Genomic DNA, 47,648 nt, shown 5'->3' on the forward strand with positions numbered 1-47,648 from the left:
AAAAAGACCCGACCCCCGAACAGCCCCCAGGCGGCTTGATAACCAGGCGGGTACCGTGCGGAACCGAACCTTGTTCGTCCTCTGCGTTAGCTCAGCGAAGGTACCGCCCACCTCGGCAAGGTCGTTTCGAGCCCTGCCCTAAGTGGGGCTCGGCTCTCCGGGCCCCACTCACGGTTTCAGCCCCGGGATGAGCCCGTAGCTCAGCTCAAGCCCATCTCAGCCCAGCTCACCTCAGCTGCACCGGCAGCGGCGCACTGTGCACCACATGCAGCCGCGACACCGCGCGGGTCAGCACCACATACAGCCGCCGCAGCCCTCGCGGTTCGGCGGCGACGATCTCGGCCGGCTCCAGTACCAGTACCTGGTCGTACTCCAGGCCCTTGGCCAGCGTCGCGGGTACCACGACCAGGCGGGGGCCGACCGTGTCGGCGAGTAGCGACTCGACCAGTTCGGCCTCGGTCTCGGTGGCGCCCTCGATGGCCGGGGCCGCGGGCTCGGAGCCGAGCACCGTGTGCTCGACGCCGGCGGTGGCCAGGGCGGCGGCGACGTCGGCGGCGCGTGCGTCGGCGGTGATCAGGCCGACGGAGCCCTCCTGGAGTTCCAGGGCGAGTTGGGCGGCGGTGACCATGGCCTCGACGAGGTCTGCTTGGTCCGGGACTGCGTCGATCTCCAGTGCGCCGCCCTGTTGCCGGACGGAGGTCGGGGGCAGTAGGCCGGGGGCGGCGTCGGGTAGGAGCTTGGCTGCGAAGTCGATGATCTGGCGCGGCACCCGGAAGCCGAGGGTCAGCTCCTCGATCAGTGCCTCCGGCTTGCCCAGGTGCTTCAGGGTCTCGGCCCAGGAGGGGGTCGCCCAGGGCGTGGTGCCCTGGGCGATGTCGCCGAGGACGGTGAGGCTGCCGGTCGAGCAGCGGCGGCCGACGGCGCGGTACTGCATCGCCGACAGGTCCTGGGCTTCGTCGAGGACGACGTGCGCCAGCGAGGGCAGCCGGTCGAGTTGGTCGTGGGCCTCGTCGACGAGGACCGCGTCGGCGCTGGACCACTTGGCGGTGCCCGGGGTGCGCGGAGCCTTCGGGCGGGTCGCGGTCCAGGCGATGCCGGCCTGCTCTTCGGGGGTGAGGATCCCTTCGGCGGCGGCCGCCAGGACCTCGGGGTCGGAGTAGAGCTCGAAGACCACCTTCACCGGGTCGATGGCCGGCCAGAGCAGGTTCACGGCCTTGCGCACCTCGCTGGTGCGGGCGACGGCGTTCTGCGTGCGGTCGTCGGTGGTCTCGCCGGCGGCCTCCATGCGGGAGAGGATCGCGTGGGCGATGCGCGGCGCGAGCATGGCGCGGCCGGCGCCGTAGCGGACGTCGCGCTCCTTGGTGACCGCGACCAGCTCGTCGAGCTCGGAGGCCGGGACCCGCCAGCGCCGGGAGCCGCGGACGATCATGATGCCCTCGGGCAGCGCCTCCCGGGCGGTGCGCAGGCGGGACCAGATGCTGTTGTGGAGTACCTGGGCCATGCGGGCGTCGCCCTTGACCACCCCGGACTGCGGCGGGTCGGTGGCCGTGATCTTCACTCGGGCCACCAGGTCGTCGACCGTGGTCTGGCCGACCTCGATCTCGCCGAGGGCGGGCAGGACCTGCTCGATGTACTTCAGGAACTCCTTGTTGGGGCCGACGACCAGGGAGCCGCCGCGGCGCAGCCGGTCGCGGTGCGCGTAGAGCAGGAAGGCGACGCGGTGCAGGCCGACCGCGGTCTTCCCGGTGCCCGGCGCGCCCTGGACGCAGACGCTGACGCCCACGTCGGCCCGCACGATCTCGTCCTGCTCGGGCTGGATGGTCGACACGATGTCGCGCATCGGCCCGGAGCGCGGACGCTCGATCTCGTCGGTCAGGATGCGGCTGGCTCCGGGCTCGCCGGCCGGGGCGACGGCGGAGGCCGGATCGGACAGCGGCTCGTCCTCGTAGCCGGTGATGGCACCCTGGGCGAAGCCGAAGCGGCGGCGCCGGTCCAGGCCCATCGGCACCTTCGGGGTGGCGCGGTAGAACGCGGTCGAGACCGGGGCGCGCCAGTCGATGACCATCGGCTCGCCGGACGCGTCGTGCACGTGCCGGCGGCCGATGTAGTAGTGCTCGCCCCGGAATTCGTGCGCCTCGGGGGTGTCGCCGTAGTCGAGGCGGCCGAAGAAGAGCGGGATGTTGGGATCGTCCATCAGCGCTTTGGCACGGTTGCGCAGAGCCGCCAGAAGGTTCTCGGTCGAGACGGCGTTGCCGCCCTCGGCCCGCAGGGTGAGTGCCTCCTCGCGCATCGACTTGAGCGCTGCGCGGGACTCGTCGAGGTGGGACTGCTCGGTGACGACGATCGGATCGGCGGCGTCACTGTATTCGGGCATGCCGGACTCCTGAAGAAGTAGAGGAAGAGACGCGCGCACGGCGACATGGCGCCGGGGCGTGTTAGGGGTTCTTCAGGCAGAGGTCCGCGCGGTTCTGTAAGGAGCGGAACCGCCGTACGTACCGGGCAAGGCGCAGCAGCCTAGCATATGGACGCCGGGTGAACGACTTCGGTCGGCAGCCGTCAGCGGTGCTCTCAGCGGTCCCCGCAGTGGGCCCGCTCGACCTTGCCCGGTATGAGCGTCGGCGCGGCTACCCCAGCGCCTTCCGCCACAAAGCGACCTTCTCCACATCCACCGGCGAGTCCCACGTCCCGGCCGCCCGCACAGCGGTCCCCACGTGGAACGCGTCCAGCCCGGCGGCACGCAGCGCCGGCAGCGCCTCGCGCGTCAGCCCGCCGCCGACCAGCACCCGGGGGCCGTCGGCCGCGCGCTCGTGCTCGGACTCGGCGCGCAGCACTTCCAGGCCGTCGCCGGAGGCCGGGAAGCCGCCCGAGGTCAGCACGGTGTCCAGGCCGGGGAGCTTGCGGATGGCGTCGTAGACGACCGCCCGGTTCGGGGCGGCGTCGATCGCCTTGTGGAACGTCCACTTCGCGCCGCCGAGGGCGTCCAGGACCGCGCGGACCGCCTCGATGTCGACCGTGCCGTCGTCGTCCAGCCAGCCCAGGACGAACTCCTCGGCGCCGGCCCGGCGCAGCGCCTCGGCCGCGTGCACGAGTTCGGCCACGCCCTGGACGCCGCCGGCCGAGAACCCGGCGCGGCGGCGGATCATCACCCGCAGGGGGAGGTCCACGGCCGCGCGGATGGCTTCGAAGGTCTCCACTGCCGGGTCGAAGCCCGAGTGCTCCATCGACGAGACCAGTTCCAGGCGGTCGGCGCCGCCGGCGGCCGCGGCACGGGCGTCGTCGGCGTCGACGGCGATGACTTCCAGCAGGGGCGTCGGATCAGACATAGGTGGCAGCCTGCCACATCCGCGCACGCACTAGGTCGATGTCGGTAACTCGTCGAGTTCCGGATCCGGTTCCCGGCCGGGGGTCTTCAGATTCAGCCATCTGATGGCGAAGCTGAACAGCGCGTAGTAGACCACGAAATAGATCGGCCCGACGATCAGGATCAGCCAGGGCTTGGTCGCCTTGCCCCAGTTCAGTGCGAAGTCGATCAGGCCGGCCGAGAAGTTGAAGCCGTCCTTGGCGCCCAGGCTCCACATCAGCGACATCGAGATGCCGGTCAGGACCGCGTGGATCGCGAACAGCACCGGCGCCACGAACATGAACGAGAACTCCAGCGGCTCGGTGACCCCGGTGACGAAGGACGTCAGCGCCGCCGAGATCATGATCGAGCCGGCCACCTTGCGCTTGGCCGGCAGCGCCGCGCGCCACATGGCCAGGGCCGCGCCGGGCAGGCCGAACATCATGATCGGGAAGAAGCCGGTCTGGAACAGGCCGGCGGTCTTGTCGCCGTTCAGGAAGCGGGCGATGTCGCCGTGGAAGGTGCCGTTGGCGTTGGTGTAGCTGCCGAACTGGAACCAGGGGAAGGCGTTCAGGATGTGGTGCAGGCCGAACGGGATCAGGGACCTGTTCAGGGTGCCGTAGATGAACAGGCCGATCGTGCTGTTGCGGGTGATCCACGTCGACAGGTCGTTGATGCCCTGGCCGATCGGGGACCAGATCCAGCCCATCACGACCCCGAGGAACAGGCAGGCCACGGCCGTGGCGATGGGCACGAAGCGGCGGCCGCCGAAGAACGCCAGCCAGGTGGGCAGCTTGATCCGGTAGTAGCGCTGCCACAGCAGCGCCGCCATGATGCCGACCAGGATCCCGCCGAGGACTCCGGTGGGGTTCGGCTGGTTCATGTCCAGCCCGAACTTCAGCCCGCCGGCCGGCACCGCCTCGTTCACGCCCTGGTCGGCGTTCTTGATCACCAGGCCCAGGACCTGGGCCTTGAGCTTGGAGCCGGCGAACATCTGCATCGAGACGGCGTTGTAGACCAGGTAGCCGACGATGGCGGCGACCGCGGTGGTGCCGTCGGACTTCTTGGCGAAGCCGATGGCCACCCCGATGGCGAAGATCACCGGGAGGTTGTTCAGCAGCGAGTTGCCGCCGGCCTGCATGACGGCCCCGACGGTCTTGAGGCTGTGGAAGCGTCCGAGCATGTCGTCCTGGCCGAACCGGACCAGCAGACCGGCCGCCGGGAGCGTGGCGATCGGCAGCATCAGGGACTTGCCGATGCGTTGCAGCACCGCGAACGTCTTGCTCCCCCACCCGGGCTCCTTCGGAGCCGGGACCGGGGCCGCCGCGGCAGCTTCTACGCTCATCAGGTGGTCCTCTCGGTGTGCCACGTAATGCCAAGCCCCGCAGCCGCGTGATGGATGCGTCGGTGAGCGTGCCCTGCTCGGTTACGGGTTGCGGACTATCGGACGCGCTGCCTGCGCGAGCGGCACCCACAGCTGGTACCGGTCCCCGCGATAAGCAGACGTCGCATATTCCACTTGCACATCTTCAGCAAAAGAACGCCTCGCCATGACCAGAACTACGCCGTCAGAGCGAATACCGAGAAGCGGCGCGTCCTCGGCGGCGGTCGTGGCCGCCTCGATCGACTGTTCCCCCCAAGTGAGTACGATCCCGTACTCCTCGGCAAGGTACCGGTACAGCGACTCCGGCGCCCCCGCTTCCACCAGTCCCGGGACGATCCGCTCCGGCAGGTGCGTGCGTTCGATCGCCATCGGGATGCCGTCGGCGTAGCGCAGCCGGACCAGGCGGACCACCGGCTCGCCGGACTCCACCTCCAGGTGGCCGGCCAGGGCGCTGGAGGCGTGGATCCGTTCGAAGGACAGGGTGCGGGAACTGGCGGTCATGCCGCGCCGGCGCATGTCCTCGGTGAAGCCCACTAAACGGATCTGCACGTCCATCTTCGGCTGCGCGACGTAGGTGCCGCGGCCCAGGCGCCGCTCCAGCCGGCCGTCGGCGACGAGCGCGTTGATCGCCTGGCGCACGGTCATCCGGCTCAGGCCGTGCTGCTCGGCCAGGTCCCGCTCGGAGGGGATGGGCGAGCCGGGCTCCAGCCCGTCCGCGATCATCCGGCCCAGGAGGTCCTTGAGCTGCAGATGCTTGGGCACGGAGCTGGTCGGGTCGATGCCCGCGGCCTCATCGCTCATGTCACCGGACTAGACCACCGGCGCCACATCGGTGTCAACTGGTGTCGACTACTCACAAGGCGTCGTGCCCGGCGCCGCCCGCCGGGTCCGGCGGCGCCCGGTTCCACAGACGGCGCAACCGGGCCACCGGTCATCAAGCCTTTGACTGCCAAGTGGAATAATGTCCGATGTGTCACCATCCCGGGCCCGCCGCACCGCGGGCCCGGCGGAACAAGGAGAGTGCCCGTGAGCAAGGCCGAGCAGATCATCGCCGGACTGGGCGGCGCCGACAACATCGTCGAGCTGGAGCCCTGCATCACCCGGCTGCGCACCGAGGTCCGGGACGGTTCCAAGGTCAACGAGGCCGCGCTGAAGGCGGCCGGAGCGCACGGGGTGATGAAGGTCGGCAACAACGTCCAGGTGGTGGTGGGTCCGGAGGCGGACACGATCGCCAACGACATCGAGGACCTGATGTAGCCGGCTCGCGGTACGGCACCGGCCCGCGTGCGCACCCACCGGCGACATCGCCCCGAGCACCACGAGTGAGCACCATGGACATCTCCATCTCCTCTCCGCTGACCGGCACGGCCATCGGCCTGGCCCAGGTCCCCGACCCGGTGTTCGCCGGCTCGATGGTCGGCCCCGGCGCCGCCGTCGACCCCGAGCGCGCGCCGCAGGTCGCCGTGGCCCCGATCGCCGGCCGGCTGGTCAAGCTCAAGCCGCACGCCTTCGTCGTGCAGTCCGAGGACGGCCGCGGCGTGCTGGTCCACCTCGGGATCGACACGGTGAACCTGGACGGCGCCGGTTTCGAGCTGGTCGCGGCCGAGGGCGACCAGCTGCGGGCCGGCCAGCCGATCGTGACCTGGAACCCGGCCGACGTGCAGGCCCGCGGGCTGTCCCCGGTCAGCCCGGTGATCGCGCTGGACGCCGAGACCGCGGCCATCGAGGCGATCGTGGCCGGCGCGGTCGCCGCGGGCGATGAGCTGTTCCACTGGCGCTGAGCCGCCCCGGCCCCATAACGAAGGACCCTGACATGCCCCAGCGCACCGTGACGGTGGCCTCCAAGATCGGGCTGCACGCCCGGCCGGCCGCCGTCTTCGTCAACAAGGCCAAGGAGCTGCCGGTGCCGGTGACCCTGGCCAAGGACGGCGGCGCGCCGGTGAACGCCAAGTCGTTGCTCGCGATCATGACGTTGGACGTGCGCGGCGGCGAGCGGGTGACGCTGGCCGCGGCCGAGGGCCAGGGCGCGGCGGCGGCCGTGGACGAGCTGGCCGACCTGTTGGAGACCGACTTCGATGGCTGAGGCAGGGGCCGCGCCAGCCGAGTCCACGGGAACCGGGCCGGTGCAAGCCAGGTCCACGGAAACCGGGTCGGCGCCAGCCGAGTCCGCGGAAACCGAGTTCTCGGAAACCGAGTTCCAGGGCGTCGGAGTCGGCACCGCCGCGGTGGCCGGACCGGTCGCGCGGATGGGCCAGCCGCCGCCGGAACCCCCTGACGGGCCGGCCGCGGACGACGCCGGTGACGAGCGCGCCAAAGCCTTCGCCGCCCTGGCCGCGGTCGCCGCGGACCTGCGCGCCCGGGGCACGGCGGCCGGCAGCCCCACCGCCGACGTGCTCGAAGCCCAGGCCATGATGGCCGAGGACCCGGAGCTGGAAGACGGCGTCCGGGCCCGCACCGACGCCGGCAAGACCGCGGCCCGCGCCATCCACGAGACCTTCGCCGAGTACCACGACCAGTTCTGCGCTCTCGGCGACTACATGGCCGGCCGGGTCGCCGACCTCGACGACATCGCGGCCCGGGCGGTCGCGGTCGCGAGCGGCGTGCCGATGCCGGGGCTGCCGCGCCGCACCGAGCCCTACGTCCTGGTCGCCGCCGACCTGGCCCCGGCCGACACCGCGCTGCTGGACCCGCACCTGGTGCTGGCCCTGGTCACCGCCGAGGGCGGCCCGACCTCGCACACCGCGATCCTGGCGCGGGCCCTGGGCATCCCGGCCGTGGTCGGCGCCGCGGGCGTGCTGGCCCTGACCGATGACACGACGGTGCTGGTGGACGCCGCCGCCGGGACGGTGATCGGGCGCCCCTCGACCGAGGCGATGGAGGCCGCGGTGACGCGCTCCTGCGCGGCGGCGGCCGCGTCCGCGCTCACCGGGCCGGGCCGGACGTCCGACGGCACCGCGGTGAAGCTGCTGGCCAATATCGGGGGCGCCGCCGACGTGCCGTCGGCGCTGGCGGCCGACGCCGAGGGCGTGGGGCTGTTCCGGACCGAATTCCTGTATCTGGACTCCGACGAGCCGCCGACGTTCGATGCCCAGGTCAAGGCGTACAAGGACGTGTTCGACGCGTTCCCGGCCGAGGCCCGGGTGGTGGTGCGGACGCTGGACGCCGGGGCGGACAAGCCGCTGCCGTTCGTCCCGCTGGGCGAGGAGCCGAACCCGGCGCTGGGGGTGCGCGGGCTGCGCGCGTTCCGGGCCTTCGACGGACGCAACGAGGCAGTGCTGCGCACCCAGCTGCTGGCGATCCGGGAGGCGGCCGGCACCAGCGCGCCCGAGGTGTGGGTGATGGCGCCGATGGTGGACGAGATCACCGAGGCCGAGTGGTTCTGCGAACTGGCCGCCGGCTGCGGTCTGGACGTGGCCGGCGGCCGGGTCGGGATCATGGTCGAGACCCCGGCCTCGGCCCTGACCGCCGGCGCGATCCTGGGCGGACGCACGGGATTCGCCTCGATCGGGACCAACGACCTGACTCAGTACACGATGGCCGCCGACCGGATGCTGGGCGCGGTCGGCCCGTTGCAGGACCCCTGGCACCCGGCGGTGTTGAAGCTGATCGGGGCGGCCGGAGCCGCCGGGGAGGCGACGGGCAAGCCGATCGGCGTGTGCGGGGAGGCCGCCGCCGATCCGCTGCTGGCCTGCGTACTGGTCGGGCTGGGGGCGCGGTCACTGTCGATGGCGCCGTCGGCGATCGCGGAGGTGCGGGCGGCGTTGGCGGCGCGGACGGTGTTGGAGTGCGTGGCGATGGCGGCGCGGGCTTCGGGGGCGGCTACAGCGCGGGAGGCTCGAAAGGCTGCGGCTGCGGCTGCGGCTGCGGAGTAGCGCGGGCCGGGAGCCGTTGTCCCCACCCGGAGCCCCGCCCCACCCACGCGCGTTGCGGTCGTGATCGATCGGCGTAGGCTGCGGCCATGGCGCTGTCGCTACATGATCGCTGGCTGATCCTCGCGGGCATCACCCCGGAGAGCACCCGCCTGGGCGAGGGCCTGGTCGCCCGCTGGGCCGAACCACATCGCCGCTACCACACCCTGGACCACCTGACCCGGGTACTGGACGGCGTGGACGAATTCGGCGACTTCGCCGACGACGTGGCGGCGGTTCAGTTCGCGGCATGGTTCCACGACGCGGTATACGACGGCGGCACGGCGAGCGCCGACAACGAGGAGCTGAGCGCCCAGCTGGCCGAGGCGGAGCTACCGGCGCTGGGCGTGCCCGAGGCGCGGATCGCGGAGGTGGCGCGACTGGTGCGGCTGACGAAGGGACACGCGGTGGCCGACGGGGACCGCAACGGCGCCGTGCTCTGCGACGCCGACCTCGCGGTGCTCGGCGGCGACGCCGCGGCTTACGGCGCTTACGCCGAGGCGATCCGGCAGGAGTACGCCGAAGTCCCGGACGAGCTGTTCCGGCCGGGACGCGCCGCGGTGCTGCGGGGGTTGCTGGAGCTGCCGGAGTTGTTCCGAACGCCGGTCGCGGTGCAGCGCTATGACGTTCGCGCCCGGGCGAATCTGAGTGCTGAGATCGCGGCGTTGGAGCAGTAGCCCTACCCCCACTGGCCACGAGAGCGGGCGCGCACGTGCACCCGCTCCCCCTGCGGCCCGAACAGCGTCAGCAGCTCCACCGGCACCGGCCCGGCGGCGCCGAACCAGTGCGGGACGTGCGTGTCGAACTCGGCGGCCTCGCCCTTGCCGAGGATCAGGTCGTGTTCGGCGAGCAGCACGCGCAGCCGACCGCTGAGGACGTACATCCACTCCCAGCCTTCGTGGGTGCGCAGTTCCGGGTTCGGGTCGTCGTCCTGGCGCGGCGGGAGCGTCATCTTGTAGGCGCGCAGGCCGCCGGGTTCCTTGGTGAGCGGGACGATGACGCGGCCGTCGCCCTGCTTGCGGGGCGGCTCGGCGCGGCCCACGAGTTCGTCCAGCGAGGCCTCGTAGAGATCGGCCAGCGGTAGCAGCTGCTCCAGGGTCGCGCGGCGGCCGCCGGTTTCCAGGCGGGACAGGGTGCTGACCGAGATGCCGGTGGCGGCCGCGGCCTCGGCCAGGGTCAGGGCCTTCGTGCGGCGGGCGGTGCGCAGGCGGGTGCCGATGCCGGCGGCGAGCTGGTCGTCCATGGCCCCAGTTTGCCAAGTCGGCAACTTTTCTTGCCCGGGGGCACGCCGGTGGCGCATCGTCGGCGGCGGAGGTGATCGCATGTCGACCCAGACCAGCGACGATCAGCACAACGAGGATCTTCAGCACAACGAGGATCTTCGGCACGACGAGGATATCGACACCGACGCCCAGAGCGGGCGTCCCGAGTACGACGCCGTCATCGTCGGCGGCGGCGCCGCGGGCCTGTCCGCCGCCCTGATGCTCCTCCGCGCCCGCCGCCGGGTGCTCGTCGTGGACTCCCGCGCCCCGCGCAACGCCAAGGCCGACCACATGCACGGCTACCTGTCCCGCGACGGCATGTCCCCGCTGGAGCTGCTGGTACTCGGGCGCGACGAGGTGCTGTCCTACGGCGGCGTGGTCGTGACGGACTACGTGGAGAAGGCCGAGCGCACCGAGGACGGCTTCCACGTGTCGCTGGCCAGCGGGTGCGAGGCGAGCGCGCGGCAGCTGCTGGTCGCCACCGGCCTGACCGACGTGCTGCCGCAGATCCCGGGGATGCGCGAGCTGTGGGCCACGGACGTGCACGTGTGCCCGTACTGCCACGGCTGGGAGGTGCGGGACCAGGCGCTGGCGACGGTGGCGACCGGGCCGTTCTCCACGCACCACACGCTGCTGCTGCGCCAGTGGACCGACGACCTGGTGTACTTCCTGAACGGCCAGCCGCTGGCGGACGAGGACCGTGCGAAGCTCACGGCGCGCGGCATCCGGATCGAGGAGCGGCCGGTGCGACAGCTGGCGACCCAGGACGGCCGGCTGAGCGCGGTCGAGCTGGCGGACGGCACGCGGGTCCGGCGCGAGGCGGTGTTCCTGGTGCCGCGCTTCGAGTCCAACGGCACCCTGCTCGACGCCCTCGGCTGCGAGAAGGACCCCGACACCGGCTGGACCAAGACCGGCATCGGCGGCCGCACTTCGGTCCCGGGCGTGTGGGCGGCGGGCAACGTCGTGGACCCGAGCGCCGGCGTGATCGCGGCCGCGGGTGCGGCTAGTTTCACCGGCGCGCAGATCAACGCCGCGCTGGTGGAGGCCGATGTCGAGGCCGCGGTTGCTGCGGCGGCGGCGACGCGAAGCTGATCCGGCGGCCGCGGCGCGGAGCCGTGGCTGCGGCGGCTGCGCGAAGCTGACCCGGTGGTCGCGGCGCGGCGCTGCGGCTGCGGCGGCGCGAAGCCGAGGTAGCAGGCGCAGCAGCGCACAGCCACGGCGGCAGCACCGGCGGCTCCCTCGCCGTCCCGACGATTGTGCTTTGATGACCCCGTGATCCTCATCGACCCACCGACCTGGCCCGGCCACGGTCGCCTGTGGTCCCATCTGGTGAGCGACACGTCATTCGCCGAGCTCCACGAGTTCGCCGAGCGGCTGGGCGTCCCCGCGCGGGGCTTCGAGCGGGACCACTACGACCTGCCGTCGCACCTCTACGACCGGGCGGTCGCGGCCGGGGCCACGCCGGTCCGGTCCCGCGAGTTGCTCGCCCGGCTCACCGCCGCCGGACTGCGGCGTCCGAAGCACCCGCGGCGACCGCGCGGCCGGTAGGCATGCCGGACCCGGCGCTCCTGGCGGAAGCGCCGGGCCAGAACCCTGCGATCCTACGGTGCTACCCAGAGCCCTGCGAAACTCACCGCCGCAGCCGCTCGCGCCGCCCCACCGGCAACCGGATCGACCGCACCGAGCCCGCCCGCCGGCGAGCCGGCTGCGGCTCGAAGCTCGCCGCCGCCTCCTTCGCCTCGGCCTCGGCCCGGGACGCGGCCGCGCGATCGCCGGTCGCCCGCAGGGCTTTCGCGAGGTCGGCCAGGATCTCAGCCTCCTGCCACGGCTCCTCGTACCGGGCCGCGGTGGCCGCCGCCTCCCGGTACAGCCGCACCGCCTCGGCCGCCCGCCCCTGCGCCATCCACACCGAAGCCTGCATCCAGCGAACCCGCATCAGACCCCACGGATCCTCGTAGCGCTCGGCGAGCGCCGCCGCGTCCTCCAGATGCTGGTCGGCCACATCCAGCCGCCCCTCCTCGCGACGTACCCAGGCCAGCACCCGCAACGTATAGCTCTCCCACAGCCCCAATCCCAGCTGCTGGAACGTCTCCAGCACCGGCATCATCAGCTCGACGGCCTCCTCGACCCGTCCCTGCTCCATCCGGAGCATCGCCAGGCGGCGGCCGACGACGGCGGTCCAGTACCGGTAACCGGAGTCGTTGAAGGTGTCGAACGACTGCCACATCAGCGCTTCGGCCTCGACCGGCCGATGCTGCCGCAGCCGCAGCATCGCCAGGTCGAAGACCGCCGAGGCGCGCCAGTACCAGTGCCCGAGTTCGGTGAGAGTGTCGACGGCCGACGTCAGCTGCTGCTCGGCCTCGGCGAACTTGTACCGGCGGTTGAGCAGGATGCCGAGGTCGCGCCGGGCCCGCGCGGCTTCGGCGGGCTGCCGCACGTTCTGGTCCACGCCCTGGTCGACGGCGTCGCTCTCGAACAACGCCAGCGCGGCCCGGATCGCCTGCTCGGCATCGGTGAAGCGGCGCAGACCGGCGTAGGCCTCACACAGGTCACGCAGCACCCGCGCCTCGGCCAGCTTGTTGCCCAGCTCGCGCGACAGTTCCAGGGCCTGCTCGAGATCGTGCACGGCGGCGGCGAAGTGCCCGGCGAAGTAGTGGCCGCGGCCGATCCAGCGCAGGGTGTAGGCCTCGCCGGGGCGGTGGCCGATCTCGCGGCACAGCCGCAGGGCGACCGTGAAGTGCTGCTCGGCCTCATCGAAGCGGTCCTGGTAGTGGCGCAGGACGCCGAACCCCTGGTGGATGATCGACTCGGCGCGCCGGTCGCCGCGCCGGGTGGCGGCGTCCAGTCCGGCGCGCAGCACGCCGTCCCAGCGGTTCCAGACGGTGTAGACGGTCTCCAGCACCCGGGCCAGGACCACGGATATCTCCCAGCACAGGTCCCACAGCTGCTGTTCGTGGACCCGCTCGACCATGCGGCCCAGCCGCCGGCAGTCGCCGAGCAGCCAGCGGGTCGGGGCGTACTCGGCGTAGCGGAGCAGGTCGGGGTCGTCGACGTGCCAGTGCTCGGCGCTGGAGGGCAGGACGCCGCCGGCCCGGCCGTGCCGGGGCACGGTGGGATCGGTGAGGTGTTCGGCGTATTCGGCCAGGGTGAGGAACGCGCCGCCCAGGCGGGCCAGGGCGGAGCGCCGCTCGTCGGGGGTCTCCTCGGCGGCGAGGCGTTCCTCGGCGTATTCGCGGACGAGGGCGTGGAAGCGATACTCCGCGCCGTTGGGCACGCCCCGCCCCGCGCGTTCCAGGAGCTGGGCCTCCACCAGGTCTTCCATGACCGCCGACGCCTCGGCGACCGGGATGTCGAGCAGCGGCGCCGGGGCCCACTCCCGCAGGGATATCGACGGGAACAGGGTCAGCAGCCGGAAGGCCCGGCGGCTGCGGGGGCTGAGGTCGGCGTAGGAGACCTCGATGGCGTCGCGGACGCGGACGTCGCCGGAGCGGAACTCCTCCAGGCTGAGGCGGTCGGCCAGCTCGGCCAGCGTGCGGTGTTCGTCGGCGGCCAGGCGCGCGGCGACCAGGCGCAGGGCCAGCGGGAGACCGCCGCAGGCGCGGATGATCTGGCGGGCCGCGTCGGGCTCGTCGTCCACCCGGCGGGCACCGACCTGGCGGACCAGCAGTTCGCGCAGCGAGTCGTCGTCCAGACCGCCGACGGTGAAGGGCTCGGCTTCCAGCAGGCCCAGCGGCCGGCGGCTGGTGATGACCGTCGCGCAGCCTCGGACCCGGGCCAGCAGCGGACGGACCTGGGCCGCGGACTTGGCGTCGTCCAGGACCACCAGCACCCGCCGGCCGACGAGGCGGTCGTGGTAGAGCCGCCGCCGCGCCTCCTCCTCCGGTGGCACCTCACCGGTGCGGACACCGAGCGCGGAGAGCAGACGGCCCAGCGCGGTCGCGGGATCGGGCGCGTCCAGCCCGGTGGCCCCGGCACCGAGCGAGAGGTGCAGGACGCCGCCGGGATAGTCGCTGCGCACCTCCTCGGCGAACTGCACCGCCAGCGAGGACTTGCCGACGCCGCCCATGCCGTACAACGCCAGAACCGGCGCGCCGCGCCCGTCGTTCGCGACCCGCTGAAGCATGACGCGCAACTGGTCGAGCTGCTGCCGCCCCACGAACTGCTCATCGGCGGGCGGCAGCTCCAGACTCACCGGCGCGGATCCGTTGGCCACGCCCGGATCCGGCCACCGATGCCGCCCGCTCTCCGCCGCCGCCCCCGCACCCTCGACGATCAGCCACTCGGTCCCGATGGCGAGGATGCCGGTGATCAGCGACACGGCGATCAGGGCGAGGGTCCACACCACGAGATTCCCGCGCGCGGAGACCTGCAAGACGATCGCCCCGGACGTGACGATCGTGTTTCCGATGACCAGGATGAACCGCCGCCGCTGCCCCGGACTCAACCGCACCAGCCGCCGCGGATGGTTCAGCCACCGGAAAATGCGGTGGTGCCCGCGCGCTGGTGAGGCCATACGCTCTCCCGTCTCAGAAGACTGACGTTTTCATTACGCCAGAGATCGGAGAGGGGGCACAAGGGCGCGGGCGGGGGTCGGCTACGGACAACGGCTGCGCGGACCGGTCAGAGCTCGCGGGGCCGCGGTGCCCGCGGGGTGAAATCGGTCAGGGTGAAGGAGAACGGCGCGGGGAGTTCGAGGTCCGAGCCGAAGGGGACGCGGATGTCGGCCCGGTAGTCCTGGGCTTCGACATCGGGCTGGCTGAACAGCACAGACTCAACGTTCTGGCGATCAACCAGCAGGTAAAAGGGGATGCCCGCGGCGGCATAGGCACGACGCTTGGCAACACGATCCGATGCTCTCATCGATGAAGTGATCTCCACGAGCAGGAGAATCCCCTCGGGACTGCCCCACGGCGGCTTCCCCCCGAAGGTGTCCGGCTCGGTGATCGTCATGTCGGGGATGTAGTCGCCCAACGGCGTCTCGATACCCCGGTGCCCGGAGACCTCGATCTCGATAGCCGACTTCTTCACAAGCTGGTTGTTCAGCTTGGCGAAGACCTGTTCGTGGGTACCGTGTGGTGGCGGATTCACGATGATCTCTCCCGCGATGAGTTCAGCGCGGTACTCAGGGCCGAGCATGTCGTCGAACCGGTGGAACTCGCGCCGCGTTTCCGCTGAGATCGTCATCAGTGGCTCCCTGGTACCGCCATGGGCGTCAGAGTGTCCCGTTGTCGTCACACTCCGAGCATAGACTCACACGCCACATGCAGCGCGAGGGAAGCGAACCGGAAAGTAATCACCCAGAAGGGTAAAAATCCGTTCGAATACGCCGAAAGCGGCCCCGACCGAAGTCGGAGCCGCCCGCGGTTCGATCCAGTTCCGAACCAGAACCCTGAGCCGAGGCTCAGAAGTCCATGTCGCCGCCGGGCATGCCGCCGCCGGCCGGGGCCGAGGCCTTCTCCGGCTTGTCGGCGATGACCGCCTCGGTGGTCAGGAACAGCGCGGCGATGGAGGCCGCGTTCTGCAGCGCCGAGCGGGTGACCTTGGCCGGGTCCAGGATGCCGGCCTTGATCATGTCGACGTACTCGCCGGTGGCGGCGTTCAGGCCGAAGCCGGTCTCCAGGTTGCGCACCTTCTCGACCACCACGCCGCCCTCAAGGCCGGCGTTGACCGAGATCTGCTTCAGCGGGGCCTCCAGGGCCAGGCGCACGATGTTCGCGCCGGTGGCCTCGTCGCCGGCCAGGTCGATCTTCTCGAACGCCTGCTTGCCGGCCTGGATCAGGGCCACGCCGCCGCCGGCGACGATGCCCTCCTCCACGGCCGCCTTGGCGTTGCGCACCGCGTCCTCGATGCGGTGCTTGCGCTCCTTGAGCTCGACCTCGGTGGCCGCGCCGGCCTTGATCACCGCGACGCCGCCGGCCAGCTTGGCCAGCCGCTCCTGCAGCTTCTCGCGGTCGTAGTCGGAGTCCGACTTCTCGATCTCGGCGCGGATCTGGTTCTTGCGGCCCTCGATCGAGTCGCTGTCGCCGTCGCCGTCCACGATCGTGGTCTCGTCCTTGGTCACCACGACCTTGCGGGCCTTGCCCAGCATCTCCAGGCCGACGGAGTCCAGCTTCAGGCCGACCTCCTCGGAGATGACCTGGCCGCCGGTCAGGATCGCGATGTCGCCGAGCATGGCCTTGCGGCGGTCGCCGAAGCCGGGGGCCTTGACCGCGACCGACTTGAAGGTGCCGCGGATCTTGTTCACGACCAGGGTGGCCAGCGCCTCGCCCTCGACGTCCTCGGCGATGATGACCAGCGGCTTGCCGCTCTGCATCACCTTCTCCAGGATCGGCAGCACGTCCTTGACGTTGCCGATCTTGGAGTTCGCGATCAGCAGGTAGGGGTCGTCGAAGGACGTCTCCATCCGCTCCAGGTCGGTGGCGAAGTAGGGCGAGATGTAGCCCTTGTCGAAGCGCATGCCCTCGGTGAGCTCCAGCTCCAGCCCGAAGGTGTTGCTCTCCTCGACGGTGATGACGCCTTCCTTGCCGGCCTTGTCCATCGCCTCGGCGATCATGTCGCCGATCGCGGTGTCGGCGGCCGAGATCGAGGCGGTCGCGGCGATCTGCTCGCGGGTCTCGACGTCCTTGGCCATCGCGGACAGCTCGCCGGACACCGCCTCCACGGCGGCCTCGATGCCGCGCTTGAGCGCCATCGGGTTCGCCCCGGCCGCCACGTTGCGCAGGCCCTCGCGGACCAGCGCCTGGGCCAGCACGGTGGCGGTGGTGGTGCCATCGCCGGCGACGTCGTCGGTCTTCTTGGCGACTTCCTTGACCAGCTCGGCGCCGATCTTCTCGTAGGGGTCCTCGAGCTCGATCTCCTTGGCGATCGACACGCCGTCGTTGGTGATCGTGGGGGCGCCCCACTTCTTCTCCAGCACGACGTTGCGGCCACGCGGGCCGAGGGTCACCTTGACCGCGTCCGCGAGCTGGTTCATGCCGCGCTCCAGGCCGCGCCGGGCTTCCTCGTCAAACGCGATGATCTTCGACATTGTGGTACAGACCTCCCACACCAGGGATCCTTGGCGAACCGTCAGGCGCCCGCGACGGACGGCCCGCCGCCGTGTCCGGTCCCTACCGGGTGACGGGGAGCCTCGCCTGAAAGGTTCTCTCATTTGGCACTCTCGGTGTGAGACTGCCAAGCTCAATGATTAGCACTCTCCCTCGGGGAGTGCAAGCCAGTGCCCGGCGAGCCGGTCCACAGACTTCCGGGCCGACAGACTGCCGACAGACTTCAGGGCCCGCCCCGTAGTACGGGAGCGGGCCCTGAAGGTGAGTAGGTGCTTACGGTTGTTACGGACGGGCAGCGGCGTGACCCCGAATGGTCGCGACCCGGTGGTGGAGACCGGCGCGGGACGAACTGGTCCGGTGCCGGGCTGCGGATCGCTAGACGAGGACGCGGACCATGTCGGCCTGCGGGCCCTTCTGGCCCTGCGAGATCTCGAACTCGACCCGCTGGTTCTCCTCCAGGCTGCGGTATCCGTCCATCTGGATCGCGCTGTAGTGGACGAAGACGTCCGACCCGCCGTCGACCGCGATGAACCCGTAGCCCTTCTCCGCGTTGAACCACTTGACGGTGCCCTGAGCCATTCCGTACTCCCCTTGCTGCCGGCTCTAGACGGAGTGGGCTACCCCCTGTTGGAACACCCACCCCATTTTCCGGCCCGCACCCCGCGAGCCAGGGTCTGCGTTCGCCGCCGTACCACCCGCCGTACCAAGAGGGTTGAGCTGGAGGGATCTCGCCGAATCGTTCGACCGGCGCTGAGACTAGCCAATGTGACGCACGGTACAACAGGCCTAAATCTCAGAGATATTTCAGAGGTTCGTAAGTGGTGCGCAGACAAATGCGGACCGATCCCCGCGTATCTTCTCGCACCGAACACGGTGAGTAGATAACGATACGGGAACCGGTCCTTCTCAGGGCACACCGGGGTGCCGGCGCGTCAGCCCCCTGCGACGGCCGGGATGATGGAGACGTTGCCGTTCTCCGGCACCGCGGTCCCCAGCCCCTCGGCGAAGCGCACGTCGTCGTCGTTCACGTAGACGTTCACGAAACGCCGCAGCTTGCCGTCGTCGTCCAGGACCCGCGCGCGGATACCGGTGTGGTCGGTCTCCAGCTGGTCGATCACCTCCGCCAGGGTACCGCCCGCGACCGACACCTCGGCCTTCCCGTCGGTGTAAGTACGCAGGATGGTGGGAATCCGTACGGTGATGCTCATAGCCATGCTCCTTACTCAATCCCCTCGCGGGGCATCATGCCGATGAAGAATGCGCGAACAACCCGTTTCAGAGCGTCGCGCGGAAGGCGTCCAGGGACGGCTTGATAACAGCGGTCGGCCCGCAATCGGAGACCGCGTCAAGGGTCTTCAGCCCGTCGCCGGAGTTGATGACCACGGTCAGCGCCTCCGGGTCCAGCCGCCCGTCCTCGGCGAGCTTCTTCAGCACCCCGACGGTCACGCCGCCGGCGGTCTCGGCGAAGATGCCCTCGGTGCGCGCCAACAGCTTCACGGCGGCCCGGATCTGGTCGTCGGTCACGTCCTCGACGGTGCCGCCGGAGCGCCGGGCGATGTCCAGCACGTAGGGGCCGTCGGCCGGGTTGCCGATCGCCAGCGACTTGGCGATGGTGTCGGGCTGCTTCACCGGGCGGATGACGTCGATACCGTCCTTGTAGGCCTGCGAGACCGGGGAGCAGCCGGAGCCCTGGGCCCCGATCACCTTGTACGGCGTGTCCTCGACCAGGCCGAGCTTCACCAGCTCGCGGAAGCCCTTGTCGATCTTCGTGAGCTGCGAGCCGGAGGCCACCGGGACCACGATCTGCTCCGGCAGCCGCCAGCCGAGCTGTTCGGCGATCTCGTACGCCAGGGTCTTGGAACCCTCGGCGTAGTAGGGCCGCAGGTTCACATTGACGAAGCCCCACTTCTCGCCGAGCTCGTCGCCGATCAGCTCACTACAGAAGCGGTTGACCTCGTCGTAGGTGCCGTCGATGGCGATCAGCCGGCCGCCGTAGACGGAGGCGACGACGATCTTCTCCTTCTCCAGGTCCGACGGGATGAACACGCACGAGTCCAGGCCCGCGCGCGCCGCCGCGGCTCCGACCGCGCCGGCCAGGTTGCCGGTGGAGGAGCAGGAGAGAGTGGTGTAGCCGAAGGCGTGGGCGGCCTGGACGGCGATCGCGACGACCCGGTCCTTGAAGGAGTGTGTCGGGTTGCCGGAGTCGTCCTTGACGTGGAGGTTGGCCAGGCCCAGTTCGCGCCCGAGGTGCTGGGCGCGGACCAGGCGGGTCCAGCCGGGGTTCGTGGTGGGCCGGGTGGCGACGTCGGCCGGGACCGGCAGCAGCGGGGCGTAGCGCCAGATGGAGGCGGGGCCGGCGGCGATCTGCTCGCGGGTCACGGTCCCGAAGTCGTAGGAGATCTCCAGGGGGCCGAAACACTCTTCACAGGCGAATTTCGGGCCGAGATCCGTGGTGTGACCACACTCACGACAGGAGAGGTGGGCGGCGGGGCCGAAGGGGGCGACCGTGGATGGGGTGCCGGACATGACGCGAGGTTCCTTTCCTCATCTTTCCCACGGCTCGGCGGCTGCCGCGTGGGCCGGAGTTGGCACCGCGCCGTGCCACGATGAGGTGGCAAAACGGATGGTTGCCGGAGCGTCGTAGGGCCGGTCCCTCAGCTCCTCTGGATGAGCGCTTTATGAAGTTGTCGCTATGGAGCGTAAGCCTCAGACGGCCTCATGGGACCTACCCGTCCGGATCCCGAGACAGCAGCGAGTCTGTCCGGTCGCCTACTCTTGAAGTGGTCGCCGATACCGATTTCAGAGTGGAGAGCCCGGTGCTGGAAGAGGTGGAGCGGTGGCTTGCCGCGCGCTCCTCGAAGGCGTCGGACTGGCCGTTGGCGCGGCTGCTCGACGCGAAGCGGGCCGCCGGGGCCCGGATCAGCGTGGTGCTGCCCGCACTGGACGAGGAGGAGACGGTCGGCGCGATCGTCTCCACCGTCCGCGAGGACCTGATGGAAGCCGCCCCGCTGGTCGACGAACTGCTAGTGGTGGACTCCGGCTCGGCCGACCGCACGGCGGAGAACGCGGCCGCGGCCGGGGCGAAGGTGCTGCACCGCGACGAGATCCTGCCGGCCGTCCCCTCGGTGCGCGGCAAGGGTGAGGTGCTGTGGCGCTCGCTGGCCGCGACCACCGGCGACCTGGTGTGCTTCGTGGACGCCGATCTGCAGGCGTTCTCCTCCACGGTGGTCACCGGCGTGCTCGGACCGCTGCTGTCCACCGAGGGCGACCCCATCCACCTGGTCAAGGCGATGTACGACCGGCCGCTGGTGGCCGGCTCCGCGGTGCTGCCGGCCGGCGGCGGCCGGGTCACGGAGTTGGTGGCGCGGCCGATCCTGAACCTGCACTGGCCGCTGCTGGCCGGCTTCGTGCAGCCGCTGGGCGGGGAGTACGCGGCGCGCCGGACGCTGCTGGAGCGGCTGCCGTTCCCGACCGGCTACGGCGTCGAGACCGCGATGCTGATCGACACCCTGGCGCTGGTCGGGCTGGACGGCATGGCGCAGGTCGACGTCGGGGTGCGGCTGCACCACCACCAGGACGACGCCGGCCTGGGCCGGATGGCCAGCGAGATCATGCAGGTGGCGTGGGAGCGGCTGCACCGCGAGGGGCGGATAGTGCCCGGCGAGGACGCCGTCGAGCCGCACACGCTGATGACGCAGTTCCATCGGGAGGCCGAGGGCTTCGCGCCGCGTTCGACCGATGTGACAGTGATGGAGCGGCCGCCTATGCGGACTCTGCTTCGGGGGCAGGAGCTTGCGCGGTCTCAGGCATCCGGGGCCTGAACCAGGAGACCAGCCCTTCGACCCGGACGCCGTCCGGGTCCCGGGGGAACTCGTCGAACTCGGTGACCAGATCCTCCAGCCGGCGCTGGAAGTCGTCGGCGCGCTCGGCGGAGATGGTCGCCGACAGGTTTATCAGGATCCCGCGCTTCTTCGCCGTCTCCTCGTCCGCTTCGGGTTTGTCCAGCTCGACCGACCGGAGCATCCGGTCGCGGTAGTCGTTCAGGCTCCCCGCGATCACGTCGTTCATGGCCTCGCGCGTCTCGTCGAGGTTCTCGGCGGGGTTGATGGAGACCTGGGTCTGCATCGCCCGGTACTTGGTCTCGACGATGCCGGAGACCACCCGGGTCTCGGCGGGCTCGATCAGGCCGGCCTCCTGGAGCACCTTGAGGTGCCGGTAGAGCTTGGTCTGCGGCTGGTCGAGGTCCTCGGCCAGCTCCTTGGCCGACTTCGGCAGCCCGTCACGGGTCAGCGCGCGCAGGATCGCCAGCCGCGTGGGGTCGGCGAGCGCCTTGATCGTGTCGACGTCGGTGACGGTGCGCACCACTTCCTGCAACAGCGCGACCTGCTCGCGGGCGCCGGCGACTTCCTCGTGCACCTCGCGGAGCGCCTGGTCCACCTGGGTTTTGGCGTCCTCGACGGCGCGCCGCGCCACGTGGAACACCCCGGCTAGGTCAGAGGTCGTCCTGTCGCTGCCCATGGCTTCCATCTTGCCAGACGCTCACGGATGCGTCATCATTCACTCAAGCGTGAATAGTGCTGAGGGTGTGAATGCTCTCGCTAGAGCGAACGTTCATGAACCAGGGAGGGTTCACGATGACCGCAACAACGCTCGAGCCGACGGGGGACGCGGCGATGGACGACATGCTGGAGGACTTCGCACAGGCCACGGCCGGGGCGCTTTCCACCACCGGAACCACCGAGACCACGGCCGGCGCCGAACTGACCGCCGCCGACTCGGCGAAGCCCGCCGCCGCCTCGGCCGAGCCCACGCGGCCCACCGCCAAGCCGCTCCCCCTGCGCCGCAACCGCAACTTCAACCTCCTGTGGGGCGGCGCGGTCACCGCGCTCCTCGGCCTGTCGACCGCTGACATCGCCTACCCGCTGGTGATCCTGGCGATGACCGGGTCGCCGCTGCGGGCCGGACTGTTCGCCACCGTCCAGCTCATCACCTCGGTGCTGGCGACGCTGCCGGTCGGCCACTTGATGGACCGCGTGGACCGGCGCCGCCTGCTCCTGCTGTCCGAGGCCGTCCGCACCGTCGCGGCCGGCTCCGTGGCCGTCGCCTACTTCCTCGGCACCCTGACCTTCTGGCACCTGCTGCTCACCGCCGCCGCGCTCGGGGCCATCCAGCCCTTCGCCGGGGCGCGCACCCTGCTGATCCGGCAGGTCGTGGCGCCGGAACAGGTGCCGGCCGCGCTCACCGCCGAGCAGGTGCGCCAGCAGGGATGCGAGCTGGCCGGGCCGCCGCTGGGGGGCGCGTTGTTCGGGATCTCGCGGGCGCTGCCGTTCCTGTTCGCCGCGTTCACCGGGGTCGTGTCGCTGCTCACCGTGGTGTTCCTGAAGCTGCCGAAGTCCGTCACCACCGCGGGCTCCGCCGACGCCGCCGAATCCGAACCCAAGGGCGAGGCCGGGGGCGGGAAGGCAGACGGCGGCGTGCTGCTGGGCCTGAAGACCATCATGGGCAACCCGGTGATGCGGGCCACCACGCTGGCCCTGTGCCTGGTCAACACCGCCGGCTACCCGGTCTTCCTGAGCCTGATCGTGCGGATGCACCAGAACCACGCCGCCTCCGGCACCACCGGCCTGGTGGTCGGGGCGATGGCGCTCGGCGGGCTGGCCGGGACCGCGCTGGTGAAGCCGCTGCACAAGGTGCTGCGGCCGGGCTGGCTGGTGATCGTGGCCTGCATGGTGTTCGCGGTCGGCAACTTCGGGATGACCTGCTTCGCCGCCCCCCTCGTGGACGCCGCGTTCCTGGCGCTCAGCGGCGCGGTGATCCCGTCCGCGGTGGTGATGGTCAACGTGCTGATCCTGCAGGCGGTGCCGGACGAGCAGCGCGGCCGGACCGCCGCCGCGCTGGACATGTTCCTGCTGATCGGGATGCCGGCCGGGATGCTGGTGGCCAGCGCCGCCTTGCAGTGGTTCTCCCCTACCGCGACGCTGCTGGGCCTGTCGCTGCTGATGACGGTCGCGATGCTGTACGCGGCGTCCCAGAAGGCGCTGCGGGCCGCGCAGTGGCCGCGGGCTCAGGCTTCCTGAGCCCCTTGTGGACCGGGGAGTGTCGGCTGGCGCTGTGTGGAGCGCCGTGGCCGGCACTCCCCTTATATGCCGCCTTGTGTAGGTGACGGGCCACTTCGCGGACCGCGGAATGCCTCTCGTGGTTCGCCGAGTGCATTTTGTGGGCAGTATGCAGCACGTGCGCCGCGGGATGGTGGGTATGCAGCCGGTGCACCGGGTGTTCGTGGACTGGCTCGCCGACGCGCGAGGCGAGCGGCACGATGGTCTTCACGACGCTCGCCGCGGGGGCCGACGGACGCGGTTTGGGCGGGGCGCCGCCGAACAGGCCCAGGCCCGCCAGCAATCCGGTACCGCAGACCGCCACCACCGCGGCCAGCAGCGCCGGACGGCTCATCGGCCGCGGCTCGCTCACCAGCCCCAGACGATCCCGGTACGCCGGCCCCTCGTACTCAGCGGGCTCGGCGGATCCCCGGTCAAGCGGCTCGGTCCCGGTCATGCCCCTCATTAGACACAGGCCGGGGCTCCCCGTCGGCGTCCGGGCCGATGTCGGACACCCGTTTCACCCGTCCGGACCTGGCGCGCTGCCGTGCGGCGCGCAGCCGGCGCAGGCGCTTGACCACCTCCGGCTCCAACGCCAGCGCCGCCTCGTCGTCCAGCAGCGCGTTCAGCAACTGGTAGTAGCGGGTCGCAGAGATCTGGAACCGCTCCCGGATCGCCTGCTCCTTGCTGCCGGCGTTGCGCCACCACTGTTTCTCGAAAGCCAGGATCGCGCGGTCCCGGTCCGTCAATCCGCCCCCGGACTCGCTGCTGTTCATGCAGACCAGAGTACGGCTGGAGACCCACACCGCACCCATGCACCCCGATGGCGTACCGTGGGTCCGTCATTTACAGGTCTATACCAATCAAATCAGGTCCGAGTCCGGCCTTGCCCGCTCCATCCGCTCCTATTTTTCTGCCGACAGGTTTGCGATGACACTGCTGACGAACGCCCGGATCGTCCTCCCCGACGGCGTGCGAGCCGACGGCTGGCTGCGCGTGGAGGGCCACCGGATCGCCGAGGTGGGCCCGGCGGGCTCCGCACCGGAACCGTCCAACACGGACCCGCACGAGGCCTCCATAGACCTGGCCGGACGCCATCTGCTGCCCGGCTACGTCGACATGCACAACCACGGCGGCGGCGGTGCGGCCTTCAGCTCCGGCGACGTCGAGCAGGCGGTGCGGGCCGCGGCCTTCCACCGCGCGCACGGCACCACCACGATCATGGCCTCCACGGTCTCCACCGAGCTGGACGACCTGCAGCGCTACCTGTCCGATCTGGCCGGCCTGGTCGAGGACGGACTGCTGGCCGGGCTGCACCTGGAGGGGCCGTTCATCTCCAAGGCCCGCTGCGGCGCCCACGACCCGGCCCTGCTGCGCGCGCCGGACCCGGCCCTGCTGCGGCCGCTGCTGGCCGCGGGCCGCGGGACCGTGAAGATGGTGACCCTGGCCCCGGAGCTGGACTACGGCATCGAGGCCACCGCGCTGCTGGCCAACTCCGGCGTGATCGCCGCGGTCGGGCACACCGACGGCGGCTACGGCATCACCGAAGAGGCGTTCTCCAACGGCGCCCGGGTGGCCACCCACCTGTTCAACGCCATGCCCGGGGTGCACCACCGCGAGCCCGGCCCGGTGGTGGCCGCGATCGAGGACGAAAGCGTGATCGTCGAGCTGGTCAACGACGGCATCCACGTGCACCCGGCGGTGATCGGCATGGTCTTCAACGCCGTCGGCCCGCACCGGGTCGCGCTGATCACCGACGCCATGGCCGCGGCCGGCCGGCCGGACGGCATGTTCCGGCTCGGCGCGCTGGACGTGGAGGTCTCGGCCGGGGTGGCCCGGCTGGCCGGCGGCGGCTCGATCGCCGGCAGCACCCTGACGATGGACGTGGCGCTGCGGCGCGCGGTGCGCGAGTTGGGCCTGTCGATCCAGGACGCCTCGGTGTCGGCCTCGCTGACCCCCGCGCGGGCGTTGGGCCTGGACCACGAAGTCGGCTCGGTCGAGGCCGGCAAATTCGCCGACTTCGTCGTCCTCGACGACGAACTGGAAGTGTGCGGCGTGATGAAGCGGGGCGAGTGGGCCCTCGCGCCGAAGTAGCCCGGCGAATCAGTGCCGATACTTCAACGCCGGTAATTCAATACGCGTAATCCCGCGGCCCGGCGGCGCGATTCCGACCCGTATCCATCGGCTTTAAACCATCAACTCCTTGAGCCTATCTTGGCAAGGAGGTACTCTCCGGTGCGCTCTTCACGCCCGGATCAGAACCCGTCCACCTCGGGGTTCCCACCGGCATCACCCGTTCGCACTCCCGTTCCGGCCGAACCGGGTCAGCTGCGCCGCTCGGGTGAATCTCCACCCCTTCCGACCGCATTCCAGCTATAAAAGCCGGTCCCGCTGGGCGAGAATCCAGAAGTGAGCTTCATCTGAATCTGGTTTTCATCTCCCATCGGGAACGAATGGCCCCGCCAGCCGGGCGACGGCCACTCTCCATAGCCGACCGCATCACAAGGTAGAACGCACGGCGACCGAAAGACGCCGGGCACTCGCAGGCGAAGGAGTCGCTGTCATGGTCTTCTCGGTATCCGGTGTGCTGCTCCTGGGCATCATCACCTTCATCCTGTTCCGCAAGGACGGGCTCAAGGTCTCGCACATGATCGTGTGCGCACTGCTCGGCTTCTACCTGGCGTCCACCTCGATCGCCCCGAACATCAAGCAGAGCGGCGCATCCATCGCCAGCTTCATCAGCAACCTGCACTTCTAGCCCGGCCGCTGGCGGCCGTGACGGCGACGAAGAGCTGAGAGCTAAGGGGTCGAACACACATGGCGGGATCGGTGGGGTCGGAGAACCCCATCCAGCGCCTGGCCCGCGGCTTCCGTGACCACCCGATCACGGAGGCCGTCGGCCGTTACTCGAACAGCACCCGGCACGTGTCCAAGCGTGCCAAGGCGCGGGCGCTGGACATCGGGCACCCCGCGGTCGTGCTGGTCCGCGGGACCAAGCAGATGGCCGCGGACGCCAAGACGTACTGGACCGAGGCCGGCGGGCACGAGAAGCACAAGGAGTGGCGGGACCTGGTGGTCTTCGTCTTCGCCGTGTGCGCGGTGGCCGTGGGCTTCCAGCCGTACGGCGTGCTGCTGCTGATCGCGGTCTGGGCGGCCGGGGCCACCTACCTGGGCCGGGACCGCCCGGATCCGGGCAAGGACCCGGAGAGCGACGCGCACGTGGCCCGGCTCCAGTCGGCCTACAACGGCCTGGTGCCCTACCTGATGGACACCCACGACCCGGACGAGCGGTTCAAGCCCGGCGGCGGCTACCGCGACGGGTTCTCCGAATGGGAGTTCGACGACGCCGACCGGCTGGTGGCGCTCAAGCTCCAGTACTCCCCGTTCTTCAAGGACGGCGAGCACGACTCCCGGGCCAAGGTCGAGCGGGCCCTGGAGGGCAAGATCGGTCAGGCCAACGAGTACCTGTACGACTGGGACGAGGAGGGCAACAAGCTCTCCGTCCGGATCCTGCCGCCGCTGCCGATCGGGATCCCGGCCCAGCCCTGGAAGGTCGCCGAGATCGAGTACGTGCTCGGCTTCACCGACCCCACCTCGACCGCGCGCCTGATCCCGGTGCAGCTGGGCGCCGAGCCCGGCGGCGAGGTGCCGGTGGTGGAGCTGGCCCCGGTGGTCTGGCGGCACGGCCGCTTCGCCGCCGAACCGCACCTGCTGGTGGCCGGGGTGCTGGGCAGCGGCAAGTCCAACCTGCTGCGCTCGCTGGCGGCCCAGGCGATCGGCCACGGCCACCTGGTGACCGCGATCGACGCCGAGCACACCGGGCACTTCGAGGAGTTCTCCGGCCGCGATGGCGTGCTGCGGGTGGAGTCCGCGGCGCCGGCCGCGATGGACCTGCTGGACTGGGTGTCCGCGGAGTCCACCCGCCGGGCCGAACGGCTGCGCGACCTCGGGGACACCGAGGACACGCTGATCGCCGAGCTGGCCAAGCCGCTGTGGCTGTTCGTGGACGAGCTGGCCTCGCTCGGCGAGGCGGCGGGGCGGGCCGGACTGGCCGATCCGCAGGACCTGCTGGCCGACCTGATGCGGGCCGGCCGGACGACCGGCGTGACCGTGGTGCTGTCCTGCCGGGCCGAGCGCGTGTCCGAACTGCGGGCCACGGTCCGCAACCAGGCACACGCCCGCGTCGGACTGGGCCAGCTGCCGCCCGGGGCGTCCACGGCGTTGTTCGGCGGCACGCTGGAGATCGGCGGGCCGGCGGTGCTGCCCCCGGGCCGCGGGTTCGCCCGGGTCGGCGGCGGGCCGGTGGTGCGGTTGCAGGTGCCGGTCGCGGCGGACGTCACGGCGGCGCTGCCGGTGCTGGTGGGCGCGGTGTTGACCGGCGAGGACGGCGTGGACGGCGGGTTCGGTGAGCCCGGCGGGGCCGGTGGCGCCGGGCCGGACGCGTACTGACGGATCCACCGGGAACCCCTGGGATCCCTGAGGCGGGCGGCGCTGATGCGCCGCCCGTTTCGCTGCGGCGCGAGCCCCCGGATTTTCGGCGATCTCGCAGGTGAGGATCCTCACGCCAATAATTGTTCAAATTCGAACTGGAGGCCCTTCCGGCGTCGGTAGGGTTGGGCGGCATGAGTATCCCCAAGCAGGCCGCGATCGGCCTGGCGGCGACGGTGACGGCCCTGATAGTGACCGCCTGCTCGTCGAGCGGCTCCAGCGGTTCGGCCAAAGGATTCAGCACTGACTGGCCGCGCAACCCCGACCAGTCCTCGACCGCGCTGAAGGCCGGGCTGCCGATGCTCGGCAGCGAGATGCTCCAGGTCCACTACCACGCGCACCTGGACGTGATCGTCGACGGCAAGCCGGTCACCGTGCCGCAGTACGTCGGCATCGATGAGAACGCGCAGACCATCACCGCGCTGCACACCCACGACACCAGCGGCGTGATGCACATCGAGTCCGCCAAGGACACCCCCTTCAAGCTCGGGCAGTTCTTCACCGAGTGGGGCCAGCCGCTGACCGCCGCCCAGGTCGGACCGGTCGCGATCGGCGCCGGCCAGGCGCTGCACGTGATCGTGAACGGCAAGGAGGTCGCCGGCGACCCGGCGCAGTACGTGCTGAAGGCGCACGACGAGATCGCGGTCTGGATCGGCGCGAAGAGCCAGACCCCGCAGGTCCCGTCCGCCTACAACTTCCCGCCCGGCCTGTAGCAGAACCCGATGCCCGCCGGCACCGCGATTCGGCGGTATCTCAGAACTCTGTCCCGCATACCGGGTCGGCCCCTGGTCAGACAGGGTCCTGATCCGGTGTGACATTCAGCACTCGGCACAACGGGATAACGGAACACCGAACCTCTGTGCCGCGTGGGGTGCGATGCGCTACCTTTTAAGGGTGGCGATGTCTCAGGCGAGCGGTTCGACGGCGGGTCCGATGACCCCGCCGCGGCGCGTCGGCGTGCCGCCGCTGAACCTGGGCAACCAGGCCGTGGCGGACCGGCTCGACCGGCATTTCGCGGCGATGGTGGACGCGCCGGCCGTGCGTGACGACGACAACGCCACCGAGGCCTTGGCGACCATGATCGCGGTCCTGCCCCGGACCGGCGGGGCCCGGCGCTCGGAGCGGGCGCTGTGGCTGCGCGCGCCGTTCCGTCGGCTGAAGCGGCTGATCGGGCTCTAGACCGCGCTTTCCCCAGGCCGGCGCTCGGCGTCGGCCTCTTTGCTGCGCGCTTGTCCACTGCCCCCTCTTCGCCGTCGGCCTGCTCGCTGCCCGCGTGGATCACGAAGAACTGCGCCGCATCGCGCGGCGGCATACGGTGGTCCCATGGCTGACACCACCAACGACGCCGGCATCGGCGCGCGCATCAAAGAGCTTGTCGATCAGGAGCATCACCTGCGGTCGCACCCGAATCCCACGCCCGATGACCTGACCGCCCTCAAGGCCGCCGAGGTCGAGCTGGACCAGTGCTGGGACCTGCTGCGGCAGCGCCGGGCCAAGCAGGAGACCGGCGAGAACCCGGGCGAGGCCAAGGCCCGCGCGGTCGGCGAGGTCGAGGGGTACTTGCAGTAAGCGGCTCCCAGAACACTTAGCGGCCCTGCGCACTGAGTGCGCAGGGCCGCTTGTCCCCCGATGCCCCCGTAGCCGGGCGGCTCCCCTCCTAGGCTTCCGTAATCGCTGTAGCGACCGTCTGCCGTGCCGCCCGGCGAGCCGGGACGACCGCGGCCAGAACGCCCGCGAGGGCGCCGGCCAGGACGTAGATCAGCAGCTGCGCGTAGGGGATCGCCAGGCTGCCGACGCCGGTGGCCTTGGCCACCAGGTGCACCAGGGCCCAGCCGAAGCCGCCGCCCATCACGATGCCCAGGCTCACCCCGAGCACCGCCATCAGCATCGCCTCGACCATCAGCATCCGGCGCAGCTGCGCTCTGGTCAGGCCCAGCGCGCGCAGCAGGGCGCTTTCGCGGGTGCGCTCCAGGACCGACAGGGACAGGGTGTTCGCGATGCCGATCAGCGCGATCAGGATCGCCAGGCCCAGCATCGCGGTGAACATCGCCAGGATCTGGTTCAGGCTGGTGTTCAGCTGGTTCTTGTAGTCCGCGACGCTGTTCACGGTCAGCAGCGGGTCGTCGGCGACCGCGGCCTCGATCGCCGCCCGGGACGCCGCCAGCGTGACCCCGGACTCGGCCAGCACGCTGACCGTGTCCGGGCCCTGTGACGGGTCCAGGTGCTGGAAGTCGGCGACCGAGATCGTCGTCTCCGGCATCCCGATGCCGCTGTCCTGGTAGCTGGCCACGACCTTCAGCGTCAGGGCCGGACCGCCGTTCGGCCCGGTGGCCGTGACCGTCTGCCCGATGGCCGTGTGCAGGGAGGTGAGCTGGCTGTCCTGCAACGCCACGGTGCCCGGGACCACGTCGCTGATCGAGCCCTGCTTCATGATCGGGTTGATCAGCGTGTGGTAGCCGGCGGCGTCGATGGCGCCGGCCCGCTCGGAGCTCCCGTTCAGGGTGATCTTGCCGTCGTACTCGGCCGCGACCGTGCCCAGCTCGGGCAGGGCCTTGAGCTTGGCGACGGTGTCCGCCGGGACGGACCGGTCGGGCTCGGAGACCACCTGGTAGTCGAACGGGAAGTGCTCCTTGATGGAGTCCGTGGCGGAGGCCTTGATGGAGGCGGTGACCACGGTGAACATCGTCACCAGGGTGATGCCGATGGTGAGCGCGGCGGTGGTGGCGGCCACCCGGCGCGGGTTGCGGCCGGCGTTCGCCGTGGCCAGCCGCGCCGTCGGCCCGAACGCCTTGCCGGGAAGCCAGCCCAGGACCCGGATCACGGGCGAGGCGATCACCGGGCCCAGGGCCAGCACGCCGATGAAGGTGACCATGGCGCCGAGGGTGAGGACCATGAACCCCCGGCTCCGGTCCTGGGTCTGCATCCCGGCGTAGCCGACCGCGATGCCGGCCAGCGCCAGCAGCAGGCCGATGCCGACGCGCACCCGCCCGGCCTTGCGGGTCACCCGGGTCTCACCGAGCTGCGCCGACAGCGCCTGTACCGGGGCGACGCGGGTGGCGGCGCGGGCCGGGAGCACCGCGGAACCGACCGTCAGCAGCAGACCCAGGCCGATCGAGTACAGCGCGGCGCTCGGATCGATGACCAGGTGGTCGGTCGGCATGTTCAACCCGGCCGCGTTGAGCAGCGCGGACAGGCCCATGGACAGACCGATACCGGCGAAGAACCCGGCGGCCGAGGCGAGCGCGCCGAAGACGAACGCTTCGATCAGGGTGCTGCCGAACACCTGGCGGCGGGTGGCCCCGACGCAGCGCAGCAGCGCTAGTTCCCGGGCTCGTTGCGCCACCAGGATCTGGAAGGTGTTCTGGATGACTAGTGCCGACACCAGCGCCGCGATAATGGCGAAGACGAGCAGAAACGTGCCGAAGCCGCTGGTGTAGCCGGTCGCTTTGCTGGCCAGCTCCGTGGTCAGCTGCGCGCCGGTGTAGAACGTGTCGCCGCTGCCGTCCAGCACCGGCAGGTCCTTGAGCTCGGTGACCAGATGATCCTGGCTGACCCCGGACTTGGCGCGCACCGCGATCTGGTCGTAGCCGGCGCTGCCGGTGACCCGCAGCGCGGTCGGGGTGTCGAAGCCGACGACCGTCTCGCCGGCGTAGGTCTTGTCGGTGCTGGTGTCGAAGATGCCGACCAGGTGGAAGCTCTCCGGCTGGTCGCCGTGGTCGATCACGGTCACCGCGTCGCCGAGCGCGAAGTGCCGGTCCTCGGCGGTGGCCTGGTCCATCGCGATCTCGCCGGTGGCGGTCGGGGCGTGGCCGGAGGAGAGGTCGAAGTAGCCGAGCTTGGCGTCGGTCGGGAACGCGACGCCGACCCCGGTGTTGCCGTTCTCCTTGACCACCTTGCCGGTCTTGTCCAGCACCGGCGCCGGACCCAGCACCCGGCCCTCGGCCGAGGCGACGTCCGGCAGGTTGCGGACCGCGTCCAGGGCGGCCGGGTTGACCGTCTTCTTATCCTGCTGGTTCTCAATGCTCGACACCTGTAGACCGCCGGCCGGGGTGACGGCCGCGTCGACGTTCTTGGCCTGCCGGGCGAAGCTGTCGAAGAAGGACTCCTTGATGGAGGCGGTGAAGATCAGCGTGCCGGCCACGAAGCCGACACCGAGCAGCACGGTGATCGAGGACAGGAGCATGCGGGCTTTGTGCGCCCGCAGATTCGCCAGTGCCGTCTTGAACATCGCCTCGTCACTCCCCGGCCGCGACGCGGTCCGGCCGGATCATGCGCAGCTGCGCGGTCACCGAGTCCGGGGTCGGGGACGCCACGTCGCCGCGCATGATGCCGTCGGCCAGGAACACCACGCGGTCGGCGGCGCAGGCCGCGGTGGTGTCGTGGGTGACCATCACGACGGTCTGGCCCAGCTCGTGCACGCTCATCCGCAGGAACGCCAGCACCTCGGCGCCGGACCGGGAGTCCAGGTTGCCGGTCGGCTCGTCGGCGAACACCACCTCCGGACGGCTCATCAGGGCCCGCGCACAGGCCACGCGCTGCTGCTGGCCGCCGGAAAGCTCGCCGGGCCGGTGCTTGAGCCGCCCGCCGAGGTCCAAGACCCCGATCACCTGGTCCCACCACTGCTTCGGCGGCTTCAGGCCGGCCAGGTCCAGCGGCAGCAGGATGTTCTGCTCGGCGGTCAGGGTGGGCAGCAGGTTGAAGGACTGGAAGATGAAGCCGATCCGGCGCCGCCGCAGCAGGGTCAGGGCCTTGTCGTTCAGCTTCGTCAGCTCCACGCCGCCGATCTGCACCGAGCCGGCGGTGGCGGTGTCCAGCCCGGCCAGACAGTGCATCAGCGTGGACTTGCCGGACCCGGACGGGCCCATGATCGCGGTGAACTCCCCCTGGCCGAAGCCGACGGTGACGCCGTCCAGCGCGCGGACCGCGGTGGCGCCGGAGCCGTAGGTCTTGACGAGATCACGGGCGAGGACCGCGTAACCGCTCGACGCGGACTCTGAGCCTTCTCGAAACGTTCGGGTGATGGCGGACATGGAACCCCTCCGGAAAACCTGGTGGCTGTCGCTGGCTGTGGTGGTGTGAGGGGCCGGACCGCGATGTGGGCGGGCGGTTCCGAGCCCAAGGAAACCGTAGGTAGCAAGGGGGGTCCCGGTCGTCGGCCGAGGGGCTGGTCTCCGAGTAGTCGCCGGGCGGTGATCCACGGCCCCGCGTACGACTCGAGACGGGCGGGTGGGTGCGACTGAAGTCGCAGGCGCGGGCCGGCGACGGCCACTCATCCGGGTGATCCCGACAATGAACCCGCTGCTCACGTCCCTCACCCGGGCTTACGCTCGACTCCGCTGCCGAGGAGGCGGGAGGAACGATGCGACGGTGTCAGCATTCCTGCGGTTGCGCAGGGAACCCCCTCGGGCGCGACCCCGACAGTGGCCTGCTGTTGTGCGCGGCGTGCCTGGGCCGGTCGATCCTCGGCACCGACTGCTCCCGGGCCCGCAAGTACTTAGGGCACGTCCCGGTGCGGTTCGTGAACGCCGCCTGGACCGAACCCCCGCCGCTGCGCAACGGAGACCGGTCGGGCGTCCCGGACGGCTTCGACGTGTTCCTGACGGTCCGCACCGGTCTGGAGGTGGCGACGTGGGACTTCCTGCCGGTGGCCCGAATGCGGGCCGGGCTGGCCACCAATCCGCAGCGGCCGCCGAAGGACCCGCCGCCGGGGCCGCTGCCCCCGCCCGCACCACGCCCGGTGCAGCCCAGTCCGCCGCGGCGGTGAGGCGGAGCAGGAGTAGGCGCAGGAGTCGAAGCAGGAGCCGGAACCGGACATCGGACATCGGACATCTGGCCGACCGAGCCCGGGACGGCTAGCCTGACGTGCGTCAAGGCTCTCATTCACAGGGGTGGAAGTGACGAGCGGATCGGGCGGGCGTCGGACCGGCGAGGGCTGGCACCGCGGCCGCTTCGCCGAGAACGCCAAACCCCTGGCCGCCATCCTGACCGGGATCGCCGCCCTGCTCACCGCGATCGCCGGCATGATCACCCTGCTGCGCTCGGACCCGGCCGGGAACCCGGCCTCGGCGGCGACGACCGTACTGACCGTCCAGGACACCCCGGCCGCCGGCGGCGGACCGGACGGGGCACCCGCCACGTCGGCTCCGCCCTCCACACCGGCCCCGACCACGCCGGACAGCAACTCACCGGCGCCCACGCCCACGCCGTCACCGACACCGCCTCCGCCGATCACCACCCCGCCGCCGACCAGCAGCGCACCACCGCCACGCCCGACGACTCCCCCGCCGCCGGACCCGCAGTGGCAGGGCGCCGTCCAGGTCGGCTCACTCGGCGACTCACTGGCCACCGTCCCACCCAGCCCGGACCAATCCGGCGACCCCGACATCAGCGCCAGCTTCGACGGCACCTTCTTCGCCAGCCTCGGCGCCACGCAGTGGCCCGGCCCGGCCACGCCGACCCCCGACGCCTGCGCCACGCTGCTGCTGGCCCAGAACTCGACGCACGTGACGGCCGTCCCCGGCGCCGTGTACTGCCTCCGGGTGGCGCACAGCGCTTTCAACCCGGGGCGGCAGTACGCGGTGGTGCAGGTGCTGAGCCAGGGGCGGGATGCGACGAACTTTCCCTACATCCGGATTCAGGCCACGGTCTGGCCGGACCAGGGGTAGGCCGCAGCCCTACCCCGCGACCGGCTCCCGGAGCAGCGGTGTGAAGCTCCGCCGCTGGTCAGCGCTACCTACAGAGAGCCGCCGAGAGAAATGGGGATGATCATAGCGTCAGGGGCTGTCCTGGGCCGCTCGACCTGAAGCGCCGTCGCGCTGGCCCAAGTACACGCTGGAACGCATCCAGGCCACTATCGACGTCGGCAACGCTCAGACCAAGGGCCAGCTCGACCTGCTGATGTTGTGCCATACGCACAGCGAGCAGCTGGCCGACGAACGAGAGCGGCGCGGAGCGGCGGAGCTGAAGAAACGCGACGTGCAGTTGGACAAGCTCGAATCGAGCCAGGCGGCCACGAACCGGCGCGCGTGGTTCCTGGCCGGCGGTGCGTCTGCGCTGGGTATCGCGGCCAACGTCGGCGTGCAGCTGCTGTTCGTGCACCACTGCCCTATTAGCCCGGCGTCAGCTGGCAGCCAGCGTCATATTGAAGCCGCTGGCGACATCGGCCGGCGTGAACGTCTGCGTGCCGCGGTGGCTGATCGTGACGGTGTAGGTGGTGGCCGCGGCGACGTTCGTACTGAACGCGAACTGGCAGCCGCCACCACCGAACGTGCCGGCCGCGAGACTCGTGACGGCCAGGGTCTTGCCGGTCTGGTCGCCGATGGTGACGGCGACTCCGGCGCTGATGTCCTGGTAACCGCCGCTGCCGGAGCAGGTGGTGCCGACGCTGCTGTAGCCGCCGTCCGGCAGCGTGAGGGTGCCGTGGACGGCGGTGGTCGCGGAGCTGCTGGCGGTGGTCGCGGAGCTGCTGGCGCTGCTGCTCGTGTGGCTGACGTAGCCGGCGCCGAAGCCGACGCCGAGCGCGACAACAGCGGTCGCCGCCAGGACTGCGGTGCCGAAACTGCGCCGCGGCGTGTCGGTCACGGTCGGTGGCTGCGCGATGTCCGTATCCATGTTTCCCCCTGGTGCCCGATTCAGTGCGCTGAGAGTACGCGTGGAGCCGGGTTTCCGGAAGCGCACTGGCCTGGACACGCCAGCGCCCGACCGCATCGCGACCGGACGCCATTGATCCCCCTTGAGCGCGGTTCGCTATCGCGGTGTCATCAGCTTCCGGAGCCGGCGGGGGTCTCAGGTGCAGGCCACGCTGGCGATGATGAATGCGCGAAACCGATCTCGATATGCCTCACACCAGTACTGCCGAGGGCACGACGCCCTGTCTCCAGCCGGAGTCGGGCTGCTCCCACGGTCGCAGCGGGTGTGGCATCTCGTGCCCGAACTCGTCGACCGGGCGGCTGGCGGCCGGCGCGATCTGGTCGGTGTTCCAGCGCTCGTCGCCGAGGCCGGCCAGCCGCCACGTGCCGTCGGCGGCGCGGCCGAGTAGGACGCCGTCACAGCCGCGTGCGGGGTCGTGGACGACGGCGTCTGGGTGCGGTGTCCAGGCGCTCACGTTCCCTCCTTGTAGACGGGCGTGAGGGTGTAGTAGGAAAACCCGCCAGGTCCACCGGGGTCCGGCTCGGACCAGACGAGGCCCTGCGGCGAGCGGTGGTCGCCGACGCCGCCGGCGCGCTGCGCGATCATCGCGGCCTCGTCGGCGTTGACTTGCTGGCCGCCGGGGTGGCCGTTGCGCTGCCGTAGCCGGTAGGCGGGTGTGCGCTCGTCTTTCACGGCTGGCGTACCAGGTAGGTGACCTGGTCGGCAGGCACGGACCATTCGAGGCCGCCGTTGACTGGCCGGAGCCAAACGCTGCCGGGCTTGTCGGGGGCGCATAGGTGCGGAGGTACCGGCGGTGGCATGACCTCGCCGACACGGCCTTGAGCATCACGGGCGAGGCGTCGGCCCGAGGTGGTGATGTCCTGTCTGGGCTGCATTACGGCTCTCCGCTCACCCCAACTTGAGTACCCAAGTCGGAACGGTATTCCCACACTGCGAAGCCGGTCAAGAACCTGGATAACCAAGTGGCGCTATCGTGGCCAGCATGAGCACCGTGTCGTCTCGACGAGAACGGATCGCGGCCGACCTGCGCGCAGCCATCCTCGACGGTCGCTACGGGCCCGGGGACGCACTGCCGTCAGCAAGCGAGCTGTGCGCGCGTTACAGCACAAGCCGTGTCACTGTTCGCCGCGCGCTGGAGACGCTGCACGCTGACGGTCTCATCGACATGAGACAGGGTGCTGTGCCGCGCGTGCGGACCGAACCATCGGTACGTATCGCAATCGTCGCGGCGGATTGGCGTCGCCACCGTGACGTCGGCCGCCCCGGGTTCGATGCGACGGTCGCAGAGCACGGCATCATCGGCCGCCAGGAGATACTGGACGTGCAGGACCGGGTAGCCGCGCCGGGCCACATCGCGGCGGAGCTCCATCTCGACGACGGCGACGCCGTGGTGATGCGACTGGTCCGCATGTTCGCCGACGAGCAGCCGGTTCGCATGGCCCGCAGCTGGTTCCCCGCCGGTTGGGCGTCCGGTACGGCTTTGACCGAACGGAGACGGATCCGCGGCAGCGCCGCCCGCCTCGTCGAGGAGCTGCGAGGCCCACTCGCCACATCCTGGATCGACCTAAAAGGCAGGAACGCCAGCGACAAGGAACGAGAGATCCTGAGATTGGCCCGCGGCGTGACCGTGGTCCACACCACGACCACCTTCGAAGACCGGTACGGCAATCCGGTGTACGTGCAGGAGGAGATCTCCGACGCCAGCCGGCACAGCTGGCGCTTCCGGGTAGAACTGTGATCCGCGCCGGGGCCTGTCTGTCGTTGACGGGCCGGTTCGCGCCGTTCGGGACTCAGGCAGCGAACGGGCTGCGGTTGTGGGCGGCCGAGGCTGGCGCGGAGCTGGTGGTGGTCGACGACGAAAGCGAGCCGACGGTGCTCGAAGCGCGGCTGCCGGAGCTCGCCGCGAACGTGGACCTGCTTTTCGGGCCGTACTCCACCATCCTGGCGCGGGCGGCCGCCGCGTTCGCGCAGCGCCGTGGATTGCTGCTGTTCAACCACGGCGGCAGCGGCGGACGGTTGAACATCCCCGGTTGCGTAGTGAACATCCTGACCCCCGCCGATCGATACGCGTCTCCGTTCGTAGCGCACCTGGCCAAGTCCTGCTCGGGGCGGTTGTTCACGTACTGCGAGATCGGACAGTTCGGCCGCCAGGTGACCGCCGGCGCCGGACGGGATGCGCGCGCAGTTGGAATCGCCATCGATCAGCTCGACTTCGACGCGCCACCGGACGGCGAATGGGACCTGCTGTCGGCCGGGGTGTATGAGGACGACGTCGCGGTGGTGAACCGGGCACGCGCGCTGCCGAACCCGCCGCGGCTGGTGTGCAGCGTCGCCGCCGGAGTCGCCTCGTTCGCCGACGACGTCGACAATGCCGAGGGCGTGTTCGGGGTCGGGCAGTGGACGCCGGGCGCGGTCGGCGTGGTGGAGGCCGGCATGGACGAGCGCGAGTTCCTGCGCGTGTGGGAAGAGCGGTTCGGCGGGGTGCCGGACTATCCGGGGGTGCAGGCGTACGCGGCCGGGGTGATCGCCGCTGCGGCTGGCCCGGGCCCGCACTGGGACACGGTCGCCGCGCTCGACCTGACGACCGTGTTCGGCCGGTTCCGCATTGACGCCGCCATCGGTGAGCAGACGGGCCATACGGCCGTGCTCACCCGTTGGCGCGACGGCCGGTCTCTGATCGCCCGGTAACGGAGCCGTTCCCGGCGCTGATGTCATCGGCGCCGCGTCTGCTGGCCGTAGCGACCTGCACCAACGAGCGATCTTCGTGGGGCCCTCTGACCCGCTTCCGCAGCTCAAGCTACAGAAACCAAGGTCAGAGAGCCCACATTTCGGGAGCCGCTGAGGGGACTCGAACCCCTAACCGCCTGGTATGTCTGGGGCTTGTCGCCCGGTTCCCAGCGTTCCGACGCTGATCGGTCTGACCAGCGTTCACCACAACGCCCCGCATCGGAACCATGGACGCACGTCCGGACCCTTCGGACCCGTTCGGGTGACGAAATGTGTACGACGCCAGCGCACGAGCCCCCGGCCCGACCGGGGGCTTTGTGCTGTCCGGAGACTCCAGTCAGGAACGTGCATAGAGATCTATGCGGGAACGTGACTTGTCGTTGACCGGCTCTGAGGAGCGCGCCTAGCCTCACCAGTGGTGATCGATCCGCTACGAGCCAGGAGGAAGCGTGAAGCTGACCAAACTCTCAGGGCCGGACTGCGACAACGACGACTGCGCGGCGGTCTTCATCAGCGACCGGAAAACGATCGTCGTGCAGGGTGACGGCGTGAGCCACGCTGACGGACTCCGTCTCGGCGTAGGAGAGCAGGCAGTCGAGATCTCAGCGGACTTGCTGCGGGAGGCGCTTAATGCGCTTGGCGGGTGAAGCCTGGAAGGCCTATGCGAGGAACTTCGAGCGGTCGGCGTTCCGTCTGGAAGTCCAGCCGACGTACACCATGCCCGCCGAGCAAGACAGCGTGCGCCGGTTCCTGGCGGGCGAGCCTGTACCCGAAGGCCACAACTCCGAATGGCACGCGACGGTGCGGGCCAACATCGCAGCGGGCAAGACCATGCAGCGAGTGCGGGTCGTACGCCGGCCTCTAACGGACTACCAGCATTACGGCTTCGCCTGGTCTGTTCCGGGGAACGTCGCAGCCGGGGAAGACATCCGGATCTTGGACCTGACCGGGAGCCCGTTGCCCTCGCTCCCCACGTTCGACTTCTGGCTCTACGACGAGAAGACCGTGGCGCGCCTGGACTACCACATGGATGGTACGCAGATCGGCCGTGAGCTGGTCGAAGACGCCGACCTCACGCAGTACCTCGAATGGCGAGACTACGCACTGAAGCACTCCGTTCCGTTCTTGGAGTACTCGAACTGATCGAGCCCGAGGAGCAAGAGCAACAGCGAGCCGACCTAGCCGCAGCCCTCAAAGAGTTGCGGCTAGCTTCTGGCTTGTCCGGGGAACGCCTGGCAGTGCGGACCGGGATGAGTCAGACGAAGATCAGCCGGATTGAAACCGGCCGGACTCTACCGTCCGTGTTCGACGTACAGGCCATTGTCAGGGCGCTTGAAGTCCCCAAGCACGAAGCCGACGAGCTATTGATGTTGGCACGGTCCGCCAACACAGAGTTCCATGACGTTCGTTCGTCACGTCGCCGTGGTCTTGAGCACCGACAGCGGGAGTTGGCGAAGCTCGAACAGGACTCGCACGAAATCAGATTCTTCCTGCCGACCATGCTGACCGGGCTGTTGCACACGCCCGAATACGCCCGAGCCAGCATGACGAATCCGCAGGCGGCAGCCATTGCGAAGCGGCTTGAACGCCAAAGCATCCTCTACGACCGTGAGAAGCGCTTCACGTTCCTGATGACAGAGAGCGCCATACGCTGGCCGATCCTGGGTGTCGAAGGAATGGCCGTTCAGACTGACCACCTGGCATCTATCGCCAACCTCACTAGCGTCCGCATCGGGGTGATCCCAGCAACGCCGGTTGTACGACTGCCATCCCTGCTAAGCGTCTTCGTCCTGTATGACGAGCGGCTTGCTACCGCCGAGACATACGGCGGACTCGTCGTGATGCGCGACCCACGCGACGTGGAAATTCACCTCGAACGGTTCCGGCTGTTCGAGCGACACGCGTTGTGGGGTACGGACGCCACCGGCCTTCTGGCCTCGATCGCAGCGGAGTTCCGCGCTCGCGCCTGAGCAATCCATGCCAGTACGTGACTTGCCCTTCTAATGCCCTGACCTGTGCAGTTACGGTCTAAAAGATCTGAGGCGCGTAGAGGGGAACAGGCCGTGAGGACGACAAGCCACACAATCACCGCCGTAGAGCCGATGGCCGGTCCGGCAGAGCCCGGCCGCTACTTCGTCGCCAACCAGCGGTGCGTGCCGGTGGCCACGCTCAAGCCCGGCCAGTGGGTGCACCTGGACCCGGACTCGGCCTGGCACGAGGTGGCGAAGGTGGGACGGCCCTACGACGCTCCGGTGCCGGGGACGGCCGCCAAACAGTGGCGCAAGTTCGTCACGGTGGAGTTCGTCAGCATCCCCGATCAGACGTTTCTTGCCAGCTCGAAGCTGTGGACGCGCAACGACGAGGAAGGCAACTAGGAGAAGCTAGAGACACGCATGTCGTTCCCGAGTAATCAGACCAAGACGGCCCCGGCGCTCGTCCCCGAGGGCGCGTTCGTCTTCCGTGATCACGTGGGATGGGTTCTGGTCGAACGGTCGGCTCCGCGCTCGCTTTCAGCCCGCGTGGTGATGAAATGTGAACGACGAAGGACGCCGACGAAGCGGTGTGACGTTCCACCGCTGGTCAGACTATCTACAGAGAGCCGCTGAGGGGACTCGAACCCCTAACCGCCTGTTTACAAGACAGGTGCGCTGCCAATTGCGCCACAGCGGCCGGACCGGGCGATCGGCGGGCCGATCTGATCCGTCGCCATGGTACCCAACGCGGCGGGTGTTGCCCCAGTCCGTTTCTCCGGGCCGCCCGTCTGCCACCATGGAGTGATGTCCAGCACCCAGAAGCGTCTCATCGCCGCCTGTGACGGCGCCACCAAAGGCAACCCCGGACCCTCGGCCTGGGCCTGGGTCCTGGCCGACGCGGAGGGGACCGTGCTGCGGTGGCGGTCCGGGCCGCTGGGGCACGCGACCAACAACATCGCCGAGCTGACCGCGCTGCGCGAGCTGCTGGTGGAGGTCGGGCCGGGGGCGCGGGTGGAGGCCCGGCTGGATTCGCAGTACACGATCAACGCGGTGACCAAGTGGCTGCCGTCCTGGAAGAAGAACGGCTGGATGACCGCGGGGAAGAAGCCGGTGGCCAACGCCGACCTGATCCGCGAGATCGACGCCCTGTTGGGGGCTCGGGACGTGGTGTTCGTGCATGTGGCCGCGCACCAGGTGAACGGCGATCCCTACAACGACCTCGCCGACCGGGCCGCGAGCGCCACGGCGGTCAGCCAGAAGGCCATAGAGGGAACGGACGCCTCGCAGGTTCCCGGGACCCCGGATCGGCCCGCCCGGAGCGGCAGAGCGGGCTCTGGGGGCGGCGGAGGCGGCACGGCGAGCAGCGCGAAGACCGCCGGCGGCGACACCGCTGCGACGAAGCAGGGGAAGGCCTTCACCATCCAGGCGAAGTTCGCGGGTACCTGCTCCTGCGGTAAGGGCTACGACGCCGGCGAGAAGATCACGAAGCTCGGCAGCGGACGCTGGGGACACCCGGCCTGCGCCTGACCGACCTGGCGTAACCAACCAAGCCAGCCCAACCAGCCCAACCAACAAACCCCCTGCACAAAAAGCGCCGACGGCGGCCCGGGCCGAAGCCCAGACCGCCGTCGGCGTTCGCACATCGCGCTCAGCATCAGCACCTCGCGCAAAGCATCGCGCATCGCGCACCTCGCGCTCAGCGCATCACGCTCAGCATCAGCACCGCGCACGCCTCGCGCTCAGCGCATCAGCACCTCGCGCTCAGCACATCGCGCTCAACATCAGCGCCGCGCACGCCTCGCGCTCAGCGCATCAGCACCTCGCGCTCAGCGCATCACGCTCAACATCAGCGCGCCCCGCGCTCAGCACCCACCTCAATCCGTAGGCACCTGCACCGTCCGCAGCTCCCCGTCCCCGAGGTGCAGCAGCGCCCGGCCGGCCTGCACCTGGCCGCCGACCTGGCTGCGGCTGAGCCGCACGCCGATCAGGTCGCCGTCCATCGGCGACTGCGGCGAGAGCAGCGCGCCGCGCCGGCTCTTGCGGGCGTCGACGTGCCAGCCGCTGAAGCCGCTGTTCAGGTCCTCGGCGCTGCCGGCCACGATCAGCCCCTGGGCCCGGTCGCCGCCGAGGTTGATGATGTCCCGCAGCACCGGGCCGCACGGCGCGTCCTTCAGCATCTCGCCGTCGTCGATCAGGACGCAGACCGGGTGGCCGCTGCCCGCGTCCAGCGCCGCGCGCAGGTCCTCCTCGCTGATGTCCGAGTTCTCGAAGACCGCGAGCACCCCGCGCTCGCCGGCCAGCTTGCGCAGCGCCGAGTTGCGCGGGGAGATCAGCACCACCTGCGAGCCCTGCACCACCAGGGTGCGGGCCATGGTGTGCAGCATCGTCGAGCGGCCGGACTTCGGGGGGCCGGCGATCACGAACGCCGGCACGCCGTCGGCCAGGTCGGGACCGGCCCCGATGAGCTCGTCGCCGCCGACGCCGGCCAGCGCCCACAGCGGACGGCCCTGCGAGACCTCGTCCCGCAGCTCCCAGGCCTCGGCCAGGGAGATCCGGTTCGGCAGCACGTCCACCCGGAACGGGCGGCGCGAGCGCGGGATCTGCGCGTCGCGGGCCTTGGCCTGCTCGGCGATCGCGGCCAGCGCCGCGGCCTGGGCCTGCCCCGCGCCGTCCGGGGTCAGCATCGCGACCTGGGTCTCCAGCCCGGTCTCGGCCCGGAACGCGCGCCCGGTGGCGATCTCGTCCGGGAGCTTGCGCGGCTGAAGACCCATCAGACCGAAGTCCTGCTTGTCCGGCAGCCGGAACGACAGCTTGTCCTCGGTGAGCGAGGCGATGCGGCCGCTGAGCACCTGGCGGTCGCCGGTGATGACCATGTGCACGCCGACCCCCTGGCCCTCGCGCATGATCCGCTGGATCTCATCGGTCAGCGTGCCGCCGTCGATCTCGCCCAGCGAGCCCAGGAAACCGTCCCAGCGGTCCAGGAACACCACGATGTGCGGCAGCTTCTGATCCGCCGGCACCGACATCCGCTGCTCGATGATCCCGGCGAAGCCCTGCGCCGAGAGCCGCTCCTGGCGGTTGGCGATCTCCTGGTTCAACCGGGAGATCAACCGCGTCGCCCGCTCGGACTGCTGACGCTGCACCACCGCACCACAGTGCGGCAACGCCGTCAGCGGCAACAGCGCACCGGAGCCACAGTCGATCCCGTAGATGTGCACATCAGCGGTCGACTGCGTCAACGCGATCGCACCGGCCATCGTCCGCAGCACCTGGGAGCGCCCCGACCGAGGCGCACCGGCGATGAGCATGTGCCCCAGCGAACCGAAGTCCAGCACCGCCGCCCGCCGCGCCTGCAACGACGGTAGGTCGTCGATACCCCACGGCACCGGCGCCAGGTCGTGACCGCCATGGCGACGCACCGGCGGCACATCCGACAGCAACACCGTGTCCTGCAACGCCGGCAGCCAAGGCGAGTGCTGCGGCGGGATCTGCATCGCGGTGTTCGCCTCGCGGATCGCGTCGACCAGCACCTTCAGGTCCGTGATCTCCGCGTCGTCCTCGGCCTTGGGCCCCTCGGGCTTCTTCGGCGGCGCGGCCGCCAGCCCCGGCCAGTCCAGCCGAGTGCTCCACACCGAGGCCTGCGACACCACGTTGGCTCCGGGGCGGCGGCCACCGACGCGGCCGGCCTGGAACGGCACCAGCGAGTTGGCGCCCAGCCGCACATAGGCACGACCAGGCGTCGACTTGGAGATGAACCCGGCCGAGGGGTCGTCGATGACGTCCGTCGACTCGGCCCCGTCGGTCACCCGCAGCGCGATCCGAAGGTTGGTGTTGGCCCGGATCTCCGGCGACACCACACCCGACGGACGCTGCGTGGCCAGCAGCAAGTGAATACCCAGAGACCGACCACGCTGAGCGATGTTCACCAGACCCGTGACGAAGTCCGGCAGCTCCCGCACCATCGACGCGAACTCGTCGATCACGATCAGCAACCGCGGCATCGGGTCCAGCTGCGTGTTCTTCTTCCGGATGTCGCCGTAGTCCTCGACGTCCTTGGCACCGGCCTGCGCCAGGATGTGCTCCCGGCGCTTCAGCTCCGCGCCCAACGACTCCAGCGCGCGCTCCACCAGGTGGTTGTCCAGGTCGGTGACCATACCCACCGTGTGCGGCAACTGCACACAGTCCTTGAACGCCGAACCGCCCTTGTAGTCCACGAGCACGAACGTCATCGCCGTCGGCTTGTTCGCCACCGCCAACGTGGCCACGATCGACTGCAACAGCTCAGACTTACCAGCACCAGTAGTACCGGCGATCAGACCGTGCGGACCATCCCGACGGATGTCGATCCCGAACGGCCCGTCGAACGACTCACCCAGCATCGCCATCGTCGTCTCGCCGCCCATCGTCCACCGGGCGGCGATCGCCTGACTGGTCGGCGGCTCCAGACCCAGCACGTCGAGCAGCCGCGACGAGTTCGGGATGCCCGAGGCCTCCTCGTTGCCGGAGACGTCGCGCACCGCGGCCAGACCGCGCACCAGGCGCTGGCACCACACCGGCGAAACGGCGTCCGGGCGGACGCCGCGCAGCATGTCCTGGCCGACCTGCTGCACCCGCAGACCCTGCGGCTCGACGACCACGATCGCCTGGCACTCGCCGGGCAGGAAGCGGTCCTCGGCGTCCAGGCAGATCGCGCGGATGCCGACCATCGGGCCCTGCTGCAGGATCTGGATCACGCCGGGCATCGAACGCAGCCGGCGCGAGCCGTCCAGGATCACCACGATGTCCGGGTCCTTGAACGCCACCTGGTCGGTGGGGCTGCCGGACTTGGCCATCTGCTCCTTGAGCCGGAAGGTCAGCTGCTGGGTGACCTCGGCGATGCGCTGGGCGACCGTCTCGGCGTCGGTGCCGATCAGCGCCGTCGCGTTCTGCCCGGAGGCCGGCCGCAGGTGCGGCAGCCAGCGCATCCACTCCCAGTCCTGCTGCGCGTGGGAGTCGGTGAGCAGCACGAACTGCACGTCGTCCGGGCTGGACAGGGCCGCGGTCTGGGCCACCATCCAGCGGGCCAGGGCCCGCGGGGTGCCGGCCGGGCCGGCCACGCCGATCACGCCGCGCTCCTTCAGCGGGATGATCACCGGGGCCTCCGGGACGGTCCAGGCGACGTTGCGCCGGTGCTCGTCCTGCTCCGGGTCTTCCAGCATCACCTCGGAGTCCTGGTCCAGGGTTCCGACGCGGAGGAGCAGGTGGTCCGCGTCGCGGCGGCGGCGCTCCCACAGCCGCTGGCGCGGGCCGATGCCGATGTCCAGCAGGGTCGCCGGGTCCGGGCTCTCCTGGCGCCGCGCGTTGCGCTCCAGGGCCAGGGCCTCACGGGCGTCCTGCTCGATGCGCGCCTTCTTCGCCTCGTACTCGGCGACCCGCTGGGCGAAGCTGCTCTTGCCGGACTTCTTGTCCTGCCAGAAGTTGCCCATCATCATCACGGGCGACATCGCCGCCATCATCAGGTACTCCGGCCGCCCCAGCATGACCGCCATGACCACCGACATCAGCAGCGGAGCGACCAGCATCACGATCGGGAACGGCCGCTTGTGCTCCTCGGTCACCGGAGTGGGCAGCTTGAACCGGGTCTGGCGCTCCGGCGGCAGGATCCGCGGCGGCCGGTTGTAGTCCAGGAACGCGCCGTCCTCGGACGGGGTCAGGGCCGCGTCCGGCGGCGTGAAGTAGCCGACCTCCAGGATCGTGGTGCCGATCACGACCTGCATCCCCGGCTTCCACTCGGCCTCCCCGACCAGTGGCTGCTTCTCCAGGGTCGCGGCCACGCCCTCGTACGGGGCCACGCGGATCACACCTCGGACGTCCAGGCTGACCCGCAGCGCGAAGTCCGGTATGCCGGGATCGTCGATCTTGACACGGTTACGCCGGGAACGACCGATGTCGGCGTAACCGGGATTTATTCGATGCACCCCGCCGGCGTCCGGGCCGCCGGCTACCCGGACCTCGACCGTTCCGTAGGGCTCCGCGGGCAGACAGCCCGAGGGATTGTGGAGTGAGACCACCGAGCCCTCGCGCAATGGCGAGGAAGCCAATGTGTGGCGCTGATCCACTAGATCGCCGTCCACGAACAGGAGGGGCGGTGACCCCGGGTTGGCCCCTTGCGCCCCCAGCATTCGACCCAACTGGTCCGCGACCTGTGGGATCGATGACTCCCCGTCCGCGTCCAGCAGTGCGTCCATCCAGGCGCCCTGGACAGGATCCACCACCGTCAACGTCATACGCATGACTCGGAAGTCTACGGCCAGCGGCGTCAGGGGATAAGGTCCGCCCTGACAAGCGCGGATCCCCATCGGGGAACCCCCTACTTGCGCGTGCCGAACACGACCCGCTCACGGCAGGCTGAACAGGAGCCCGGATGGACGTCGCAGTGGTGACCGCCCTGGTCGGAGCGCTGTGCGGGCCGGCTCTGGCCCGCGGCGCCTATCAGATGTCGGTCGACGCCGGGACGCCCGCGCGGCAGCGCTGCGGCCGCTGCGGCGAGCGGCTGCCGGCCGGCTGGGCCCGGTTCGCGCTGTGGACCGGCCGGTGCGGACACTGCCGGGACGCCCTCGGACCGCGGATCTGGCTGGTGGCGATCGCGGCGGCGGTCGCCGGTTTCGCGGTCGGGCAGCGGCTGGGGAACGACCCGGTGGTGCTGACGTTCCTGGTGTTCGCCTTCGGTGGCGTGCTCCTGGCGTTCATCGACCTGGCGGTGCGCCGGCTGCCGGACCAGCTGACCGCGCCGCTGGCGGTGCTGGGCCTGGTCGGCCTGGGCACCGCGGCCTATCTGAACCGGGACATGACCCCGGTGCTCAGAGGTCTGATAGGAGTGGCACTGGCCGGCGGGCTCTTCCTGGCGCTGGCCCTGGTCCGGCCGGACGGCGAGGGGATGGGGCTCGGCGATGCCAAGCTGGCCGCCGTGCTCGGGCTGTTCCTGGGCTACCTGGGCTGGGGCGACCTGATGCTGGGGATCTTCGCGGGAACGGCCGCGGCGTCGGTGTTCGGGCTGGTCATGCTGCGCACCGGCCGGATGGACCGGAAGTCGGCGCTGACTTACGGGCCGTTCCTGCTGGTCGGGGCACTGGTCGCGGTGCTGATCGGCTGAGCCGACTAAGCGGGCCGAGCGGGCCGAGCGGGCCGAGCGGACTGACCTCGCCGAGCCGACTCCGGCCGCCCACCGAAACCCCGGTGAGCGGCCGGACGTCCAGGTGGCCCGGCGCCGATCAGCTTGAGCTGGACGGCTGGAACTGCTGGTAGATACCGGTGTTCGCCTCGGTCGAGGCGGCCACCGAGATGGTCGCGCCGCCGGCGAAGCTCAGCGCCACCGGCGAGATGTGCCCGGCCACCGAGGTGGAGTCGGTCAGCACCATCTTCGGGCCGGAGGGCGCGGCCAGGTTCAGCGCCGAGTGCGGGGCCAGGGCCAGGCCGGGGCTGGCCACGGACACCGACTTGCCGTCGACGGTGACGCCGGACAGCGTGGCCGGGTCGTCGCCGTTGTTGACCACGGTCCCGGTCACCTGGGCGGCGTTGGTGGCCGGGTCCACGACCACGACCATGTTCAGGGCCTGGACGTCGCCACTGGTGCCGGTGGCGAAGTTCGGCTGGATCTGCAGGGTCGCCGCGCCGTCGCCGGCTGCGCAGCCGGTCGAGACCGCTGCGGTGCCGGCGAAAGCGGCGATGACGAGGCCCATCTTGCACAGCGTCGCGGAGCGACCCCTCAACGGGTGGCGGTGGGTGGCGGGCGGGAG

The 47,648-nt window shown here is 70.3% G+C and carries 44 protein-coding genes, 1 tRNA gene, 1 pseudogene and 1 riboswitch; of the genes and pseudogenes, 25 read left to right on the top strand and 21 right to left on the bottom strand.

Translation table 11 applies throughout. The annotated features are described in order from the left end of the window. Positions 1–226: 226 nt before the first annotated feature. The 4 genes from IZR01_RS18485 to IZR01_RS18500 form a co-directional block, all read right to left on the bottom strand. Positions 227–2,374 (bottom strand): HelD family protein, encoded by a 2,148-nt coding sequence (locus IZR01_RS18485; RefSeq protein ID WP_194924544.1) that lies wholly within the window; start codon positions 2,372–2,374, stop codon positions 227–229. 250 nt (positions 2,375–2,624) lie between these two features. Further along, complete coding sequence (locus tag IZR01_RS18490; RefSeq protein WP_194924545.1) at positions 2,625–3,323, bottom strand: copper homeostasis protein CutC; 699 nt, start codon at positions 3,321–3,323, stop codon at positions 2,625–2,627. Positions 3,324–3,353: 30 nt separating this feature from the next. Beyond that, entirely contained in the window at positions 3,354–4,685 is a 1,332-nt protein-coding gene (locus tag IZR01_RS18495; protein ID WP_194898793.1) for a PTS transporter subunit EIIC, read from the bottom strand. Between the two features lie 81 nt (positions 4,686–4,766). Continuing rightward, the gene (locus IZR01_RS18500; RefSeq protein ID WP_194898792.1) at positions 4,767–5,525 is read right to left on the bottom strand and encodes a GntR family transcriptional regulator; all 759 of its coding nucleotides are present in this window, start codon (positions 5,523–5,525) and stop codon (positions 4,767–4,769) included. Between the two features lie 225 nt (positions 5,526–5,750). Between IZR01_RS18500 and IZR01_RS18505 the strand changes: the two genes are divergently transcribed. The 5 genes from IZR01_RS18505 (at position 5,751) to IZR01_RS18525 (ending at position 9,309) form a co-directional block, all read left to right on the top strand. Beyond that, positions 5,751–5,981, top strand: coding sequence for a PTS sugar transporter subunit IIB (locus IZR01_RS18505; protein WP_194898791.1), 231 nt, complete (start codon positions 5,751–5,753; stop codon positions 5,979–5,981). Positions 5,982–6,055: 74 nt separating this feature from the next. Continuing rightward, the gene (locus IZR01_RS18510) at positions 6,056–6,505 is read left to right on the top strand and encodes a PTS sugar transporter subunit IIA (RefSeq protein WP_194898790.1); all 450 of its coding nucleotides are present in this window, start codon (positions 6,056–6,058) and stop codon (positions 6,503–6,505) included. Between the two features lie 32 nt (positions 6,506–6,537). Further along, positions 6,538–6,807 (top strand): HPr family phosphocarrier protein, encoded by a 270-nt coding sequence (locus IZR01_RS18515; RefSeq protein ID WP_194898789.1) that lies wholly within the window; start codon positions 6,538–6,540, stop codon positions 6,805–6,807. Next, positions 6,800–8,596 carry a phosphoenolpyruvate--protein phosphotransferase gene (gene ptsP / locus IZR01_RS18520; RefSeq protein WP_194924546.1) on the top strand — a complete coding sequence of 599 codons (1,797 nt, stop codon included), beginning with the start codon at positions 6,800–6,802 and terminating at the stop codon, positions 8,594–8,596. Before IZR01_RS18515 ends, ptsP begins: the two co-directional genes overlap by 8 nt. A gap of 86 nt (positions 8,597–8,682) precedes the next feature. Next, positions 8,683–9,309 carry an HD domain-containing protein gene (locus tag IZR01_RS18525; protein WP_194924547.1) on the top strand — a complete coding sequence of 209 codons (627 nt, stop codon included), beginning with the start codon at positions 8,683–8,685 and terminating at the stop codon, positions 9,307–9,309. A gap of 2 nt (positions 9,310–9,311) precedes the next feature. Here IZR01_RS18525 and IZR01_RS18530 read toward each other — a convergent pair whose 3' ends face one another. After that, positions 9,312–9,875 (bottom strand): helix-turn-helix domain-containing protein, encoded by a 564-nt coding sequence (locus IZR01_RS18530; RefSeq protein WP_194893869.1) that lies wholly within the window; start codon positions 9,873–9,875, stop codon positions 9,312–9,314. 79 nt (positions 9,876–9,954) lie between these two features. On the opposite strand from IZR01_RS18530, the gene IZR01_RS18535 reads away from it, so the two are divergent. Then, complete coding sequence (locus IZR01_RS18535) at positions 9,955–10,986, top strand: NAD(P)/FAD-dependent oxidoreductase (protein WP_194924548.1); 1,032 nt, start codon at positions 9,955–9,957, stop codon at positions 10,984–10,986. Between the two features lie 180 nt (positions 10,987–11,166). Beyond that, positions 11,167–11,442, top strand: coding sequence for a DUF4031 domain-containing protein (locus IZR01_RS18540; protein WP_323746287.1), 276 nt, complete (start codon positions 11,167–11,169; stop codon positions 11,440–11,442). A gap of 82 nt (positions 11,443–11,524) precedes the next feature. Here the strand turns inward: IZR01_RS18540 and IZR01_RS18545 are convergent, their stop codons facing one another. The 6 genes from IZR01_RS18545 to thrC form a co-directional block, all read right to left on the bottom strand. Further along, positions 11,525–14,407 (bottom strand): ATP-binding protein, encoded by a 2,883-nt coding sequence (locus tag IZR01_RS18545; RefSeq protein WP_194924549.1) that lies wholly within the window; start codon positions 14,405–14,407, stop codon positions 11,525–11,527. A 107-nt stretch (positions 14,408–14,514) separates the two neighbouring features. Continuing rightward, entirely contained in the window at positions 14,515–15,078 is a 564-nt protein-coding gene (locus tag IZR01_RS18550; RefSeq protein ID WP_194924550.1) for a Uma2 family endonuclease, read from the bottom strand. Between the two features lie 217 nt (positions 15,079–15,295). Then, positions 15,296–16,921, bottom strand: a complete 1,626-nt coding sequence (gene groL / locus IZR01_RS18555; protein ID WP_194893874.1) for a chaperonin GroEL — start codon at positions 16,919–16,921, stop codon at positions 15,296–15,298. Positions 16,922–17,315: 394 nt separating this feature from the next. Continuing rightward, positions 17,316–17,519: a cold-shock protein gene (locus tag IZR01_RS18560; RefSeq protein WP_194893875.1), complete on the bottom strand. Its 204-nt coding sequence runs from the start codon at positions 17,517–17,519 to the stop codon at positions 17,316–17,318. A gap of 353 nt (positions 17,520–17,872) precedes the next feature. Continuing rightward, the gene (locus IZR01_RS18565; protein WP_194893876.1) at positions 17,873–18,148 is read right to left on the bottom strand and encodes a ubiquitin-like small modifier protein 1; all 276 of its coding nucleotides are present in this window, start codon (positions 18,146–18,148) and stop codon (positions 17,873–17,875) included. A gap of 67 nt (positions 18,149–18,215) precedes the next feature. Further along, on the bottom strand, positions 18,216–19,466 hold the full coding sequence (gene thrC / locus IZR01_RS18570; protein ID WP_194893877.1) for a threonine synthase: 1,251 nt from the start codon (positions 19,464–19,466) through the stop codon (positions 18,216–18,218). 15 nt (positions 19,467–19,481) lie between these two features. Next, a riboswitch (SAM riboswitch) is annotated at positions 19,482–19,614 on the bottom strand. Positions 19,615–19,756: 142 nt separating this feature from the next. On the opposite strand from thrC, the gene IZR01_RS18575 reads away from it, so the two are divergent. Then, positions 19,757–20,761, top strand: coding sequence for a glucosyl-3-phosphoglycerate synthase (locus tag IZR01_RS18575; RefSeq protein WP_194893878.1), 1,005 nt, complete (start codon positions 19,757–19,759; stop codon positions 20,759–20,761). Here IZR01_RS18575 and IZR01_RS18580 read toward each other — a convergent pair. After that, a complete protein-coding gene (locus IZR01_RS18580; protein ID WP_194893879.1) occupies positions 20,703–21,458 on the bottom strand; it encodes an ArsR/SmtB family transcription factor in 756 nt (251 codons plus the stop codon). The genes IZR01_RS18575 and IZR01_RS18580 overlap by 59 nt on opposite strands. A 116-nt stretch (positions 21,459–21,574) precedes the next feature. On the opposite strand from IZR01_RS18580, the gene IZR01_RS18585 reads away from it, so the two are divergent. Beyond that, positions 21,575–23,017 (top strand): MFS transporter, encoded by a 1,443-nt coding sequence (locus tag IZR01_RS18585; RefSeq protein ID WP_194924551.1) that lies wholly within the window; start codon positions 21,575–21,577, stop codon positions 23,015–23,017. A gap of 542 nt (positions 23,018–23,559) precedes the next feature. Here the strand turns inward: IZR01_RS18585 and IZR01_RS18590 are convergent. After that, positions 23,560–23,811: pseudogene (locus IZR01_RS18590) on the bottom strand (DUF3263 domain-containing protein); the annotation flags it as partial. 154 nt (positions 23,812–23,965) lie between these two features. Here IZR01_RS18590 and nagA point away from each other — a divergent pair. The 6 genes from nagA to IZR01_RS18620 all read left to right on the top strand — a co-directional run bounded on the left by nagA (position 23,966) and on the right by IZR01_RS18620 (position 29,092). Next, positions 23,966–25,129 carry an N-acetylglucosamine-6-phosphate deacetylase gene (gene nagA / locus IZR01_RS18595; RefSeq protein ID WP_194893882.1) on the top strand — a complete coding sequence of 388 codons (1,164 nt, stop codon included), beginning with the start codon at positions 23,966–23,968 and terminating at the stop codon, positions 25,127–25,129. 469 nt (positions 25,130–25,598) lie between these two features. Beyond that, complete coding sequence (locus IZR01_RS18600) at positions 25,599–25,793, top strand: hypothetical protein (protein ID WP_015796679.1); 195 nt, start codon at positions 25,599–25,601, stop codon at positions 25,791–25,793. A 59-nt stretch (positions 25,794–25,852) separates the two neighbouring features. Then, complete coding sequence (locus tag IZR01_RS18605; protein ID WP_194893883.1) at positions 25,853–27,484, top strand: ATP-binding protein; 1,632 nt, start codon at positions 25,853–25,855, stop codon at positions 27,482–27,484. Between the two features lie 173 nt (positions 27,485–27,657). Then, entirely contained in the window at positions 27,658–28,236 is a 579-nt protein-coding gene (locus tag IZR01_RS18610; RefSeq protein ID WP_194893884.1) for a hypothetical protein, read from the top strand. A gap of 181 nt (positions 28,237–28,417) precedes the next feature. Next, positions 28,418–28,702, top strand: coding sequence for a hypothetical protein (locus IZR01_RS18615; protein ID WP_194893885.1), 285 nt, complete (start codon positions 28,418–28,420; stop codon positions 28,700–28,702). A gap of 144 nt (positions 28,703–28,846) precedes the next feature. Continuing rightward, complete coding sequence (locus IZR01_RS18620; protein ID WP_194893886.1) at positions 28,847–29,092, top strand: DUF2630 family protein; 246 nt, start codon at positions 28,847–28,849, stop codon at positions 29,090–29,092. An 88-nt stretch (positions 29,093–29,180) separates the two neighbouring features. Here IZR01_RS18620 and IZR01_RS18625 read toward each other — a convergent pair whose 3' ends face one another. Both IZR01_RS18625 and IZR01_RS18630 read right to left on the bottom strand, forming a co-directional pair. Next, the gene (locus IZR01_RS18625; RefSeq protein WP_194924552.1) at positions 29,181–31,751 is read right to left on the bottom strand and encodes an ABC transporter permease; all 2,571 of its coding nucleotides are present in this window, start codon (positions 31,749–31,751) and stop codon (positions 29,181–29,183) included. A 7-nt stretch (positions 31,752–31,758) separates the two neighbouring features. Then, positions 31,759–32,553, bottom strand: a complete 795-nt coding sequence (locus IZR01_RS18630) for an ABC transporter ATP-binding protein (protein ID WP_194924553.1) — start codon at positions 32,551–32,553, stop codon at positions 31,759–31,761. A gap of 329 nt (positions 32,554–32,882) precedes the next feature. Here IZR01_RS18630 and IZR01_RS18635 point away from each other — a divergent pair, with 329 nt between their 5' ends. Further along, the gene (locus IZR01_RS18635) at positions 32,883–33,287 is read left to right on the top strand and encodes a hypothetical protein (RefSeq protein WP_194924554.1); all 405 of its coding nucleotides are present in this window, start codon (positions 32,883–32,885) and stop codon (positions 33,285–33,287) included. Between the two features lie 130 nt (positions 33,288–33,417). Beyond that, complete coding sequence (locus IZR01_RS18640) at positions 33,418–34,188, top strand: hypothetical protein (protein ID WP_194924555.1); 771 nt, start codon at positions 33,418–33,420, stop codon at positions 34,186–34,188. A gap of 454 nt (positions 34,189–34,642) precedes the next feature. On the opposite strand, the gene IZR01_RS18645 is transcribed toward IZR01_RS18640, so the two are convergent. From IZR01_RS18645 to IZR01_RS18655, 3 genes are all read right to left on the bottom strand, one after another. Further along, positions 34,643–35,134, bottom strand: coding sequence for a hypothetical protein (locus IZR01_RS18645; protein WP_194924556.1), 492 nt, complete (start codon positions 35,132–35,134; stop codon positions 34,643–34,645). A 229-nt stretch (positions 35,135–35,363) separates the two neighbouring features. Further along, on the bottom strand, positions 35,364–35,627 hold the full coding sequence (locus IZR01_RS18650) for a hypothetical protein (RefSeq protein ID WP_194893892.1): 264 nt from the start codon (positions 35,625–35,627) through the stop codon (positions 35,364–35,366). Next, positions 35,624–35,845, bottom strand: coding sequence for a hypothetical protein (locus tag IZR01_RS18655; protein WP_194893893.1), 222 nt, complete (start codon positions 35,843–35,845; stop codon positions 35,624–35,626). Before IZR01_RS18655 ends, IZR01_RS18650 begins: the two co-directional genes overlap by 4 nt. 310 nt (positions 35,846–36,155) lie before the next feature. Between IZR01_RS18655 and IZR01_RS18660 the strand changes: the two genes are divergently transcribed. The 6 genes from IZR01_RS18660 to IZR01_RS18685 all read left to right on the top strand — a co-directional run bounded on the left by IZR01_RS18660 (position 36,156) and on the right by IZR01_RS18685 (position 40,275). Then, positions 36,156–36,911 carry a GntR family transcriptional regulator gene (locus tag IZR01_RS18660; RefSeq protein WP_194893894.1) on the top strand — a complete coding sequence of 252 codons (756 nt, stop codon included), beginning with the start codon at positions 36,156–36,158 and terminating at the stop codon, positions 36,909–36,911. Further along, the gene (locus IZR01_RS18665; protein WP_194924557.1) at positions 36,908–37,861 is read left to right on the top strand and encodes an ABC transporter substrate-binding protein; all 954 of its coding nucleotides are present in this window, start codon (positions 36,908–36,910) and stop codon (positions 37,859–37,861) included. Before IZR01_RS18660 ends, IZR01_RS18665 begins: the two co-directional genes overlap by 4 nt. Before the next feature lie 488 nt (positions 37,862–38,349). Continuing rightward, on the top strand, positions 38,350–38,547 hold the full coding sequence (locus IZR01_RS18670) for a hypothetical protein (RefSeq protein WP_194924558.1): 198 nt from the start codon (positions 38,350–38,352) through the stop codon (positions 38,545–38,547). Further along, a complete protein-coding gene (locus IZR01_RS18675) occupies positions 38,531–39,043 on the top strand; it encodes a DUF6879 family protein (protein ID WP_194924559.1) in 513 nt (170 codons plus the stop codon). The genes IZR01_RS18670 and IZR01_RS18675 overlap by 17 nt, the downstream gene beginning before the upstream one ends. Then, positions 38,989–39,870, top strand: coding sequence for a helix-turn-helix domain-containing protein (locus IZR01_RS18680; RefSeq protein WP_194924560.1), 882 nt, complete (start codon positions 38,989–38,991; stop codon positions 39,868–39,870). Before IZR01_RS18675 ends, IZR01_RS18680 begins: the two co-directional genes overlap by 55 nt. A 93-nt stretch (positions 39,871–39,963) precedes the next feature. Beyond that, positions 39,964–40,275, top strand: coding sequence for a hypothetical protein (locus IZR01_RS18685; RefSeq protein WP_194924561.1), 312 nt, complete (start codon positions 39,964–39,966; stop codon positions 40,273–40,275). A gap of 222 nt (positions 40,276–40,497) precedes the next feature. On the opposite strand, the gene IZR01_RS18690 is transcribed toward IZR01_RS18685, so the two are convergent. Next, positions 40,498–40,570, bottom strand: a tRNA-Thr gene (locus IZR01_RS18690). A gap of 107 nt (positions 40,571–40,677) precedes the next feature. Between IZR01_RS18690 and IZR01_RS18695 the strand changes: the two genes are divergently transcribed. Next, complete coding sequence (locus IZR01_RS18695; RefSeq protein ID WP_194924562.1) at positions 40,678–41,400, top strand: ribonuclease H family protein; 723 nt, start codon at positions 40,678–40,680, stop codon at positions 41,398–41,400. A 347-nt stretch (positions 41,401–41,747) separates the two neighbouring features. Here the strand turns inward: IZR01_RS18695 and IZR01_RS18700 are convergent, their stop codons facing one another. Beyond that, complete coding sequence (locus IZR01_RS18700) at positions 41,748–46,145, bottom strand: type VII secretion EssC family protein (protein WP_194893901.1); 4,398 nt, start codon at positions 46,143–46,145, stop codon at positions 41,748–41,750. 131 nt (positions 46,146–46,276) lie between these two features. On the opposite strand from IZR01_RS18700, the gene IZR01_RS18705 reads away from it, so the two are divergent. After that, positions 46,277–47,005, top strand: coding sequence for a prepilin peptidase (locus IZR01_RS18705; RefSeq protein WP_194924563.1), 729 nt, complete (start codon positions 46,277–46,279; stop codon positions 47,003–47,005). 118 nt (positions 47,006–47,123) lie between these two features. Here IZR01_RS18705 and IZR01_RS18710 read toward each other — a convergent pair. After that, the coding region (locus IZR01_RS18710) for a copper chaperone PCu(A)C (RefSeq protein ID WP_228559745.1) at positions 47,124–47,648 on the bottom strand (525 nt) is incomplete at its 5' end.

This window comes from Catenulispora pinisilvae, assembly GCF_015356865.1.
GTDB lineage: Bacteria > Actinomycetota > Actinomycetes > Streptomycetales > Catenulisporaceae > Catenulispora > Catenulispora pinisilvae.

Bases quoted from the DNA above. Each gene is read 5' to 3' on its own strand.
- IZR01_RS18485 (WP_194924544.1), bottom strand. From the start codon at position 2,374: ATGCCCGAATACAGTGACGCCGCCGATCCGATCGTCGTCACCGAGCAG.
- IZR01_RS18490 (WP_194924545.1), bottom strand. From the start codon at position 3,323: ATGTCTGATCCGACGCCCCTGCTGGAAGTCATCGCCGTCGACGCCGAC.
- IZR01_RS18495 (WP_194898793.1), bottom strand. From the start codon at position 4,685: ATGAGCGTAGAAGCTGCCGCGGCGGCCCCGGTCCCGGCTCCGAAGGAG.
- IZR01_RS18500 (WP_194898792.1), bottom strand. From the start codon at position 5,525: ATGAGCGATGAGGCCGCGGGCATCGACCCGACCAGCTCCGTGCCCAAG.
- IZR01_RS18510 (WP_194898790.1), top strand. From the start codon at position 6,056: ATGGACATCTCCATCTCCTCTCCGCTGACCGGCACGGCCATCGGCCTG.
- IZR01_RS18515 (WP_194898789.1), top strand. From the start codon at position 6,538: ATGCCCCAGCGCACCGTGACGGTGGCCTCCAAGATCGGGCTGCACGCC.
- ptsP (WP_194924546.1), top strand. From the start codon at position 6,800: ATGGCTGAGGCAGGGGCCGCGCCAGCCGAGTCCACGGGAACCGGGCCG.
- IZR01_RS18525 (WP_194924547.1), top strand. From the start codon at position 8,683: ATGGCGCTGTCGCTACATGATCGCTGGCTGATCCTCGCGGGCATCACC.
- IZR01_RS18530 (WP_194893869.1), bottom strand. From the start codon at position 9,875: ATGGACGACCAGCTCGCCGCCGGCATCGGCACCCGCCTGCGCACCGCC.
- IZR01_RS18535 (WP_194924548.1), top strand. From the start codon at position 9,955: ATGTCGACCCAGACCAGCGACGATCAGCACAACGAGGATCTTCAGCAC.
- IZR01_RS18545 (WP_194924549.1), bottom strand. From the start codon at position 14,407: ATGGCCTCACCAGCGCGCGGGCACCACCGCATTTTCCGGTGGCTGAAC.
- IZR01_RS18550 (WP_194924550.1), bottom strand. From the start codon at position 15,078: ATGACGATCTCAGCGGAAACGCGGCGCGAGTTCCACCGGTTCGACGAC.
- groL (WP_194893874.1), bottom strand. From the start codon at position 16,921: ATGTCGAAGATCATCGCGTTTGACGAGGAAGCCCGGCGCGGCCTGGAG.
- IZR01_RS18560 (WP_194893875.1), bottom strand. From the start codon at position 17,519: ATGGCTCAGGGCACCGTCAAGTGGTTCAACGCGGAGAAGGGCTACGGG.
- IZR01_RS18565 (WP_194893876.1), bottom strand. From the start codon at position 18,148: ATGAGCATCACCGTACGGATTCCCACCATCCTGCGTACTTACACCGAC.
- thrC (WP_194893877.1), bottom strand. From the start codon at position 19,466: ATGTCCGGCACCCCATCCACGGTCGCCCCCTTCGGCCCCGCCGCCCAC.
- IZR01_RS18580 (WP_194893879.1), bottom strand. From the start codon at position 21,458: ATGGGCAGCGACAGGACGACCTCTGACCTAGCCGGGGTGTTCCACGTG.
- IZR01_RS18585 (WP_194924551.1), top strand. From the start codon at position 21,575: ATGACCGCAACAACGCTCGAGCCGACGGGGGACGCGGCGATGGACGAC.
- nagA (WP_194893882.1), top strand. From the start codon at position 23,966: ATGACACTGCTGACGAACGCCCGGATCGTCCTCCCCGACGGCGTGCGA.
- IZR01_RS18600 (WP_015796679.1), top strand. From the start codon at position 25,599: ATGGTCTTCTCGGTATCCGGTGTGCTGCTCCTGGGCATCATCACCTTC.
- IZR01_RS18605 (WP_194893883.1), top strand. From the start codon at position 25,853: ATGGCGGGATCGGTGGGGTCGGAGAACCCCATCCAGCGCCTGGCCCGC.
- IZR01_RS18610 (WP_194893884.1), top strand. From the start codon at position 27,658: ATGAGTATCCCCAAGCAGGCCGCGATCGGCCTGGCGGCGACGGTGACG.
- IZR01_RS18620 (WP_194893886.1), top strand. From the start codon at position 28,847: ATGGCTGACACCACCAACGACGCCGGCATCGGCGCGCGCATCAAAGAG.
- IZR01_RS18625 (WP_194924552.1), bottom strand. From the start codon at position 31,751: ATGTTCAAGACGGCACTGGCGAATCTGCGGGCGCACAAAGCCCGCATG.
- IZR01_RS18630 (WP_194924553.1), bottom strand. From the start codon at position 32,553: ATGTCCGCCATCACCCGAACGTTTCGAGAAGGCTCAGAGTCCGCGTCG.
- IZR01_RS18635 (WP_194924554.1), top strand. From the start codon at position 32,883: ATGCGACGGTGTCAGCATTCCTGCGGTTGCGCAGGGAACCCCCTCGGG.
- IZR01_RS18645 (WP_194924556.1), bottom strand. From the start codon at position 35,134: ATGGATACGGACATCGCGCAGCCACCGACCGTGACCGACACGCCGCGG.
- IZR01_RS18660 (WP_194893894.1), top strand. From the start codon at position 36,156: ATGAGCACCGTGTCGTCTCGACGAGAACGGATCGCGGCCGACCTGCGC.
- IZR01_RS18675 (WP_194924559.1), top strand. From the start codon at position 38,531: ATGCGCTTGGCGGGTGAAGCCTGGAAGGCCTATGCGAGGAACTTCGAG.
- IZR01_RS18680 (WP_194924560.1), top strand. From the start codon at position 38,989: ATGGCGAGACTACGCACTGAAGCACTCCGTTCCGTTCTTGGAGTACTC.
- IZR01_RS18695 (WP_194924562.1), top strand. From the start codon at position 40,678: ATGTCCAGCACCCAGAAGCGTCTCATCGCCGCCTGTGACGGCGCCACC.
- IZR01_RS18700 (WP_194893901.1), bottom strand. From the start codon at position 46,145: ATGCGTATGACGTTGACGGTGGTGGATCCTGTCCAGGGCGCCTGGATG.
- IZR01_RS18705 (WP_194924563.1), top strand. From the start codon at position 46,277: ATGGACGTCGCAGTGGTGACCGCCCTGGTCGGAGCGCTGTGCGGGCCG.